The sequence below is a fragment of the Methanobacterium formicicum genome (genome assembly GCF_029848115.1).
Classification (GTDB): Archaea; Methanobacteriota; Methanobacteria; order Methanobacteriales; family Methanobacteriaceae; genus Methanobacterium; species Methanobacterium formicicum.
The window spans coordinates 27,501-80,000 of sequence record NZ_JARVXG010000059.1; the positions used below are offsets into that span (position 1 = coordinate 27,501).

At 42.5% G+C, this 52,500-nt stretch carries 55 protein-coding genes and 2 tRNA genes (2 of these 57 running past the window's edge); 25 read left to right on the forward strand and 32 right to left on the reverse strand.

The genetic code is table 11. The annotated features are described in order from the left end of the window. The 13 genes from rnhB to hemA form a co-directional block, all read left to right on the forward strand. On the forward strand, positions 1-335 hold the 3' portion of the coding sequence (rnhB, locus tag QC759_RS11330) for a ribonuclease HII (protein ID WP_048073052.1). 286 nt of this gene lie to the left of the window's left edge; only the last 335 of its 621 coding nucleotides appear in the window; its start codon lies beyond the left edge, outside the window; the stop codon is at positions 333-335. Between the two features lie 153 nt (positions 336-488). Next, entirely contained in the window at positions 489-1,331 is an 843-nt protein-coding gene (locus QC759_RS11335) for a MotA/TolQ/ExbB proton channel family protein (RefSeq protein WP_048073051.1), read from the forward strand. A gap of 39 nt (positions 1,332-1,370) precedes the next feature. Then, positions 1,371-1,766, forward strand: a complete 396-nt coding sequence (locus QC759_RS11340; protein ID WP_048073050.1) for an ExbD/TolR family protein — start codon at positions 1,371-1,373, stop codon at positions 1,764-1,766. Between the two features lie 148 nt (positions 1,767-1,914). After that, entirely contained in the window at positions 1,915-2,517 is a 603-nt protein-coding gene (locus QC759_RS11345; RefSeq protein ID WP_048073049.1) for an IMP cyclohydrolase, read from the forward strand. Between the two features lie 116 nt (positions 2,518-2,633). After that, positions 2,634-3,398 (forward strand): coenzyme F420-0:L-glutamate ligase, encoded by a 765-nt coding sequence (locus QC759_RS11350; protein ID WP_082055712.1) that lies wholly within the window; start codon positions 2,634-2,636, stop codon positions 3,396-3,398. A 135-nt stretch (positions 3,399-3,533) separates the two neighbouring features. Continuing rightward, positions 3,534-3,680 (forward strand): hypothetical protein, encoded by a 147-nt coding sequence (locus tag QC759_RS11355; protein WP_171824047.1) that lies wholly within the window; start codon positions 3,534-3,536, stop codon positions 3,678-3,680. 167 nt (positions 3,681-3,847) lie between these two features. Beyond that, positions 3,848-4,753: a 2-phospho-L-lactate transferase gene (gene cofD / locus QC759_RS11360; protein WP_048073047.1), complete on the forward strand. Its 906-nt coding sequence runs from the start codon at positions 3,848-3,850 to the stop codon at positions 4,751-4,753. Next, positions 4,750-5,505 (forward strand): GTP cyclohydrolase III, encoded by a 756-nt coding sequence (locus QC759_RS11365; protein WP_048073046.1) that lies wholly within the window; start codon positions 4,750-4,752, stop codon positions 5,503-5,505. The genes cofD and QC759_RS11365 overlap by 4 nt, the downstream gene beginning before the upstream one ends. Before the next feature lie 177 nt (positions 5,506-5,682). Continuing rightward, positions 5,683-6,399, forward strand: a complete 717-nt coding sequence (locus tag QC759_RS11370) for an MJ0144 family RNA dihydrouridine synthase-like protein (protein WP_048073045.1) — start codon at positions 5,683-5,685, stop codon at positions 6,397-6,399. 125 nt (positions 6,400-6,524) lie between these two features. Then, positions 6,525-8,120, forward strand: coding sequence for a methyl coenzyme M reductase system, component A2 (gene atwA / locus QC759_RS11375; protein ID WP_048073044.1), 1,596 nt, complete (start codon positions 6,525-6,527; stop codon positions 8,118-8,120). Position 8,121: 1 nt separating this feature from the next. Beyond that, a complete protein-coding gene (locus QC759_RS11380) occupies positions 8,122-8,598 on the forward strand; it encodes a methanogenesis marker 9 domain-containing protein (RefSeq protein WP_048073043.1) in 477 nt (158 codons plus the stop codon). 14 nt (positions 8,599-8,612) lie between these two features. Next, positions 8,613-9,242 (forward strand): precorrin-2 dehydrogenase/sirohydrochlorin ferrochelatase family protein, encoded by a 630-nt coding sequence (locus QC759_RS11385; RefSeq protein ID WP_048073042.1) that lies wholly within the window; start codon positions 8,613-8,615, stop codon positions 9,240-9,242. A gap of 129 nt (positions 9,243-9,371) precedes the next feature. Then, entirely contained in the window at positions 9,372-10,565 is a 1,194-nt protein-coding gene (gene hemA / locus QC759_RS11390; RefSeq protein ID WP_048073041.1) for a glutamyl-tRNA reductase, read from the forward strand. Positions 10,566-10,699: 134 nt separating this feature from the next. Here hemA and QC759_RS11395 read toward each other — a convergent pair whose 3' ends face one another. The 4 genes from QC759_RS11395 to QC759_RS11410 form a co-directional block, all read right to left on the reverse strand. Then, complete coding sequence (locus tag QC759_RS11395) at positions 10,700-11,467, reverse strand: DUF4013 domain-containing protein (RefSeq protein WP_048073040.1); 768 nt, start codon at positions 11,465-11,467, stop codon at positions 10,700-10,702. Positions 11,468-11,669: 202 nt separating this feature from the next. Continuing rightward, positions 11,670-12,791, reverse strand: coding sequence for an AAA family ATPase (locus tag QC759_RS11400; RefSeq protein WP_048073039.1), 1,122 nt, complete (start codon positions 12,789-12,791; stop codon positions 11,670-11,672). A 209-nt stretch (positions 12,792-13,000) separates the two neighbouring features. Beyond that, positions 13,001-14,599, reverse strand: a complete 1,599-nt coding sequence (locus QC759_RS11405) for a PAS domain S-box protein (RefSeq protein WP_171824046.1) — start codon at positions 14,597-14,599, stop codon at positions 13,001-13,003. A gap of 215 nt (positions 14,600-14,814) precedes the next feature. Continuing rightward, the gene (locus tag QC759_RS11410; RefSeq protein ID WP_156104977.1) at positions 14,815-14,964 is read right to left on the reverse strand and encodes a hypothetical protein; all 150 of its coding nucleotides are present in this window, start codon (positions 14,962-14,964) and stop codon (positions 14,815-14,817) included. Positions 14,965-15,273: 309 nt separating this feature from the next. On the opposite strand from QC759_RS11410, the gene hcp reads away from it, so the two are divergent. The 4 genes from hcp to msvR all read left to right on the forward strand — a co-directional run bounded on the left by hcp (position 15,274) and on the right by msvR (position 18,117). Continuing rightward, positions 15,274-16,587 (forward strand): hydroxylamine reductase, encoded by a 1,314-nt coding sequence (hcp, locus tag QC759_RS11415; RefSeq protein WP_048073038.1) that lies wholly within the window; start codon positions 15,274-15,276, stop codon positions 16,585-16,587. 155 nt (positions 16,588-16,742) lie between these two features. Further along, positions 16,743-17,081, forward strand: coding sequence for a cupin domain-containing protein (locus tag QC759_RS11420; RefSeq protein ID WP_048073037.1), 339 nt, complete (start codon positions 16,743-16,745; stop codon positions 17,079-17,081). Between the two features lie 42 nt (positions 17,082-17,123). Beyond that, positions 17,124-17,321, forward strand: a complete 198-nt coding sequence (locus QC759_RS11425; RefSeq protein ID WP_048073036.1) for a hypothetical protein — start codon at positions 17,124-17,126, stop codon at positions 17,319-17,321. A 22-nt stretch (positions 17,322-17,343) separates the two neighbouring features. After that, positions 17,344-18,117: a transcriptional factor MsvR gene (gene msvR / locus QC759_RS11430; RefSeq protein ID WP_048073035.1), complete on the forward strand. Its 774-nt coding sequence runs from the start codon at positions 17,344-17,346 to the stop codon at positions 18,115-18,117. Positions 18,118-18,212: 95 nt separating this feature from the next. On the opposite strand, the gene QC759_RS11435 is transcribed toward msvR, so the two are convergent. From QC759_RS11435 to QC759_RS11500, 14 genes are all read right to left on the reverse strand, one after another. After that, positions 18,213-18,428 (reverse strand): hypothetical protein, encoded by a 216-nt coding sequence (locus QC759_RS11435; protein WP_243686947.1) that lies wholly within the window; start codon positions 18,426-18,428, stop codon positions 18,213-18,215. A gap of 269 nt (positions 18,429-18,697) precedes the next feature. Next, positions 18,698-19,561 carry a TIM barrel protein gene (locus QC759_RS11440; protein ID WP_048073033.1) on the reverse strand — a complete coding sequence of 288 codons (864 nt, stop codon included), beginning with the start codon at positions 19,559-19,561 and terminating at the stop codon, positions 18,698-18,700. A gap of 51 nt (positions 19,562-19,612) precedes the next feature. Further along, positions 19,613-20,539, reverse strand: a complete 927-nt coding sequence (trxB, locus tag QC759_RS11445; protein WP_048073032.1) for a thioredoxin-disulfide reductase — start codon at positions 20,537-20,539, stop codon at positions 19,613-19,615. A 13-nt stretch (positions 20,540-20,552) separates the two neighbouring features. Beyond that, the gene (gene gatE, locus QC759_RS11450; protein WP_048073894.1) at positions 20,553-22,427 is read right to left on the reverse strand and encodes a Glu-tRNA(Gln) amidotransferase subunit GatE; all 1,875 of its coding nucleotides are present in this window, start codon (positions 22,425-22,427) and stop codon (positions 20,553-20,555) included. 33 nt (positions 22,428-22,460) lie between these two features. Then, entirely contained in the window at positions 22,461-23,786 is a 1,326-nt protein-coding gene (gene gatD / locus QC759_RS11455) for a Glu-tRNA(Gln) amidotransferase subunit GatD (protein WP_048073031.1), read from the reverse strand. 348 nt (positions 23,787-24,134) lie between these two features. Continuing rightward, complete coding sequence (locus QC759_RS11460; protein WP_048073030.1) at positions 24,135-24,431, reverse strand: DUF2769 domain-containing protein; 297 nt, start codon at positions 24,429-24,431, stop codon at positions 24,135-24,137. 50 nt (positions 24,432-24,481) lie between these two features. Further along, positions 24,482-25,258 carry an exodeoxyribonuclease III gene (xth, locus tag QC759_RS11465; RefSeq protein WP_048073029.1) on the reverse strand — a complete coding sequence of 259 codons (777 nt, stop codon included), beginning with the start codon at positions 25,256-25,258 and terminating at the stop codon, positions 24,482-24,484. Positions 25,259-25,408: 150 nt separating this feature from the next. Beyond that, a complete protein-coding gene (locus QC759_RS11470; protein WP_048073028.1) occupies positions 25,409-26,269 on the reverse strand; it encodes a thiamine pyrophosphate-dependent enzyme in 861 nt (286 codons plus the stop codon). Beyond that, positions 26,270-28,087, reverse strand: coding sequence for a 2-oxoacid:acceptor oxidoreductase subunit alpha (locus QC759_RS11475; protein WP_048073027.1), 1,818 nt, complete (start codon positions 28,085-28,087; stop codon positions 26,270-26,272). Between the two features lie 314 nt (positions 28,088-28,401). Then, positions 28,402-29,874, reverse strand: coding sequence for a 2-oxoacid:acceptor oxidoreductase family protein (locus tag QC759_RS11480; protein ID WP_048073026.1), 1,473 nt, complete (start codon positions 29,872-29,874; stop codon positions 28,402-28,404). Next, positions 29,871-30,932 carry a 3-methyl-2-oxobutanoate dehydrogenase subunit VorB gene (locus QC759_RS11485; RefSeq protein WP_048073025.1) on the reverse strand — a complete coding sequence of 354 codons (1,062 nt, stop codon included), beginning with the start codon at positions 30,930-30,932 and terminating at the stop codon, positions 29,871-29,873. Before QC759_RS11485 ends, QC759_RS11480 begins: the two co-directional genes overlap by 4 nt. A 2-nt stretch (positions 30,933-30,934) precedes the next feature. Continuing rightward, entirely contained in the window at positions 30,935-31,204 is a 270-nt protein-coding gene (locus QC759_RS11490; RefSeq protein WP_048073024.1) for a 4Fe-4S dicluster domain-containing protein, read from the reverse strand. Positions 31,205-31,356: 152 nt separating this feature from the next. Continuing rightward, positions 31,357-33,027 carry an AMP-binding protein gene (locus tag QC759_RS11495; protein ID WP_048073023.1) on the reverse strand — a complete coding sequence of 557 codons (1,671 nt, stop codon included), beginning with the start codon at positions 33,025-33,027 and terminating at the stop codon, positions 31,357-31,359. Positions 33,028-33,150: 123 nt separating this feature from the next. Then, positions 33,151-33,705, reverse strand: coding sequence for a helix-turn-helix domain-containing protein (locus QC759_RS11500; protein ID WP_048073022.1), 555 nt, complete (start codon positions 33,703-33,705; stop codon positions 33,151-33,153). 332 nt (positions 33,706-34,037) lie between these two features. Here QC759_RS11500 and QC759_RS11505 point away from each other — a divergent pair, with 332 nt between their 5' ends. Beyond that, positions 34,038-34,526, forward strand: a complete 489-nt coding sequence (locus QC759_RS11505) for an adenosine-specific kinase (protein WP_048073021.1) — start codon at positions 34,038-34,040, stop codon at positions 34,524-34,526. 210 nt (positions 34,527-34,736) lie between these two features. Continuing rightward, positions 34,737-35,060, forward strand: coding sequence for a hypothetical protein (locus tag QC759_RS11510; protein ID WP_048073020.1), 324 nt, complete (start codon positions 34,737-34,739; stop codon positions 35,058-35,060). Positions 35,061-35,197: 137 nt separating this feature from the next. Here the strand turns inward: QC759_RS11510 and afpA are convergent, their stop codons facing one another. The 3 genes from afpA to QC759_RS11525 form a co-directional block, all read right to left on the reverse strand. Beyond that, positions 35,198-35,767: an archaeoflavoprotein AfpA gene (gene afpA / locus QC759_RS11515; protein WP_048073893.1), complete on the reverse strand. Its 570-nt coding sequence runs from the start codon at positions 35,765-35,767 to the stop codon at positions 35,198-35,200. A gap of 579 nt (positions 35,768-36,346) precedes the next feature. Then, a complete protein-coding gene (glmM, locus tag QC759_RS11520) occupies positions 36,347-37,696 on the reverse strand; it encodes a phosphoglucosamine mutase (protein ID WP_048073019.1) in 1,350 nt (449 codons plus the stop codon). Positions 37,697-37,791: 95 nt separating this feature from the next. After that, a complete protein-coding gene (locus QC759_RS11525) occupies positions 37,792-39,258 on the reverse strand; it encodes a glycosyltransferase family 39 protein (RefSeq protein WP_048073018.1) in 1,467 nt (488 codons plus the stop codon). Between the two features lie 320 nt (positions 39,259-39,578). Here QC759_RS11525 and QC759_RS11530 point away from each other — a divergent pair, with 320 nt between their 5' ends. Further along, on the forward strand, positions 39,579-40,256 hold the full coding sequence (locus QC759_RS11530; RefSeq protein WP_048073017.1) for a glycosyltransferase family 2 protein: 678 nt from the start codon (positions 39,579-39,581) through the stop codon (positions 40,254-40,256). Between the two features lie 2 nt (positions 40,257-40,258). After that, the gene (locus tag QC759_RS11535) at positions 40,259-41,263 is read left to right on the forward strand and encodes a UPF0104 family protein (protein WP_048073016.1); all 1,005 of its coding nucleotides are present in this window, start codon (positions 40,259-40,261) and stop codon (positions 41,261-41,263) included. 1 nt (position 41,264) lies between these two features. Here QC759_RS11535 and QC759_RS11540 read toward each other — a convergent pair. The 8 genes from QC759_RS11540 to thiC form a co-directional block, all read right to left on the reverse strand. After that, positions 41,265-41,338 (reverse strand) — tRNA-Gly (locus QC759_RS11540). Positions 41,339-41,465: 127 nt separating this feature from the next. Beyond that, a complete protein-coding gene (locus QC759_RS11545; protein ID WP_231863010.1) occupies positions 41,466-41,867 on the reverse strand; it encodes an OB-fold nucleic acid binding domain-containing protein in 402 nt (133 codons plus the stop codon). 85 nt (positions 41,868-41,952) lie between these two features. Beyond that, positions 41,953-43,626 carry an ATP-dependent DNA ligase gene (locus tag QC759_RS11550; RefSeq protein WP_048073015.1) on the reverse strand — a complete coding sequence of 558 codons (1,674 nt, stop codon included), beginning with the start codon at positions 43,624-43,626 and terminating at the stop codon, positions 41,953-41,955. A gap of 243 nt (positions 43,627-43,869) precedes the next feature. Further along, on the reverse strand, positions 43,870-45,288 hold the full coding sequence (locus QC759_RS11555; protein WP_048073014.1) for a PAS domain S-box protein: 1,419 nt from the start codon (positions 45,286-45,288) through the stop codon (positions 43,870-43,872). Between the two features lie 281 nt (positions 45,289-45,569). Then, a complete protein-coding gene (locus tag QC759_RS11560; RefSeq protein ID WP_048073013.1) occupies positions 45,570-46,421 on the reverse strand; it encodes a helix-turn-helix transcriptional regulator in 852 nt (283 codons plus the stop codon). A gap of 268 nt (positions 46,422-46,689) precedes the next feature. Further along, a complete protein-coding gene (locus QC759_RS11565; RefSeq protein WP_048073012.1) occupies positions 46,690-47,199 on the reverse strand; it encodes a ferredoxin-thioredoxin reductase catalytic domain-containing protein in 510 nt (169 codons plus the stop codon). Then, complete coding sequence (locus QC759_RS11570; RefSeq protein ID WP_048073011.1) at positions 47,196-47,474, reverse strand: glutaredoxin family protein; 279 nt, start codon at positions 47,472-47,474, stop codon at positions 47,196-47,198. The genes QC759_RS11565 and QC759_RS11570 overlap by 4 nt, the downstream gene beginning before the upstream one ends. Positions 47,475-47,625: 151 nt before the next feature. Beyond that, positions 47,626-48,900 (reverse strand): phosphomethylpyrimidine synthase, encoded by a 1,275-nt coding sequence (gene thiC / locus QC759_RS11575; RefSeq protein ID WP_048073010.1) that lies wholly within the window; start codon positions 48,898-48,900, stop codon positions 47,626-47,628. A gap of 50 nt (positions 48,901-48,950) precedes the next feature. Between thiC and QC759_RS11580 the strand changes: the two genes are divergently transcribed. Further along, complete coding sequence (locus tag QC759_RS11580) at positions 48,951-49,334, forward strand: CBS domain-containing protein (protein ID WP_048073009.1); 384 nt, start codon at positions 48,951-48,953, stop codon at positions 49,332-49,334. A 50-nt stretch (positions 49,335-49,384) separates the two neighbouring features. Here QC759_RS11580 and QC759_RS11585 read toward each other — a convergent pair whose 3' ends face one another. Next, the gene (locus QC759_RS11585) at positions 49,385-50,215 is read right to left on the reverse strand and encodes a methanogenesis marker 8 protein (RefSeq protein ID WP_048073008.1); all 831 of its coding nucleotides are present in this window, start codon (positions 50,213-50,215) and stop codon (positions 49,385-49,387) included. A 246-nt stretch (positions 50,216-50,461) separates the two neighbouring features. On the opposite strand from QC759_RS11585, the gene QC759_RS11590 reads away from it, so the two are divergent. Next, a tRNA-Met gene (locus QC759_RS11590) sits at positions 50,462-50,571 on the forward strand. Between the two features lie 127 nt (positions 50,572-50,698). On the opposite strand, the gene QC759_RS11595 is transcribed toward QC759_RS11590, so the two are convergent. Further along, positions 50,699-50,992 carry a DUF2769 domain-containing protein gene (locus QC759_RS11595; RefSeq protein ID WP_048073007.1) on the reverse strand — a complete coding sequence of 98 codons (294 nt, stop codon included), beginning with the start codon at positions 50,990-50,992 and terminating at the stop codon, positions 50,699-50,701. A gap of 66 nt (positions 50,993-51,058) precedes the next feature. Next, the gene (locus QC759_RS11600; protein ID WP_048073006.1) at positions 51,059-51,259 is read right to left on the reverse strand and encodes a hypothetical protein; all 201 of its coding nucleotides are present in this window, start codon (positions 51,257-51,259) and stop codon (positions 51,059-51,061) included. 261 nt (positions 51,260-51,520) lie between these two features. Here QC759_RS11600 and QC759_RS11605 point away from each other — a divergent pair, with 261 nt between their 5' ends. Both QC759_RS11605 and glnA read left to right on the forward strand, forming a co-directional pair. Continuing rightward, positions 51,521-52,273, forward strand: coding sequence for a HesA/MoeB/ThiF family protein (locus QC759_RS11605; protein WP_048073005.1), 753 nt, complete (start codon positions 51,521-51,523; stop codon positions 52,271-52,273). A gap of 147 nt (positions 52,274-52,420) precedes the next feature. After that, positions 52,421-52,500: the beginning of a type I glutamate--ammonia ligase gene (glnA, locus tag QC759_RS11610; protein ID WP_048073004.1), read on the forward strand. It continues 1,249 nt past the right edge of the window; 80 of the gene's 1,329 nt are visible here — the first part of the coding sequence; the start codon lies at positions 52,421-52,423; the stop codon falls past the right edge of the window.

Consider the following 52,500-nt stretch of genomic DNA (forward strand, 5'->3'; position numbering starts at 1 on the left):
AGTCAACCCCCGACACCTGTTTCATTGACTCCATGGATGTTAAACCAGAAAGACTTACCAATGAATTGGAAACCATGCACCCCCCACTGAGGGTTGTGGCAGAACACAAAGCAGATGACCGTTACCCCATTGTTTCGGCAGCATCCATAGTAGCCAAGGTAGAACGTGACCGGGCCATTCAGATCATCAAAAAGACCTACGAAAATGTAGGATCGGGTTATCCCAGCGACCCCCGCACCATTGAATTTCTAAAAATAATTACCAAAGAGTCCCCTGAGGAACTCCCTGACTTTATACGCCGATCATGGGCCACTGTAGAAAAAATGCAAGGATAAATCCTAGGGAGGAACATTAGGGTGGAATTGGGAAAAACTTCTTAACAATACTATAATTCTTAAGAAACCGATTTCTAAAAAACAATCTTTTTATACAAACAAAACAAAGGCAAATTAATTGAGCCTAGTATAAATTTAATGCGAGGATAACCAATGATATACGAATTTTTTGCCGGCTCCTTCAACACCATACTGGAGATGTTCAAAAGTGGAGGAGTCATCACTTATATCATCACCATAATCGGAATTTATGGTATATTTTATTCTGCCGAGAAAATATACTACCTGCGCAAAATATCACAGGTAGGACTACCCCAGATCATGAGCGAAGTAAACAAAGCCATGGACCGTGGCGGTTCTCTAGAAGCATTACGTTCTATTGGACGTTATCAGAACCCTATTTCTAAGATTGTTGCCGAAGCTTTGAAGATAGGTTTTCGTAGCAACAGAGAAGTGGAAGATGCTATGGAAAGGGTGTTCATCGTAGAAATGGGACGTATGACCAAAGGAATGGACACAATCAGAACTATAATCGAAATAGCGCCTCTTTTAGGGCTGATCGGAACTGTTCTGGGAATGTGGTATACTTTCAAGGCCATGGGTGTAAATGCCAGTGCCACCGGAATGGCCGAAGGTATTTACGTGGCCCTCATTACCACCATAATGGGTTTAGCAGTGGCCATAATAATCCTACCCCTCTACACCCATATTAACAGTAAAATAGAGGATGAACTGGATAAAATAGAAATCGCCAAAAAGATGACCAACTGGCGATCCGCAGAGATGCGTATAAAAGTTGATTCTGATATTGAAAACGTAATTACTGCTTTAAAGGAATCTGATGGTGTAATAGAAGTTAAAGAGTTACATCAGGATAAGGATGCTAACATCTGGATTTCCATGAACCCCCACATGCTGGAAAAAAGTATTGGTAATGTGATCCGGGAAAAATGCAACACCGAAGCCCGGGTTGTGGAAAGTAAACTAAAACAATAAGCAGTGCACTTATAAAAATAAATACAGGGGATTTTATAGATGGCCATTGATACCACAAGTTACCGCAGAAAATTGCGCAGCAAACAGGCCCGGGTAAACCTGGTTCCCCTCATTGATGTTATTTTCACCATTCTCATATTTTTAATGGTTACCAGCAGTTTCCACGTAGCTGCTGATTCCAGTTCTTCGGGTAAACCCCAGGTAAGTCAAAGTAGTGGAAATTCCGAGTACTACCTCTTCCCAGTATCTGGTCTTAAAACCGTCACTGTCAATGGGGTGGATATGTCCAGTTACATCCGTGACAGTGCCATTGCCATCCATACTCAGGTAATAGACGAAGGGGAAATCATTATCAAACCCAAAGATGGGTCCATTGTCATTACCGCACCACCAGGTATGAGTCCAGAAAAGGCAGTTAGTATTCCCCAGACTTGACCCTGACTTGGACGGTACCTAGTACAATCAATACAGGGTTTACTGCAACTTCTGAAAACTTATTACTAGTCCAGTTATAGAATGTGTACCATCTATTCATTGCATAAACACACTTGGAATTGAAATGAATGTTTGAAAGGTGAAATAAATGTATCTAGGAAGAATATTAGCAGTTGGAAGTAATGAAACCGGTAACTTTGTGGCCTACAGGGTGTCCAGCCGTTCTTTTCCCAACCGGATCACCCGGACTTTTCCGGACAGGGTAGCGGTGGTTCCAAAGGAAGGCCATGAGAAGGATGTCTTTGTAAGCCCCTACATAGCCTACAATTGCATACGTCTGGTGGATGATGTGGCTGTGGTTTCCAATGGTTCCCACACTGATGTTATTGCTGAGAAAATCGCATCAGGTATGAGTATCCGGGATTCTCTGGCCCTTTCCCTTATGACCATGGACTACGAGAAGGATGACTTCAACACCCCCCGTATTGCCGGGGCAGTCACCATGGACGGAGAAGCATACATCGGTATTGTTACCCACGAAAAGGTACAGGTGGAAAAGGTTCCTGCAGGTGAAGCAAGTTACATATCCACCTACGAACACATCGAACCCCATAAAGTGGAATTTACTGCAAGTAACGTGGCGGAAGCTGCTCAATACATAATGGACCAGGGTAAATTCAAAGATTTCACCAATCCCGTCACTTCTGCTGCTGCTTTTGGTAAAGAAAACTGGAAACTGGAATCAATTTAATTAAATACCATCCTGAACTCCCTTATCTGAATCAATCAAAGGAAACAGGAAAAATCCGTAAGATCCTTAGATTTTACAAGCACATCTACTATCTAAATCCAATTCGGTGCATGGACATGGAGATTAAAATTATAGGACTCGAAGGTATTCCCCTCATTAAAAAGGGAGATGATCTCTCCCAACTCATTTTAAAGGCCATGGAGACACAGGGCATTCAATTCTTTGAAGGGGATATCCTAGTTATTGCCGAAACTGCCATTGCCAAATCTGAAGGTAATGTAATAAACCTAAAGGATATAAAACCCAGCCCAAAGGCCTTAGACATGGCTAATATTACAGGTAAAGACGCAGACCTGGTGGAGGCCATACTCCAGGAATCGGTAGAGGTGGTGGAGGTTGGACCGGACTTCATTATCACTGAAACCAAACACGGTTTTGTGTGCGCCAATGCCGGTATTGATGAATCAAATGTGGATCAAGGTCTGGCCAAACCAATACCCACCGATCCAGATTCCAGTGCCCATAAAATAAGGAAACCCCTGGAGAATGAAACTGGGAAGAATATTGCAGTTATAATCTCCGATACACAGGGGCGAGCCTTCCGTGAAGGGGCTATTGGAACGGCCATCGGGATTTCAGGCATGTTACCAGTTTGGGACCGTGCTGGTGAGCTGGACTTATACGGACGAAAACTTAAAACCACCAGTATAGCTGTGGCTGATGAATTATCCTCTGCAGCTTCTCTGGTAATGGGTCAAGCCGATGAGGGAATACCCGTTGTTATCTTACGGGGTGTTAGTTACTTCCAGAAGCTCAGAAGTGAATTTGCCACCATCAAATCTTTAATAAGGCCAAAGAAATACGATGTTTTCAGAAAATGAACAGGAACTTTAGGAAATATTTATCAATAATGATCATACAACTTTCAAAAAAGTTTTAAAAAACATATGAATCATTTTTCAAAGGGAAATTTTAAAAAAATGATTTAAATCCATGAAAGGTAATGAGTTGATAATATGTCTGTAAATCAGATCGAAACCCAGCTAGAAGCAATAACCATCACCATAGCCCACCTGGAAAAAAGTGAATCCTGTGATCCCAAGGTGCTGGAAGAATTAAAAAAGGAAAGAAGCCGGCTTTTAAAGGAACTCAATGTTCATTAATGTCCATAGGATTTTATCTGAATATTAAGTCAAACTTCGGGTTGGTCCAAAAATACAGATAGTGCATCTAGATAAAGGGATTTAGATCTTAGGGAATGTTAGAGCCGTGCTTTGGCTATCGTTATTTACAACATCTAATACAACAAATAACCTAGAGTGATAATAAAATGATAAGCGTCCTTTCTGGTGGAACCGGCACCCCCAAACTCCTGCAGGGGATGGTAAAACTGATGAACCCCGAAGATATTACGGTAATCGTGAATACCCTGGAAAATGACTATTTTTCCGGAGTTTACGTGGCCCCGGATGTGGATACCGTACTCTACACCCTGGCGGGGATCATCAATGAGGATACCTGGTACGGGGTGAAGGGTGATAGTTTTATAACCCATGATCGGTTAAAGGAGATCGGGTGTCCGGAAACCCTCCGCATCGGGGATCGTGACCGGGCCATGAAGATCCAAAAAACCCTGTTAATGAAAGAACACTCTCTCTCTGAGGCTGTGGATATTCAGAGAAAGGAACTGGGAATTAAATCACCAGTAATTCCCATGAGTAACCAGCAATCTCAGATCACCATAACTACTGACCAGGGAGCAATGGGATTTCACCAGTTCCTGGTGGAAAATCAGGGAACCCCCCGGGTACTTGATGTGAGTTGCCAAAAGGTGGATCCTGCCCCTGGTTTAATTGAATCCATCGAAGACTCAGATATGGTGGTTATTGGACCATCAAACCCCATAACCTCCATCGGGCCGATAATTTCTGCTAAAAGAGTTAAAAAGGCACTTAAAAAAACTTATGTTGTGGGTGTATCCCCTATAGTGGGTGATAAACCAGTTAGTGGACCGGCAGCTAAGTTCATGCAGGCCAAAGGTCATGAAGTTTCCGTCCGGGGAGTGGCCAGCATGTATCATGATTTTATGGATCGGATCATTATTGACCAGGTGGATGCCAATCACCAGGAAGAAATAGAAAAACTAATATTAGATGTTATGATAACAGAGACCATCATGACCAATATGGAAGATAAAATTAATTTAGCCAGATGTACTTTGGGTGAAAATGTATGATACAAATGACTTTAATTCAAATTGACAACTACGGACCATGGACAGTTACCCCCACACCAAGGGCCGAAGCAGACCTGCAGATCCTGCAGGCAGAGTTATACGCCGACCTTCAAAGGCAATTCGCAGTCAAAGGGGGATTGGTCTTCTTCACCCGCTTTGATAACATGCTGGCGGTCACCAACGGCGTGGATATGGACCACCACCTGCGTATACAGAAGTCCATCAACAACCGTTACCCTATAACCGTGAGTATGGGCGTGGGAACTGCTGAAACTCCCTATGAAGCACAGCGAAGCGCCACCAGTGCACTTCAAAAATATGGGGGAGCACAATCCGAGGAACGGAGCGAAATACTGGCCATTGAAGGCCTAGTGAAACCAGATGACAGCTTTGTGCAGATTGCCCATATTGATATAAACGGAATCACTGATTCGCTTACAGATATTATTCCTGCATACGACACTTCTTTTATAGTTAACCGGGTACAACATTTCTTAATGAAAAAATTAATTGAGAAAGGTTCGTTACTGTTTTTCATTGGTGGGGATAACTTCATGTCTCCCTGTAATGGTATGAACCCGGAAGGACTGCTTACCATTATCGAAGAAATAGAAGAAGAAACTAATATCGCCCTTAAAGCCGGTGTTGGAAAGGGACCTAACGCAGAAAAAGCAGCTAACCTTGCTGATCTGGCCCTGGAAGAAATCAGAGGCGGTTGTACCTACAATCTAGTTCACGTTATGAAGGAATAAGTTTAAGTTAAAAAAATATTAATTTTTCCCAAATCTTTTTAATCTATCGGTTGTTATCTTACCTATCAATTAGAAATTAAGGCTCTGAAACCATATTGGTATTAATTTTGAGCTAACAACAGATTTGCCCATATTAAAAACTTATTTGGAGTTGAATTTATTAAAGTCCTAGCCCCCATGGCCGGCATCACGGATGGTGCTTTTTGCCGACATATGACAACCCTTGGATTTGACATGGTAACCCTGGGAGGTTATAATGCAGATTCAGCCACCATTAGTGCAGGCCAAAGTATACTATCTCGTGGGAGGCCAGAGTTTGACCTGAAACCCGGCGAATTAATTTCTCATCTGGAAAAACAATCCCTGATGGTTAAAGATCAGGACAGGTGGAACGGTATGTTATCGGTTAATCTTCGTGCTACTACTCCTGAACCCATTATTGCAGTTTCTCAGCTTAAGAATGTGGATGTGGTGGAGATCAATGCCCACTGTCGGCAGCCGGAGATAACCAACCTGGGATGTGGCCAGGCACTTATGGAGAATATTCCCCACCTGGAAAAATTCACCAGAGAAGTGGTGCAAAAATCAAAAAGTGAAGTATCGGTTAAGATACGGGCTAATGTACCGGGTGTGGATATCCTCGAAGTTTCACGGGTCATAGACCGTGCTGGGGCAGATTTTCTCCATGTAGATGCAATGTATCCTGGTTTGGACACTGCTGATTATGATACAGTCCAATCTATTTGTCAGGAAACTAATTTGTTCGTTATTGGTAACAATTCCATTAGGGATATTGAATCTGCCAGGAAAATGTTGGCTTCAGGTGCCGATGGAATATCAATTGCCCGGGCTGCCATTAAGGGAACACTATCCTTTGATCTGTCCCAAATATAGCAGAGGATATTTTTTTAATATAATAAAATTTTTAATAGGAAATCATATAGATAAACAACTAATGATCAAAAAAAGCTTGAGAGGGATTACTCATTCAATTTGATTGTTATAAAAAAGGTGGTTAAATGTCTTTTATACGATTGGAAAACGTCACCAAAACCTTTGATGGTGTGGAAATCCTGAAAAACCTGAACATAACCATAGAAGAAGGTTCAGTTCTGGGTATTCTGGGAAGAAGCGGTTCTGGAAAATCCGTCCTTATCAATATGTTAAGGGGGATGAAGGACTATCGCCCTACCACAGGTCGAATCATTTACAATGTAGCTGTTTGCCCACAGTGTCTAAGAGTAGAACCTCCTTCCATGGTTGGGAAAGTTTGCCAGTGCGGAGTTACCTTTGAAGCCCATGAAATTGATTTCTGGGATACTGACCGTAAACATTTCGCTGCAATCAAACGCCGTATCTCCATTATGTTACAAAGGACATTTGCTCTTTACGAAGATGACACGGTAATTGATAACGTTATAAAATCAATCACCGGGCGTGATGAAGAAGAGAGTACCTACATGGCCATAGATCTCCTGGACATGGCTCAGATGACCCATCGGATCACTCATATAGCACGTGATCTCTCTGGTGGGGAAAAACAGAGAGTTGTTCTGGCTAGACAAATTGCTAAAGAACCAATGCTCTTTTTAGCAGACGAACCAACCGGTACACTTGACCCTCAAACTGCGGAATTAATCCACCAAGCCCTGATTGAAGGTGTGAAGGAAAAGGGAACCACCATGGTCATCACCTCTCACTGGCCAGAAGTTATGCGCCAGTTATCGGATCATGTGATCTGGCTGGAGAAGGGAGAAATTGTGGAAGAAGGGAACCCCGAAACTGTAGTGCAGAGCTTCCTGGACCAGGTCCCCCTACCGGAGAAGAAAACTGAATTTAAAACCGGTGGCCCCATCATAAAAATGGAAGGAGTCAAAAAACATTACTACTCCATTGATCGAGGAGTGGTTAAGGCCGTAGATGGCATAGACCTGGTTATTGATGAAGGAGAAATATTCGGAGTGGTTGGACTCTCCGGAGCCGGTAAGACCACCCTTTCCCGTATTCTCTATGGCCTCACCGACCCCAGTGGTGGGCAGATCATGGTTAAATTAGGGGATAACTGGATAGATATGACTGAAAAGGGTATATTCGGTCGGGGCAGGGTTAAACCCTACCTGGGAATATTACACCAGGAATACAGCCTTTATCCCCACAGAAATGTTCTGGGAAACTTAACTGAAGCAATAAGCCTGGAATTACCCGCAGAATTTGCTAAAATGAAAGCACTTTACGTGCTGAATGCTGTGGGATTTGATGAAGAATATGCTGAAAAAATAATCACCAAATATCCGGATGAACTGAGTGGAGGAGAAAGACACCGGGTGGCACTGGCCCAGGTTCTCATTAAAGAACCTAACATCGTCATCCTTGATGAACCAACCGGTACCATGGACCCCATGACCCGGGTGCAGGTTACTGATTCCATCCGGAAGGCCCGAGATGAATTGAAACAGACCTTTGTTATTATAAGCCACGACATGGACTTTGTACTTGATGTCTGTGACCGGGCCGCCCTCATGAGAGGAGGAAAAATCCTTAAAACCGGTTTACCCGCTGATATTGTGGAAGATTTAACCCCTTCAGAGAAGAAAAAAATGTTAAAGGAGGAATAAGATGGCTTGGGAAGATTCACCATCACATGTATGCCGAGGGGGAGATAAGAGAGCTTTGACTTTTTGTTGTCCGCCTGTTAAACCTTGTCCTATTGTATTCGCTCTTGAAGAGGCAGGAATGACGCCTCAAGAGTACGTGGAGATTAAAGAGAAATTTGGAGAAAAAACTCGTCTGGGTGAGGGCGAAGGAACCTGTTTTGGATCCCTGGTGTGGTGCTGCAAACCATCCAAACCATGCCCCCTGAGGGATATGGTGCTGCGCAGAATTGGTATGAGCAGTGAAGAGTACATGGATTTAAAACACCAGTTATCACAGGAACTGGTGGGTCATGAACCTACCGACAACGAGGAGAGCATTAAAGCACTGGCCGACACATTCGATGTCTCCCGAGAGGAGGCTTCACAGGTTCTCTCGGAATGTGGTAACGACCTGAAAACTGCAATTAAGGTTCTCCGGATGAAAAATCTGGAAATCTAAGTGGACGTGTGAAGATGGGATGGACTCCCCTCTACCTAAAGATGCCGGATAAAAATGTCCTGGTGGTAGGAGCCGGGGAAGTCGGCCAGCGAAGAGCGCTTCGTTTTCTGGATGCCGGGGCTAATGTAGTGATAAGCGGAGGTAAAATTCCTCCCCAACTGATAAAATTAGGAGCCACCCACAAACCTCGTGCTGAACTTCCACAGTGGATAGATTGGGCAGATTTAGTGGTAGTAGCCAGTGGAGATCACCAATTGAACCAAAAAGTGGCCCAGTTAGCTGAAGATAAACTTGTAAATCGTGCTGACTGCCCGGAAGAGGGAAACCTCATTGTTCCCTCCTCATTTTTTATTAAAGATGTACAGTTTTCCATTTTCACCCAGGGTAAAAGCCCACTTATGGCCAAAGAACTGCGAAAACGCATCCAGGCCGTGGTGAGTGAAGAAGATATCCTTCAACTGGAATTACAGCATTTCACCCGTGAGTTATTGAAGGAAAAGGTGCCGGATCAAAAGAAGCGTCGTGATTATTTATACCAAATCTTAAATGATAAAAAGGTTAATGAATTTTTAGATAGGGGAAAATTGGAAGAGGCCAAAAATTACATTGTCCATTTTATCCAGACCCCTCGTGACCTAGATTAATAAATAAACTAAAAATAGTCCATAAATCCATTACCTAATTATTAGTTTATACCAAACCTAGTAAAAGCCACCAGGGTAATTTGAAAAAAGGTAATACAAATACATCTTCCAGTATTCAGGAGGGTTAAAGTGATTCTTAACATCCGAATTGACCACAAAACCGCGGATATCAATAAAATTGAAGAGTCCACCACTACCATGGAGGACATATTCGCGAAAATACAGAAAGAACATCAAGTGCAGGAATTCATCCAGTTGAAAACCTGCAACCGTGCAGAAATCTATTTGGTCATGGATGAAGCTCCCCTGGACTATCACTGGAACGGCCTGGTAGTTGAAAAGGATGAAAAAGCCCTTGAACATGTTTTAAAACTTTCATGCGGATTAGAATCCATGATCATTGGCGAAGACCAAATATTAGGTCAGTTAAAGGATGCTTACAAAGTTAGTGTTAAAACTGATTGTTGTGGTCAGGTACTGAGTACTGTTTTTACCAAAGCCATACACGTAGGACAATCTGTACGTAAAAAAACACGGATAAATCAGGGTTCAGTTTCAATAGGCTCTGCTGCAGTGAATTTAGCAGAATCCGTCCTTGGAAACCTTAAATGTAAAAAAGTGCTGGTTATTGGGGCCGGTAAAATGGGAACACTGGTAGCCAAAGCACTGGTAGAGAAACATCTCCAGGCGATTGTGGTGGCCAACCGCACCTATGACAGGGCAGTCTGCCTAGCCAAGGAGCTGGGAGGAAGTGCCATCCATTTTGACAGTTTATCCCAAGCAATGTCCGATGCCGATGTGGTTATCAGTGCCACCGGAGCACCACACAACATTCTCACCCAGGAAAAGGTGAGTGAGGCGGTACCCCCTGAACATCTCCAGACCATGGTGATGATTGACATTGCCAATCCCCGGGATATTGAAGAGGAAGTTGCCCAGCTAGGGGTTAAACTATATAACATTGATGATTTAAGAGGCATAGCCGATAAAAACAAAAAAATAAGGGAAACCGAAGCAAAAGAAGCCGAAAAAATCATTGCCGATGAATTAGAACTCCTGGAAAAATCACTGCGACACCTGGAAGTGGAACCAGTCATCGCTCAGATAAGGGCTCAGGCTGAGACCATCAGAATGCGGGAAACCCAGAAGGCCTTCCGCAAGCTGGGAGACATGAATGGTAAGGAAAAGGTGGTTGATGACCTTACCAAGGTGGTGGTAGACCGCGTGTTTTTAGACATCATCCATAACCTAAAAGAAGCCGCCGAAAATAATAATAAAGATGTTCTAAACACGGCCAAGTATATTTTCAAGAATAAAAACTGATACATCTTCTTATTTTATAATACATCCCCATAGATTTATTTTACAATTCATTTATTTTATTAAGGAACTTAAAATCCAAATCCAAGTTCCTCACTACCCCACCTAACCGTAATTTTAAAGAGAGTCACTATTATTTACCCCTGTACATCGATTAGTCCCAGTAAACGGGTGGTAACTATCAGGAGGAAGGGAGCAATTAAAACTGTGCCTATTAACTCTCCCACAGTAGAGCCCAAGTAGGGTATTTCGTGGAGTGCATCAAAAAGTATCTGGCGGATAAGGTAAAGCACTACCCCCGTAATAATCGTGACCATGAACATGTTCCTCAGACCGACCATTCTTATCTTTTTAAAGACTTGGGGCATGTTAAATCCCCAGCGGAGGCTTCCACGATGATGGGCCATGGTCAAAATCGCTCCCTGCATTAGGATGTTGAAACAGACTAAGAAAACCAGCATCCCCAGGATCAGCAGGGCCATTCCCCACTGTGAATCAAAGTCTAAAAGGTCTCCTAATTCAGAAAGCCCAAGAACCACTAATAAGAAAGGCAACATAAAATAAACAATGAGAATCAGACTCTCTTTTATTCCATGGACAAAAAGATTTAAGGGATGATGGAAACTAGGCGGGCGGGTTGATCCTTCAACTGTTTCCTCTACTATACGGAAACCATATCCTATTTCAATAAAGGACAATAAGATGACAACTCCCACAATGGATGCAAGTATTAAAATATCCAGTACACTGTTACCGGTGGAAGCTGAATACAAATCCATAGCATGGTCCGCTAAAAGCAGTATTAACCCCAGTATCAAAAAATTGCGCCAGTCCGAAAGTGCATAACTTGCAGCATCCTTTAAAATAATTTTTAAGTTTCTATTGGCAACCAAGACTTTCCCCATCCATTAAATTATTGTCCACAACATCCCATAATTTACCCATTTCCATAATAACCGAAGTAATGACTTATACTAAATTTACAGTATGATGGTTATCAGGATAAAACTGTTTCCCCACTTAATGATAAATCTGGGTAGAAAATAAAAGATAAAAGAAAAAAATGAAAAAAATATAGAAAATTTAGTTTATTTAAAAAAAAGAGAATTATGCAAACATGCCTTTGGGTTCGTTTTTCTCTTTTTCATGATGTTTCAATGCGTACTGGAAGTTTTCCCAGGTAACACTTTCCTGGTCTTCGGATATAGCCTTGTGTAACGCCACTTTAAGCAGCCGGTCCTTGATATCCCTACCAGACATGCCCTTGGAGAGGCTGGCCAGTTTTTTCACGTTAACATCAACTGGTAAAGGCATGGATTCAATGTACATTTCCAGTATTCTTTTCCTTTCACCTTCATCCGGAAGAACAAACTCAATTTCCTCTTCAAAACGACTTCTAAGTGCGTAATCAAGTAATTGAGGATTGTTAGTAGCTCCAATGGTTACCACCCCCAGATTGGGGTTGATACCATCCAGTTCAGTTAAAAGGGCATTGACCACTTCAGAAACATCACCCCGTAAGGACTGGTACTTACGGTCCAGACCAATGGCATCTATTTCATCTATGAAAATCACAGCCGGTGCACAGGCTGATGCTGCTTCAAAAAGATCGTGTATCTGACGTGCCCCATCACCCACATGTTCCCCAATAAGACTGGTAGCCTTAACCAAGAAGAGAGGGACCTGCATTTCATGAGATAATGATTTGGCCAGCATGGTCTTACCCGTACCCGGAGTTCCGTGGAAAAGGACGTTGCGGGGTGCCCATCCCTGAAATGTTTCTGGTTCCTGGAGGTACTTGGTGATGATTTTACACTTGGTCTTGGCCCGATCCTGACCAATAACATCACTCATTTTAAAGTTACTTTCCACCTTCTTAACCTCACGAACCTCTTCCACCTCCATGAGAAGTATGGAAGTGTTCTGGGTTATGCGTGAGTCATCTGGATGGGCCTTTATCACCTTAAATGCAAAATCAGGCAGTAATTTCTGGTCAAAAAGGAATGAACCTTCTTTCACTGTATAACCTGCCCACTGCTCCCGGGCATAGAGTTCGAAAAGTTCAGTGTCGAATATCTCAATTTTAGGGTTCTCCACCAGGTTGCACAGGAAGGGGTACCCAATGGATTGGAGTACTACCATTTTGGTTTCCTTTCCAGTGTCTTCTGGGCCAGTGCAGGTCTTTTTTTCCGATACAATTGGATCAGGAGTTATGTTGTTAAGTTTCAATATGGGTTTACCTCAAATTAGTTTGTAAAATGATATGTACCTACCACTTAATTAACATTTTTTAAATACATTTCCCCCGGTTTCTAAATCTTCACCTTACTATGTGATAAGTAAGAGGGCATAATAATTGATAAGTAAGTATGTCAGGGAACAAACAAGTGTACCTTACAAAATTCATCCAGTTTACGTCTTAAACCTGAAAAGGCAAATTAAAACCTTCCACTGTAATCCAATTCACGGAAAGTGATTTTATATTCTGCCCCCTGACTGGAATCCATGCTTATTTCACCATCCAGCTGGATTACCAAACTGTTAACTAATCGCAAGCCAAGAGAGTGTGTTTTGTTCAAATCAAAATCTGGGGGCAAACCTATCCCATCATCAGCAACAGTTAAAACGAATTGGCCATTATTGTTTTCAAGCTCAATGGTTATTGAACCTTCGTTCTCTGGAAAGGCGAATTTAAGGCTGTTGGTCACCAGTTCGTTAATTATGAGACCTAAGGGTATGGCTGTCTCCATATTCAATTCAATTTCATCCATGTTTAAAATAAACTTTATATCACCAGTTCTACGGTTGTACGTACTGAAAATGTCCGAAACAAGCTTCTCGGTGTATTCTTTAAATTTGATGTGACTAAGATCACCAGCCCGGTACAGTTTTTCGTGGACCATGGCCATGGATTTAACTCGCCTTTGACTGTCCTGGAGAACTTCTTTAGTTTCCTCCTCATGGACGTAGAGGGTCTGGAGGTTGAGCAAACTGGAGATGATCTGCATGTTGTTATTCACTCGGTGGTGAATTTCCCTTAACAGGGCTTCCTTTTCACTTAAAGATGATAGTATCTTGTTTTCTGCTTTTTTTAGTTGAGTGATATCTGCACCTATTCCCAGTATACGTTCAACCTTCCCCTTCTCCAGGAAGGGTATGGCGTGGATTATAATATAATGTATATCACCATTTCCGTCTATAAATTTAGATTCAAATGGTTTAATCTCTTTTCCTTCCAGTATGCGGAACAATTCCCCCAAAATAGAGGACACATTCTCGGGAGGTATTGATTCCAATTCTGTGAATTTTTTACCCACTATTTCATCTTTTGACAACCCCATCATCTTAACTGTGGCCTCATTTACTTCCCTAATTACGCCATTCGTATCAAAAAGTATGTTGTAATCAGGGTTTTTTTCAAAAAGTTTTCGGTATTTCTCTTCACTTTCATTTAATTCCCGGGTACGTTCCTCCACCTTGTTTTCCAACTGAGCATAGGATACTTCCAGTGCCTTTCTGGCTTTTTTAAGTTCGGTGATGTCACTGTGCATGTAAAGATTGGCCATGTACTGGCCCTGATCATCATATAATGGAGAGGCCTGGGCTAATGTCCACAGTTTAGAACCATCTTTCCTACGGAATTCCGGGTAAAAAGCAATCCTTTCGCCTTCGGCTACTTTTTTTCTGGTCTCAACCAGAATATCTCTTTCATCTTCCGGTGTAAATTCAAAAATATTATGATTTTCCATCTCCTCTCTTTCATACCCCAACAATTCACACATTCTCTGATTAACATAAAGGATAGTTCCCTGGATATCTCCAACTACTATGCCCTCATGTGTGGTTTCTACTATGTTACGGTATTTTTCTTCACTGATGGCGAGTTTAATCTGTGTTTTCTCTATTTTTTCACTTATGAACACCGTTATCACACTGACTGAAACCAAGATAATGGCTCTTAACACTTCCTGAACAAACACATCTACAGGAGTAATTAACTCAGTAAGGAGTAAGAGTGATGCCAAAAATAATGACACTAATATTCCCTTTCTTTTCCACCAAAACGCCGCTAGTATAATGGGAATATAGTAAAACTGGGAAAATACTATTCCTTTTCCTAGAACAAAGTGAAAATAATAGGTTAACAGACATGAAATGAATATTAGAACTGATATAATAAAAATCCGAAATGAAGAACTTGATTCATCCAGATTAACCGGCAATTAAATAACCTCCATACCCCGATAATCATTTAATTTCCATTTCTTCTCTGTAAGGCAGTTTGAGATAAAATTTCACGGTTATGGATGATTTTTTTTAGGGATTCCTCTTTTAATTCTAAAATAGTTCTTAATTCAATCAATTCATCCATAAGTTCCTTTTTAGACCGGTTTTCATCCAATACTTGACCCCCCCTCGGATAAATTCAGTTTTAAACCGTGCTGGATTACAGTTGTCATTTATATATTTGTCACATAAGTTTATTTATTTTTTTCAGGATGTACTTCCGGATTATTTTTCAGCTGTTTCCATCTCTGAAAAAAATCAAAACAAAAATTATATATAGTTTTTGTTCTATACATATAGAACATTCGATAGGGATAGAACAATTAAGTGTGTAAAAAAAGACCCAATAAGGCCTTTAAATAGAAAATTTGTGAAATTCTGTGGTTAATTAAAAAAATAAGAGTAGAATAAGGAGGAAAATAAAATGGAAAAAGGAGAAGCATTAGATATGTTCTGTTACCAGTGTTCGCAAACTGCCCGTGAAACTGGATGTACCGTTGTTGGAGTATGCGGGAAACAGCCCACCGTAGCCCGTCTGCAGGACAACCTGTTATTCGCCATAAAGGGAATAACCGCCTACCTGTACCATGCCCGTGAACTGGGTTACACTGATGACGAGGTGGATGCCTTCCTAGAAAAGGGATTCTTTTCCACCCTGACCAACGTCAACTTCGACCCCCAGGAATTTGTAAAACTGGCCCTGGAAGCTGGTCAGATGAACATCAAAACCATGCAACTACTTAAAAAGGCCCACATTGATAATTACGGCGAACCAGTACCCACCGAAGTACCAGTGGGATCAGTTAAAGGCCCTGGTATCTTAGTCACCGGCCACAGCCTCCAAAACCTGGAAGAACTTTTAAAACAGACCGAAGGAAAAGGAATAAACATTTACACCCACTCGGAAATGCTACCAGCCCACGGATACCCTGGACTTAAAAAATACAAACACTTGGTGGGACAGCTGGGAGGTCCCTGGTTTGACCAGAGGGCAACCTTCTCCAAATATCCGGTGGCTATCCTGGGAACCTCAAACTGCGTGCTGCTGCCTAAAGAGGAATACAAAGAAAGAATGTTCACCAGTGGAGTAGCCCAATTACCAGGAGTGAAACACATTGAAGACAACGACTTCACCCCGGTTATTGAAAAAGCACGAGAACTACCAGAACTAGAAGATGAACCAAAAGACACAGTACTTACAACTGGATTCGGAGCATCCACCGTCCTGTCCCTGGCACCAAAGATCAAAGAACTGGTAGAGGCCGGCAAAATTAAAAGATTCATCCTGGTTGGCGGATGTGACTCTCCCAAACCTCAGGCCAAATACTACCGCGAATTTGTGGAGAAACTCCCCCAGGATGTTGTGGTGCTAACCTTAGCCTGTGGTAAATACCGGTTCAATGATCTGGACCTGGGAAACATTGAAGGGGTGCCTCGCCTGATAGATCTGGGACAGTGTAACGATGCCATAGTTGCCGTGGACATTGCCCTGGCTTTAACCGAACTATTTGGTGTGGAACTGAATGAACTACCCTTAACCATAGTGTTAAGCTGGATGGAACAAAAAGCCGCCGCTATCCTCTGGAGCCTACTGGCCCTAAACATGAAAGGAATGTACATAGGACCAATATTACCCGGATGGGCTAACGATGAAATAATCAACATCCTTGTTGAGAATTACGACCTTAGACCAATCGGAGATCCAGAAGAAGATATAAAAACCATAATGGGAGAATAAAACCTCCCATTTTTACTATTTTGAAGGCACCAACCCTTAATAATCATCAACATTGGTAACCGTAGAATCTGAAGTTAATGAAATCATTTAAGTTAAATAAAATTCCAATCAATGGTAAATACTGAAGATTAAATGAAGATTTAAGAGGGTTTAAAATGGATATAGTTCAAATGGAAAATACCCCGGTAGCTGACACTCCCCATAAAGTTGATGTCCGCAAGTTGTATGACACAGAAAACGCCACGACTGTGCATATAACCCTCCAACCTGGAGAATCACTTAAAAAACACATCACACCCGTTGATGTTTTCTTCTATGTTCTGGAAGGTACCGGCATAGTGGAAATAGGGGATGAAAAAAAGGAAGTGGGAAAGGATACTTTAATTGACAGTCCCGCCCGTATTCCCCACTGCTGGTACAATGAGAGCGATGATGTGCTGCGTTTTCTGGTGGTAAAAGTTCCCCGACCCACTACAGAAACCAAGTTACTGTAACCACCCCACACAGACTTATTAAATGTTAAAGGAGGACTCAAGATGCCTAAAAAAGAAATTGATGAAGACAAAGCGTTCGAACAGGCACTGAAGGGTAAAATGGGCTGGAAATGTTCCTGTTCACTGGACATTGTTGATAAAAAATCATCTCTACACGATGTTACTTGTAAAAAGTGTGGCCGGACCTTCAAGACCGACCGTGACACTGATATGTGTATCCGCTGTGAAAGGGGACAGTAAAATAAAACAATTCAGATGAACAATGGTTAAAAATAATGTAACTCATCGTGCTAACCCGGAAAATGAAAACCTATCCATCGAACTTTTTGCCACCACCCAGGGGGTGAAGGCCATTAAAAGCCCGGTGAGGGTGAAAATTCTATCCATGTTACGTGAAGGTGATCTCAGCTTTGATGAACTGGTTAAATTCTCTGGCCGGGCTAAATCAACCGTGTCCAGCCACCTCAAATCTCTGTCCCGGGAAGGAATAATTAACTCACGGGTAGATCCCTACGATGCTAGAAAGAAGATTTTCTTCCTGCAATCAGAATACATTGGCAAAATACAACACCAGCAGCTCCAGGAAGATATTTCCGCCTACATCCAGAGGTACATTTCCAGTGAAAATGATCCCTTTGAGTTCTTCCGACTGATATTTCACACTATCCGAATTTCCATGCTCACCCAGGGAGTGGACATAGACCCCATACTCCACGAAGCCGGTTTAAAGGTAGGAACTGCCTTGTATGAGAAAGTTAAAGACCCAGAACTGGATAATTTCCTGGGAAATATTGGCCGGTTCTGGCAGACCCATAGCCTGGGTACAGTGGAAGTTAAAGGCCTGGATCCCCTCACCATCAAGGTACAGGATTGTTTTGAATGCAGTGGCCTACCATACCTTGGTAGACCAGCCTGTGCATTTGATAGTGGTATTCTTGAATCATTATTCAGTCTGTATAAAAATGAATCAACCAAGGTTAAGGAAACAAAATGTTACGCCCTGGGAGATAAATATTGCCGTTTCGAAATCCAATAACCAGGGGGATAAAAAATTAATTATAGTGGGGAAGATATGATGGTGAAAACCATAATTTGATTAAAAGGCAGATCTCAATATAAAAAACTAACAACTTATTCTAAAGAACCCCTGAATCTTGTTTTAGCCGCCAGCCATCTTATTTGACGGTTTTTAAGCCTTAAATACCCCACATCTTCCTTGACAAATTCATTGATAATTCCCAGCAGTACACTTTCTTCAATGAAATCATGGATAATCTTCAGTAACTCCTCTTCCTTGATGTAACTACTGTCACTGAAGTTTTTAACCAGGATCTCTTCTTCCATCATACCACCAGGAGATAATTCTGGTACTATTATCTATTAACCCATATATATTTTATCAATTTTAGATACAAGACTGCCAAACTATAGTTTAAATATTTCCAGGTTAATTTTCCATTAGTCTTACTTTCAAACTGTCCAAGGACATTAAAACGTTTTAAAAATTCACTTTATTCAAGTTAGCTAAATACAAACCATTTTAGGGAATAAATATGAATATTAATGAGATTATTGGAATTTAAAAATTAAATAAGTAGTTAAATTTCATTAGTTTTTTAAACACCCTTCTTTTCCAGGATTTTTTCATGGACGGCCTTCATCAAAAGTGCGTCTTTTTCCAAAAAGGGAGTTTCACATATGATGGTGGCGTTCCATCCTCCATCCACCAGTACTTCCAGTAATGGCTCTAATGGAGGGCCGTATTCCATTTCCTGGAGAACATGGTGTTTTCTTTCACCAGCATCAGTGTATTCAATCCTGGTGAAGTGACAGTGGAGTGTTTCCGGGTTTTTTACCATTGCCCCCAGTTCATCCTCTAATTTACTCAGTATCCGGTGGTATTCATCAGCTCCCTTCACACAACCCCTTCCCCTGGCATGTACATGGGCAAAGTCTATGGTGGGAGCAAAGTGGGGGAAGGACCGGCAAATTTCAATGATTTCATCCAGACTACCCAGTTGAGACCTTTTTCCAGTGGTTTCCGGTGCAAAGGTGAATTTTTTTATTCCCAGGGAATCCAGTTTCTCCAAAAGATCATTAATGGCCCCCTTGCATCGCTGCAATGCCTCCTGGGGCGTGTATTTTGTGTAAAATCCCGGATGGAAAACAATACGATAAGCATCCATCCACTCTGCTGCCCGGGCTGACTGAATCAACCGTTCAATGGATCTTTCCAAGACATCATCCTTTTGCGCCGATAGGTTGATGTAATAGGGGCCGTGCATGGAAATCTTCACACGGTTATTTCGGGCATTTTCACCCAGTTTAAGACCGGATGGTTTCTGAATCTTCACCCCGTAGGTGGCCTGATATTCATAGGCATCTAAGCCCAGGCCACGGATGTAATCACAGACATCTACGGTTTGACCGTTAAATCCCAGGGGATTGCCTGCCGGGCCGAAATTTATCCTGTTTTTCATGGTATCCTTTAGAATAATAAAATGGTTAAATTTTTAAATAATTATGGGGTTTTATTTTATTTCAGACTCTTCCATGACCTCGACAAAGGCAATTAATGCTGCCACAGCTCCTTCAGAACAGGCCACCACCCATTGTTTGATTCCTCCGGTTATATCCCCTGCAGCGTATATTCCGGGAAGGTTAGTTCGCTGGTGCTTGTCAGTTACAATGTAACCTTCTTTGTCAAGTTCCACACCCGCACTCTGGGCTACTTTATTGAGGGGCTCTTCTCCCACAGCAATGAATACCCCATCAGTTGGTAAATCCTTCTTTTCTTGGGTTTTACGGTTTAGGATGGATACACTGTTGACTACCCCTTCACCATTTATCCCTTCCACCACCGAATCCCATATCACCGGGATTTCGTGTTCTTTTAATTTGTTCTGAAGGTATTTTTCAGCCCGCAGCTCGTCTCTTCGGTGTATGATGGTTACATCGCAATCCAGGTCATTTAAATAAATTGCTTCCTGAACTGCAGCATTTCCTCCACCCACCACCACTACACTTTTTTCCTTGAACAGGGGTCCGTCACAGGTGGCACAATAAGAGACTCCTCGACCCAGGAATTCATACTCACCCGGCACATTCAGCCGTCTGTGATGACTTCCGGTGGATATTATTACTGACTTGGCCCGATATTCTCCCTGAGAGGTGATGAGGGAAATATCACCAGGACTATTTTCCCTAATTTCCTTAACTTCTTCCATGTTCCTTATGGGGATGTGTTTTTCCACCTGTTTTCTCATCTTCTCCAGGAGTTCTTTCCCCGATGTCACCTCAAAACCAGGATAATTCTCCATCAAGGGTACCATGTAACCGGAACCTGCTCCAGTCATTCTTTCCAGAATTACTGCATTCATTCCCTGCCTTCCAGCATATATTCCTGCAGTTAAGCCCGCCGGTCCTCCGCCAATGATAACCAGATCGTATTCTTCCATTTGAAAACACCCTCTACAGATATTTCTGTATCTCTTCCTTCAATAATTTGTTCACTAATTTACCATCGGCTTTTCCCTTGAGCTGTTTCATGGCCATCCCCATCAAGGAGCCCATAGCACCCATTTTCCGTTCCTCAATCAGGTTTTCATGGGAAGATACCAGTTCCACGATTATGTCCCTGACATTTTCCTCAGAAAGCATCAAAAGGTTTAAATTACTGGCAGATTCTTCGGGAGTCCAGTCTTCCTTTAAAACTCCAACCAGTACATCGGAAACCGCATCCTTGGATATTTTGCCATGGTTCAGTAACTGGAATGTTCCCTTCAAATGGCTGCCCGGGAGGTTATCCACATCCAAACCTTCTCTTCTGAGTTCTTTAAGAGTGTAAGCCAGTAATGAAGCTACAGTTGTGGGTTCAACCCCACATTCAGCCACTATTTCCTCGAACTGTTCCACCCGATCCTGGCGCACTAGCTGATGTGCTAAATCTTCACTCAAGTTGTATTCAGTTATTATACGAGCCTCCTTTTCTTTGGGAAGTTCAGGTAAATTGTTCTTAACATGTTCCCGGAGCTCGGAAGCTACCACCTGAGTGGGGATATCTGTTTCCACGTACATCCGGCTGGCCGTAGGCAGTGGCCTTAAATACTCGGTATTGGCATCATCCAGGGCCTTCCGAGTCTCCTCGGGAACACCATCAACAGCCATTCTGGCCCTTCGTTGAACCTCTTCCAGGGCATTTTGAGCCTTCTCTGCTTCATCAGCCACCAGTATAAAGGCATCGTCGGGACCAATCTGTAAAAAGGTGTTTATGTTTTCCACTTCCTGAGAGGTTATTCCATAGGCCGGAAGTTCATCCGTGTGGAATATACCGGCCACACCCATTTTTTTGGCATAACCAGCCAGTTCTGTTCCGAATCTTCTACCAGGCTGCAATTCTTTACCAATCAAACCTTTATAACCATTCAATTTAATGGCTAAAACTTTTCCACCCTTTTTAATGGCCTTAGAAATGATTTTCGATTCAGTATCCTTTAATAGCTTATTTAGGTCATGTATTTCTTCTTCAACTGTGGCTTCCCTTTTCACCAGTTCATCCCTGATTTTCAGGAGGCGGAGCTGTCTTAGGACTTCATTTTCCACCAGTTGTTCCATGGAATCCAGGTCCTGAACTCCTTTCACTTCAACCCGGGCACCTTCCCTGATGGATATGTTGAGATCCTGGCGTATGGTTCCCAGACCCCTTTTCACCCGGGTACTGCGCAGTACCTGGCCGATCTGATAGGCCACCTCCCTTACCTGTTGGGGATGGTTCATGGACGGATCGGTGGTTATCTCTAAAAGAGGTATTCCCAACCGGTCCAGACGGAATTCCACCTTCCCCTTCCGCTGTCCCATTCTCCGGGCAGCATCTTCTTCCAGACAGAGATTTTCAATTACCACCCGACCGTAAGGAGTATCCATATATCCCTGAATTGCCAGTAACCCTGTTCTCTGAAATCCTCCCGTGTTACTGCCGTCAATCACCTGTTTTCGCATGGTGTGGAATTCATCCACCACCTGCATGTTGAGTAGGGTGGCAATTATAAGTCCTATCTCCAGTGCTTCCTGGTTCAGAGGATGCGGTGGTTCATCATCAGTCTCCACCAGACAGGTATGGTAAGGATAAGCATCATAGAGGAAGGTGAGTTCACGGCGTGACTCTTCAAAGGCCGCCCGATCGATTTTACCCAGTTCACTCTGGGTGGGCCTTAAATATCTTAAAACCCTGTATTCTGGTTTTTTATCGGTAAGTTCGCATTCACAGGGGCAGAACAGTTTTTGAGCTGTGTTAAGTTGCTGGTGTATTTCCAAACCCATCATAAGGCCCAGTTCTTCGTAATCAATATTTTTATCCATTTAAATCACCATGACTCCATCCTATTCCCCATAGTCCCTTAAAAAGTATTTTGAGGAGGATTTTTCATCCATTTCTCCCTTCAGGTTAGTTTCCATGATCTGTTTAACCTCTTGGTATTGGCTGGTCTGTCCTAATGCCCATACCAGTTTAACATAGGCAGTTTCGGGCAGCATGTCCCCCACCGGTATAACACCAGAAGATAGGAGTTTACGACCGGTACTGTAAACATTAAGGTTGGTGCGGCCATAGAGGCACTGGGAAGTCATGACCACCGGAATATTTTCATCAGCGGCCCTCTGTAATGAGGGTATCAGGTGATCTGGACAGTGCCCCAGACCAGTTCCTTCCATTAAGATACCTTTGTAGCCTTTATCGATATAGTAGTCCAGTAGTTCGGCGGCTATTCCCGGATAGCTTTTTATAAAGCCCACCTTCTCTTCCAGTGTGTCGTTGATTTCCAGCTGGCATTCTCCTCTCTGGTGGTAGGAGAATTGTTTATCAATGATTTTCACCTTCCCATCCTTTACTTTGGCCAGTGGGGGGCTGTTAATACTGTTGAAGGTGTCCCTACGGCTGGTGTGCATTTTACGCACCCGGGTTCCCCGGTGGATGTGGACCTCATTATCGTTTTCTGTGGCGTGCATGCAGACGGTGACCTCGGCTATGTCTGATTTGGCCACAGCCACCGAGCTCATCAAGTTTAAGAATGCATCAGATGATGGTCGATCCGAACTTCTCTGGGCACCGGTGATTACAATGGGCACCGGTGATTCCAGGATGAAACTCAAGGCAGCAGCAGTGTAGTGCATGGTGTCTGTTCCATGGGCGACTACCACTCCATCAGCTCCCTGGTTTATTTCATCCGCCACCGAGCGTGCGGCCTGGACCCAGAACTCTGGTTTCATGTTTTCACTGAGGATGTTCATTATGGCCTTTCCACTGATGTTGGCCTCATCCAACAGCTCCGGAGTGGCCCTCAAGAGGTCATCCGCGGTGAATGCCGGGTGCACTGCCCCGGTTTTGTAGTCAATGATGGAGGCCACTGTTCCTCCGGTGGATATAATGGATACATCCATTTTTTCCGGGTCTTTCTCGATTTCCAGGGGAGGTAAATTTATTTCCGGTTTTTCTCCCCTTTCCAGGAGTTCAACTTCTGCCTGGTCAATGGCGATACCCACATTGTATCCGCTGTCCATTTTAAGTACAACGTGTAGTTCGTCAGCATCTTCAGCCCGGTCCAGAAGCATGCCCCGGTATTCTACATCATCCTTTTTTACGCAGATAATATCTCCAATAGAAATGTTTTGTGACTCTAAAAACTGTTTAGCTCTTCCACGATAGCTCATAGCATCCCTCATAATCTCAGTATAATCTAATTCTCAGTATAAATTTAGAAAAATTTGACAAATAAATGTAATTTGACAAATTAAATTAAGTCATACACTTGTATATGATTTAGGGTTAATTCAATCTATCTCCCTTCCTTCATAAATTATCCACCACTAACACTAATTCACTCTATCTATGCCTAATCACTAAGTAACATGCAATGATATAAAAAAAATAAAGGGTAATTGAAGGATAATTTTAGGTTTATTTTTAAAATTAATTTAATATAAAGGGCATGACTAGAAAAAAGGAATTATAAAGTGTTTCTGGATTTAAATTGGACATATCTCGAAATTTTAAGACCATTAAAGTCCTCTTAATTCCTTTTCCGGACCAGTTATACAGAATAGATCATTTTTAAGTTCCAGTTCCTCGGTTACTTCACATTCCTGGCAGATACAATCATCTTCTTCCAGTTTACACTTGGATAGTCCCAGAATGCAGTACAGTCCTTCGTAATTTTTCTCGGCACACTGGTTGTACATGGGGCAGTCCGGACAGATACAGAGATCACCCATTTCATCTAAAAGTTTTTTCCCTATTTCCTCATCAGACAGACCTTCAGAAGCCAATTCTCCCATTTTTTCCTCGAATTTGTCCATTTAATAATCCTCCAGATATTATTAATTGAGATACTCTGGTTAATTTCTCATCAATCCAATTTTATATCTATTCCCACTGGGCAGTGGTCCGAGCCCATTACATCGGAGAGTATGAAGGAAGATTCAATGTTATCCATGAATTCCTGGTTTACAAAGAAGTAATCCAATCTCCATCCAACGTTTCGGTCCCGGGCACGGGTTCGGTAACTCCACCAGGTGTAGTTATCAGCATCCTGGTTGAATTCCCGGAAGGTGTCCACGTAACCATGGCTGAGGAATCGGTCAATCCATTCCCGTTCAATGGGTAGGAATCCTGATATTTTTTCGTTTTCTTTAGGGCGGGCTAAATCTATTTCTTTGTGGGCGGTGTTCACATCCCCGCAGACTACGATGTTACGTCCTTCTTCCTTAAGAGCATCGGCGTAGTCAAGGAAGGAGTCGTAAAAGTCCATTTTATACTGGAGCCTTTCCGGGGACATCTTTCCGTTGGGGAAGTAGATGTTAAAAAGAACGAAATCCCCGTAGTCAGTTATGAGTGTGCGGCCTTCATTATCGAAGTTGGGGATACCCAGGCCTTTTTGTACTTTTTCCGGTTTTAGGGCGGTGTAAGTGGCCACACCACTGTATCCCTTGCGTTCTGCTTCTGAGGTATAGAGATCATATCCTTCCACATTCCGGATATTGGCTGGAAACTGTTTGTAAGTGGCTTTAGTTTCCTGGATACACAGTATATCGGGTTTACTCTCCATAAACCAGTCTTTAAATCCTTTACGATGCACAGCCCGGATTCCATTAACATTCCATGAAAGTATTCTGATTTTCCGCAAAATTTCCACCTCTAACCTTAAGACTAAGTTGAATTTAATTTTAGAGTTCAATTTTTATAATTATTTTTTTTATAAATATTCCCGCGATTACCATCTTCCTCTGATATCTCACTCTAATTAGAATTCTAAACTACCATTCTATGATTTAAATCATCTTTTACTTTCCACCAGGGCCCGTAGTTTATCTTTGTCCAGTTTCCTCTGGTAGAGGGGTGTTTTTTCATCCTGGTAAACCGTAAGGTTTTCTTCAAAGGTACTCTTATCAGAGTTCTGGTAGAATATTCCCAGGGGGTACTCTCCGGTTTCCGTGGCCCTCTGGAAGGCCAAATTTCTGTCGTGGGAGTCATGGTCATCTTCTAAGTAATAGGTGTGTTCCCGGAACCAGTCCCGGGTGTTAACCTTGTTAAACGAAACACATGGTTGGAATATGTCCACCAAGGCATAGCCTTTATGTTTTATGGCGGCTTTAAAGATTTCAATGGATTGTTTACGGTCCCCACTAAACGCTCTGGCCACAAAGGAGGCATCAAGAGCTATGGCCACTGCCAGGGGATTGAATGGTTCCAGGAATACCCCATCTACCTGTAATGGTGTGTTGAAGTCCCTCTGGCTGGTGGGTGATGCCTGTCCCTTGGTGAGGCCGTAGACCATGTTGTTGTGCACCAGGTTGGTGATGTCCGGATTACGGCGTATGGTATGCATGAAGTGGTTTCCCCCCTCCCCGTACATGCAACCATCACCACTGACATCAATAACTGTTAAATCCGGATTAGCTGCCTTTATAGCAGTTGCCGGAGATAGTGACCGGCCATGAAGTCCATTGAATACATTTCCTTTAATATAATGAGGAAGTTTACCCGCCTGTCCAATACCCGATACGAAAACCAGGTTTTCTGGTTGTATTTCCAGTTCAGCCAGGGTGGCTTTGAGGCTGCGTAGTATGGATAGATTACCACAACCCGGACACCAGGCCACATCCGCATCCGGCAGGTCGAAATCCCTTGGTTTCATCTATAACACCTCCCCTGAAGTCTTACCATGACCACCCGAGCCACTATCTTCGATTCCCATGAACTGCCGGAGTCTTTTTTCCACTTCCTCCACAGAGAAGGGCATTCCATTGTATTTTAAGTATTTTTCCTGTATTTCCAAGCCAGTTTCCAGTTGGATGAGGTTGGCCATCTGGCCCTGGGCATTGTTCTCCATGATAATCACATCTTCTGCCTTCTCCAGATAGTCGGTAACACTACTGTGCAGAGGATAAACCTGTTTTAAATGAAGGAAACTGGTCTCCCCAGAATCAGGGTTTAAACCTTTTTTGCTGATATTTTCCAGTGCCTCCCTTATGGGCCAGTAGGTAGAACCCCATCCCAGTACCAAGTTCTCATAGTCTTCTGATCCCACCAGTTCAGGGGCCAAGGCATCTTTTTTGATATGTTCCATCTTTTTAAGCCTTTTATCTACCATCTGTGTCCTTATTTCAAGGTTTTCCGTGATGTGACCCTCTTCATCATGTTCATCGGAATCTAATATCACCAGGCCCTCCCCATATCCTGGTATTCCTCGGGGTGTGACCCCATCATGGGTGATCAGGTATCTTCTATAGTCAGGAGTGGTTTTAATGAGGTAATCTTCGTTTTCCACTTCTTCCAGTGGCAGTGAGGGTATGTTATAGTAACAATCGGCAAAATACTGATCAGACAGTATAAATACGGGTATTTGATATTTATCTGCCAGGTTGAAGGCCCGCTGAGATAAAGTGAAGGCATCTTCCAGTTTCCCCGGGGCAAATATGATCCGGGGAAATTCACCTGTCCCGGAGTAAAGGGCTAAATTTAGGTCTTCCTGGCTGGTCCTAGTGGGTAATCCCACTGCGGGGCCGGGTCTTTGACCGAGATAGATGACCACCGGTGTTTCGGTCATTCCAGCCAGTCCTACTCCCTCTTCCATCAGGGCAAATCCACTTCCCGAGGTGGCCACCATACTCCGTGCTCCGGCATAGGATGCACCCAGTGCCATGTTGATGGCGGCTATTTCATCCTCGGCCTGTTCGTATACCAGTTCAAAGTCGTGTGCATTACCGGCCAGGAAGGCCTGGAGCGGGGTGGAGGGAGTCATGGGATAGGATGACATAAATTTACATCCCCCAGCCAAACAACCCATTCCTGCAGCATCAGTACCACTCAAGAGGAGTTCATCACGTACCGTGGAATGAGCCTCCAACGAGAGCTTAACCTGGTTTTCTTCAGATTCCATCAAACCTTTACCGAGGGTGTATCCTGCTTCTCCTGCTTTTAAATCGTTCTGAAGTATTTCCGGACCTTTACGGGCAAACATATCACTGATCAATCCATCAAAAATCTCCTTGGGAATATCTAACAGGCAGGATAGTGCTCCGGCAGCAATGACATTAGCGTATATGAGCCCGCCAATATCTTCAGCAGTTTCCATAAGTGGAATCTCAATAAAATTAGTATTTAAAGTGGGTAAATTATTTTCAGATTCTCGTGCAGACTTAATATGCTCTGGGTCCCCTATAATTACCGTTTTTGGAGAAATTCTGTCTTTAAGATGATCTATAGCTCCGTAGCTCAGTGCCAGTAAGATATCGATGCGGTCCACATAAGAGGCAACCCGGTCTGATGAGATTCTTATTTGGGTGGAGTTTTCACCTCCCCTGACCCGGGACATGTATTCTTTGGTGGAAAAGATATGATATCCCGTCTGTTTAACTGCCTGGGCCAGTACTGCCTCTACTGTCTGGATTCCCTGGCCGGCTTCACCACAGAGAACAATGGAAATATCTTCTTCTTTTAAAAAAACAGGCATTATTTACCCCCTTGAAAATTATCCCTGTATTACTCCTATTTAATTTACTTAAATTACACTACTCTAAGGTTTTATTTATTTAATTACACTACTGGTTTTATTTATTCTAATATTATGTTCAGCAATTTACTTAAAATTTGAGTAATCACGAATTTCTTAAGTTCGGGAAAATAATAAATAAATGAGTCAAAGGGATTAATTAATAAAATATAATCTCTTAAAATCCTGTAAAACGAATTAAAATAAATTAAAATAGCCAGATACTTTGAAAAAATAGATAGAAGGGGAATGACATTGTTCCCCTAGTTTTATGGTTATTTTTTAAGGTTATCCCGTGCCCATTGGGCACCGGCTTCCAGTATTTCCAGGTTGGCGGGTATCAGTTGGGGTTTCCGGCGGAAAGTGTGCTCCACTGCTTCGGTGAAAACATGTGGGGGAAGTCCGGTTAATCCCAGTTCCATTATAACTCCCAGCATGGCAGTGTTAGCCGCTCTTTTAACACCGTGGTCCTTGGCTATTTTCCGGGCGGGTATGGCCAGGGTTCGGAGTCCTTCAGGAGATTCGAATTCACCGATACTGCTTTCGTAGATGATGAGTCCACCTTCCCTTACTTTGGATGCAAATTTTTCCAGTGAAGGCTGGTTAAGGGCCACCAGACCATCGGAAGTTTGCATCACCGGGGAACCAATTGGTTCTCCAGATACGATCACCGTGCAGTCCGAGGTTCCACCCCTCTGTTCTGGTCCGTAGGAAGGGTACCAGGAGACGTGTCTCTGGTCATTACAGGCTGCCTGGGCCAGAGTTAGTCCCATGCTTAAAACGCCCTGACCTCCGAATCCGGCTATTCGAACCACCTTTCGGGGGAAAGATGGATCGTTGCGAGCTTCCCAGGAAGTATCCTTTTGAACTTCGAATATTTCTTCCAGTGCACCTTGTGAAAAGTCACTCTGGGCCCGGCACAGGGGTTCTACTTCGTTTCTTCGGTCTCGGAAATTTTTAAGGGGGAATTCTTTGGCCATTTCATCATTGATGAAATTTTCAGTGGCCTGGGCATCCATCCGGAGATTGGTGGGGCAGGGGGAGAGCACCTCCACAAAGGCGTATCCTTTACCATCTCTCTGGACTTCCAGAGCTTTTTTCACCGCTCTTTTGGCTCGGCGTATGTTTCGAGGGTCGGAAACTGAAACACGTTCAATGAACACTGGAGCATCTAGGTTGTCCAGTAATTCCGCCATGTGCATGGGATAACCCATGTAACGGGGGTCACGTCCTGTGGGACAAGTTACGGTGACTTCTCCCACCAGGGTGGTGGGGGCCATCTGTCCACCGGTCATTCCGTAGACCGTGTTGTTTACAAAGAAAACCGCCATTTTTTCCCCACGATTGGCAGCCTGGATGGTTTCGTTTAATCCTATGGAGGCCAGGTCTCCATCTCCCTGGTAGAGCATTACCACGGCATTCTCTTCCACCCGGGATAGTCCAGTTCCCACTGCTGGTGCTCGGCCGTGGGCTACCTGTACATGTCCGCAGTCAAAGTAGTAGTAGGCGAAAACTGCACATCCCACTGGACTGGTCATTACTGCCCTGTCCTGTATGCCCAGTTCGTCCAGGGCTTCTCCTATGAGTTTGTGCAGTATTCCATGACCACAGCCCGGACAGTAGTGGGTGGCAGTAGGTGCGCTTCCTCCTTTACGAGGGAATTCATCCAGCATGGATTCTGGTTTTTTGAGGATCTTTTCCTCCATCTCTGTAACCTCCTCTTGAACCAGTTTCTTATCAGCGTTCATAGCTTATCACCTGCCATTTCATGGATCTTGTCTACTATGCTCTTTTGATCGATGATGTTCCCACCCATACGGTTGACCAGTTCCACTGGACGCTGGCAGCCAATGGCCAGGTTGATGTCTTCCTTCATCTGTCCGTTACTCATCTCCACTGCTAAGAACTGGCAATCCTTACTGGTGGATAGTTCTCTTAATGGTTTTTCTGGGAAGGGGAACAATGTTTTTAGGCGGAATAATCCGGCTTTTATGCCTTCGGCCCGGACCATGTCCACTGCTGAACGAGCCACACGGCTGCTTATTCCGTAGGCCACCAGGATTATCTGAGCATCATCCAACAGGTACTCCTCGTAGTCCACCTCGTTTTCACGGATGGTCTGGTACTTTTCCTGTATACGGTAGTTGAAGTCTTCCAGCTGGTTAAAATCCAGGAATATACTGGTTACCAGGTTTCCCATTGTTTCCTGGTTTCCACGGACAGCCCAGGACTCATCATAGGTTGGTTCGATGGCTTCCTCCGGGAACTGGAGTCGTTCCACCATCTGTCCCAGTACTCCGTCGGCCAGCACCACCACGGGGTTTCGGTACTTTTCTGCCAGTTCAAAGGCCTTGATGGTGAAATCGCACATTTCCTGAACTGAATTGGGAGCCAGGACAATGTTATGGTAGTTACCATGGCCTCCGCCCTTAACTATCTGGTTGTAGTCACCCTGTTCCGGTCCGATGTTTCCCAGGCCAGGTCCGGCACGCATGATGTCCACTATGACACAAGGGAGTTCTGCTCCTGCCAGGAAAGACATTCCTTCCTGCATGAGGCTGATTCCTGGCCCTGAAGAGGCAGTTATAACTCGGTGGCCCGCTGCGGCTGCCCCATAAACCATGTTTATGGAAGCTTCTTCTGATTCTGCCTGGACGAATTTCCGTCCCACTTTAGGGAAATACAGGGAGGCTTCGTGCAATATTTCCGAGGCAGGAGTGATGGGGTATCCAAAGAAACCATCACAACCAGCGTACATGGCCCCGATAATAACAGCTGTGTTGCCTTTGATTAGCTGAATGGTCATTTCTATTCCTCCTCATCCCCTTTGATCTGTTTTTTGATTCTCTTTCTCCGAGGTATGTGAACTTCCACGGCCAGTGGTTCAGGACAGGTGTAATAACAGTCCCCACAGCCAGTGCATCCCTTTCCAGTGTACTCGGCATAATGGTAACCACGCTCGTTAATGTCTTCACTCATCTTGAGGACACCGGCGCGGCAGGCGAGGATGCAACGTTCACATGCTTTACATTCCAGTTCATTGAATACTGGATATGGTTCTTTTTTATGGCTCTTCATGATTCATATCATCCCATTAATCTTGAATAGTATTTTTATCTTTTTAAACGATAATCTAAGTATTATATGGAATAAAAAAACTACAAATCGGGTTAATTTTAAAAAATGGTATTATCGCTCCATTTTTAAATGTAACCCGTATACTTTATTAATTACTGATTTTCATCCTTTTCCCTGATTTCCACCCTTCGGATTTTTCCACTGATGGTCTTGGGTAGTTCATCCACAAATTCAATAACCCGTGGATACTTGTAGGGTGCGGTTACCTTTTTAACATGGTTCTGGATTTCTTTTTCCAGTTCAGGGGATGGTTCATAATCACCAGTCAACACTATGGTGGCCTTTACCACCTGCCCCCTGACAGGGTGAGGTACTCCAGTTATAGCACATTCCAGGACTGAGGGGTGAGATATAACTGCACTTTCAACTTCAAATGGACCTATACGGTACCCTGAGCTTTTAATCATGTCATCGTTTCGCCCCACGAACCAGAGGTAGCCATCTTCGTCTTTCCAGGCAGTGTCTCCAGTATGGTAGTATCCGTCATACCAGGCTGCATCGGTTTTTTCCGGGTCCTTGAAATATCCTCCAAAGAGGCCTGGTGGTTTTCCATCAGCGGTTTTTACTGTGATTTCTCCCTCTTCCCCTACATCGCACTCTTTTCCTTCGGGGTTCATGATCTGGATGTTGTATCCCGGGGATGGTTTTCCCATTGATCCGGGGCGGGGTGCCATCCAGGGGAAATTGGCGATGCAAACCACCAGTTCAGTCTGGCCGAAACCTTCCATCAGTTTTAATCCGGTGAACTCGTAGAATTTATTGTAAACTTCAGGATTCAAGGGTTCTCCGGCAGTAACTGCATATTCTAGGGTGGAGAAATTGTACTGTGAAAGGTCTTCCTTTATGAGGAAGCGATAGATGGTTGGTGGGGCGCAAAATGTGGTTACCCCGTGGTGGGATGCCTTGTCCAACATTTTTGCCGCGTTAAATCTTTCGTAGTCATAGACGAATACTGCTGTGCCTGAAATCCACTGCCCGTATATCTGGCCCCACATAGCCTTGGCCCAGCCAGTATCAGCCACAGTGTAGTGCAGTCCGTCTTCCACAACGTTCTGCCAGTATTTAGCAGTTATTATATGGCCCAGGGGATAAGTGTGGTGGTGCATTACCATTTTAGGCAGACCGGTTGTTCCGGATGAGAAATAGATCAACGATATGTCCTGGTCACCGGCAGCTTCATCACCGGTTGGTCTCTGGAATTCAGGGGAGGCTTTTTCAAGTTCTTGGGAGAAGTTAAACCAGCCGTCTCTATCTTCATCACCTACCAGTGCCTTTAGAAGAGGAGTGTCTCCCAGTTTCTGGTGGGCTTCGTCAAAACATTCCGGTACTCCGTCCTCGCCTATGCACACCACCATTTTGATACCGGCATTTTTTATACGGTACACAATATCCCTTGCTTTCAGCATGTGGGTGGCGGGGATGGTTATGGCCCCTAATTTATGTAATGCCAGAATACAGAACCAGAAATGGTAACGGCTTTTAAGAGTGAGCATTACCCGGTCTCCCTTCTTCACACCTTGTTGGGCGAAGAAGTTGGCTGCCCGGTCAGAATACTCTTTCATATCGCTAAATGTGAATATTTTTTCAGTATCATCGTTGCACCATACTAGGGCCACTTTTTCCGGGTAGAGGCGGGCGTATTCATCCACCACATCGTAGGCGAAGTTGAAGTTTTCCGGGGTCTTTATCCGGAAATTATCCTTAAAATCTGGATAAGATTCAAAATCAACCTGTGAAACGAATTTTTCAAGTAAAGATGACATTTTTATCACCAGTTATAATCTTGTATTATTAATTTTTAGATTTTTTTGAGTTAGGAGTGTTAATTTCAAGAACTGAATGTGTTTTGCAGTTAGAAACCATTTTCTCATACAATTTAACAATATTTACATTACAATGGCCAGGAATTTGGCTGTTTTGTTTTCCAGGGCTTCCATGGCGTGTTCATAAGAGGAATCGAAGAATATGGAATCTCCTTCGTGTAGAATTATCTCGTTATCGTGTATGTAAATTTTTAGGACACCCTCTAGCATGTAGTTAAATTCCTGTCCAGGGTGGCTGTTGGTTGATGGTTTGTATCCTTCACCTTTGGGTTCCACAGTAACGATGAAGGGTTCTGCTTTTTTGTGTATGAACTTTTCTGCCAGATTTTCGTACTGGTACTGTTTTCTACGACCTACTTCTACTCCTTTCCCTTTTCTGGTAACGCTGAAAATGTGCATCCTGGTTTCTTCACCAGTCAATAACAGGCCCATGTCTACTTCCATTTTCTGGGAGATTTCGAAGAGAATGCTAGCCGGGATATCTTTTTTCCCATCTTCATATTCCTGGTAGGTTTCCAGGGGAATTTTCAGGTGATCCGCCATTCCCTGAGCACTGATGTCTGAGAGCTCCCTAAGTTCTTTAATTCTCAGGCCAATTTCTTTCATCTTCTCATTCATAATTAAAACCTCACTAGGTTGGGTAAGCTTTTAAATGAAGCCTTTGGCTGGTTGCCAATGGTATTAAAACTAATAGGGGATTTATTCTAATTCATTCTATTAAAGATATATCTGTCCTAACCAGTATAAACATTTACACTCATTTTATAATGATTGTTAATGACAATTTTAATTGTGCTAGTATATATAAATTACTGGGTGCCCAGGGGTTCTTCCGATCCACAGGAACCAGTTAAATTAACATGGCATGAACCCTAATTATTAACAGGTAAGGGAATTAATCTCTACATTACCTATAATACAAAGAGAAAATAGGATTAAGGGGGATGAATATGGAACTTAACCTGAAAATTGTTAAATTGGAAGCACCAGAAGATTGTAATCTAATTTTAGGGCAGAGTCATTTCATTAAAACTGTGGATGATCTTTACGAAGCCGTGGTGAACACCGTACCCCAGGCAGAGTTTGGTCTTGCCTTTGGGGAAGCATCCGGGGATTGCCTGGTGAGGACAGCTGGGAACAATGAAGGGCTAGAAAATCGGGCAGGGGAAAAAATGTTGGAACTGGGTTGCGGCCATAGTTTTCTGATATTCCTGGCCAAGGCCTTCCCCCTAAATCTCACCCAGAGAATCAAGAGCGTACCCGAAGTGGTTAATCTTTTCTGTGCCACTGCCAATCCCGTAGAAGTACTGGTGGTAGAGACTGAACAGGGAAGGGGAATTGTTGGAGTGGTAGATGGTTTCAAGCCCACAAGTATAGAAACTGAAGATGATGTGGCCGGGAGGAGGAAGTTCCTTCGGGATATTGGTTACAAATTATAAAAACCCACCCCCTATTCCCCCTCCTTTTGTTAATCATCGGAGTATCTACCATAATAAACATCCCCCAGCTTGATTTTAATTTTTACAAGATAAATATGAGAGAAACAACCTATTCTGGTAACAGTGGTATTCCCAGTATAATCTTTAAATTTTATATCCTGCTAAAAACAACTATAATATAGCATAAACCAGTTAGGGGGTTTAAAAAACATGGCAAAAATCGCTTTTTATCGGGTTAGTGGTAGTAAAAAGAAAGATAAATTAATAGAAGTGGATGATAAGTACATAGGACTCCAGAACCGGAGAGAAGGGGCCTTAATTGTTAAGTTTAGAGGTCCTGAAGATGATTTAATGGAAATACATGATTTTTTCGATGCACTGGATGATGCCGAATCCGTACCGGTGGATATTGATAGCACCGGACCAGTAGAATATTATTTTCGGGGAATTTCACCCCTCAGCGATGAAACCGATGAAGGCTTTCCCATAAAAACCTTCGATGTAACTCTGCAATTGCGCCGGGAAATACTTTAGATACCCCATCTTCCTCAAATATTTTTTTATTTAATCCCTTTTTTTCAAATTCTCCGACAACACCAACCCTAACCGAATTTAAGAGTTTAAAGTATTAAGGAAGAACAATCCTAAGGAACAACAATCCACGTTAAGGCTTATTTAAGCATTTCCGCATTTTTCTGGAATATGGCCGGAATTTCTTCCGGATTTTCAAATACATTGGTGCTGTTCATTTTTGACAGGTTTTCCACGTGTTCTGCATCTTCTTTGGTTATGGTTAGCTCCAGATCCTTACCATTGGGGAGTTTAGTGGTGACAATACCCTCCCGGAAGTCAGTGGGCATGATGTAAAGGGGGGTGTTTGTTTTCTGACCCATTATGGCGGCGTTGGTGAGCAGGGTGTCAGCAATACGCAGCGAAATCTTGGCTACAGTGTTGGATGTGGCCGGGGCCACCAAGAGGAAGGCGTATCTTCCCAGCTGAATTTGTCCGGCCAGGAATGGAGCATTAGAATTAATTTCCGTCCATGTTTTGTCGAATTTAGTTTCCAGAGTGTTGGAAAGGTTGTAGTACTTTAAAACCTGGTCTCCTGCCTTGGAAATGAAGACCCTAATGTCAAATTGTCGGTGGTATTCATCACGCATCTGCTGCATGATCTCCACAGTTTCCACCAGTTTTTCACCGCTCCCGGTAATCCCCCAGGCAATTTTTCTTTTTTTGTTCATGAACATATTTTTGTTATAAATTCATAATTTATTTTTCTGTTTACCCGTGGAAAACATCTATGGTAAAAATCAATTCAATTACAACCCCTTCAATTACAATCCCCAAGGCATAAATATTAAAATCATCAAGAATAAACTAAATTAAAATCATCAAACACTGGAAAAAGTTGATTATAGAGAGATAAAACGATAATAATAAATATTAACCCCTTTAATCAGTGATTCAAGGCCATTTAATATGATAAAATAAATTTTGGTGGTGTTAAAATAACTGATAAAAAAATCATCAAAGAGAACACTCTTACCCCCGGAAAATCCCCGGAAAATTCTGATTCCCAAAATAAAGAACAAACAGAGAAGATCGAAACCTGCTATACCTGTGGTAAAAAGTTTGATATGAATAAGGATGATGGTAGTCGTTACCGTTACGGGAAATTCCCCCTGTGCGCCTATTGCGCTGAATTTTACGGCTTTTACTTCGATGATCCTGGACAAAAAAGAAGGGAATGAATTTAAAAAAGATTTAAGATTTGAAAAGATTTAGGAAAGAATAATATTAAAAACCAGTGGTTATTCCTATTAATTTCCTAAATGCTTATTAACCAGGGATATGCCCCATTCTGCCATTTTAGTGGCATCATCAATATTTTTAGCTTCGGCAAAGCATCGGAAGATAGGTTCAGTTCCCGAGGGCCGGATGATGAGCCATCCTTCTTCCCGGAATATCTTTACCCCATCCGTGGTGTCCACCTTATATTCCTGGGTGTCTTCCGCTATTTTATCCATTATTTCCTGTTTACGGTCATCAGGACATTCTACTTTCATTTTAACCGATTGGTAAGCAGGTAACTCTGAAACTAACTGAGAAAGTGGTTTCTGAGAGGTGGCCATGATTTCCACAATTTTGGCGGTGGATAATGCAGCATCTCTTCCTAAAACGAAGTCCGGGAATATAAGTCCACCGTTTTCTTCACCACCAAATAATCCGTCGCTTTCTTTAAGTTCTCGGGCTACCAGAAGGTCACCCACACGGGTGGCCTTTACTGTTCCCCCGTATTCTTCGGCTATGTCATAGATAGCCGTGGAAGTGGCCACAGTGGTTACTATGAGTCCTCCCTGGTTTTCCTGAAGTAACTGTTTTTCCACCAGGGCAAAGGTTTTATCCCCCATTACAAAGTTTCCTTTCTCATCGATACAGATGGTACGGTCGGCATCACCATCATGGGCGATTCCCAGGTCGGCACCAGTTGCTTTCACCGTCTTGATGAGTTCCTGCAGGTTGTCCTCAGTTGGTTCTGGATTTCTACCCGGGAAGGAACCATCGGGCTGGCAGTTGAGGGTGGTGACTTCACATCCCAGTTTGCGCAGGATGTAGGGCGTGGTGAAACAGGCTGCTCCACTACCACAGTCCACTATCACCTTTAAATTGGCCTTTTTAATGGCATCGTAGTCCACCCTCTGTATTACTTCATCGATGTACTCGTCAACCAGGCCAGGATTGGTGGTTACCTCACCTATTTCATCCCATTCCACCCGGTCCGGGTTTTCATTGAAGTACATGTCCTCTATTTTAAGTTCCATGTCCAGAGCTATGCCTATCCCGTCCTCATCCACGAATTTGATTCCATTGTACTGTGGTGGGTTGTGGGAGGCGGTGATTATCACTCCACCATCGTAGTAGTTTCGTACGGCGTACTGCACTGCTGGTGTGGGTAGTATCCCCAGATCAACTACCTGACATCCTGATGAAAGGAGTCCGGAAATAACTGCATGTTTTATGAGAGGAGTGGATGTTCGGGGGTCTCCACCTACTGCTACCCATCCCTTGACCAGTGTACCGTATGCTGCGGCCAGTTTGGATGCGAATTCTGGTGTTAACACTTGATTGGCAATTCTTCTAACCCCAAATGTTCCAAATAACTTTTTCATTTAATAACACTTCCTGTGAATCTTCATTCATGAATTAACTCATGTACCAATGTACAGACATAAATCAGAATCTATCTAGAGTATGGCAATTTTAGTTAGATATCTACCCGCCAGACTTTATAATCTTTGTTCTGGTAAACCATAGTGAAATAACTGGGATGAGGTATGGGGGACTGTTCCACAAAGTATTCAATGTTATCTCTCTTAAGATCTTCAGGGGAGTAAGCTCCACTGTAGTAAAGGTTCCGATCAAGGCTCTTAACCATGCCCGGCTGGTAACCTCCGGTAGAAACTGGTTGTCGTGATATGGAAACAATCACCGGATCCAGGCCTTCAGTGAGGGACATCACCACTCCCTTCCCATCACCATGGGCTGCAAACCATTGGGCCACATCCCTTTGAGAATCATGAACCATGGGTTTAACCGATAAAGCACAGAACAATCCGGAACAAACTGAAGATGCAATTAAAAGAACTATCAGTACTTTATACGCATTATGGTAAACTGATTTTTTGGATTTGACCGAATAGATGTACTCCATTCCCAGAGAAGCCATAATGACCACGGGAAAGACAGCAAAATTTAGTATCCTATCAATGAGGATGGAGAATCCCAGTAGATAAGCATTGCTTACTATTAACAGGAAAAGTACCCACACCCCAATTAAAATATTCTTAGGGGATAGTTTTTTATACCATTTTCCATTACTGTCCTTTTCTAATTCTTTAAACCCAATAACTATCCACAAAATGGCAAATATCAGTGCAGGTAATCCCAGGGTCTTAACCAGAATAAAAATATAATCTAAAACGCCAGGTAGCCTTGGTTGTGGGTTGTGGAAAGTGAAACCATATGCCATCAGTAGGGGCAACCACCACAAAGCCGCTACCAGGAGAGTGAATCCCAAAAACACCCATAATGACCGGTATTCCATATTATCCCTTCTTAACTTAAGGGCCAGTGTGAAAAGCAGGACCACACCCAGCATTACCAGGCCAGTCAGATCATGGGTTAACATCATCATCCCGCTGAGAATACCACCTGAAACCGCGAATTTTAAACCATCACCTTCCAGTGCACGATAGTAAAGGTAAATCGCCAGGGGAAATAGAATTAAGGCCATGGTTTCTGGTAGGGGTAACATGGCCCGGTGAAAGACTGAAGTGAAAAACAGAAAGAACCCGGCAGTTAACGCCACCCGCAGGTTGTATAATTTTTCCACCACGTAAGTGAATGATAAAACCAGGGAAAATGCAAAAATGGGCTGTATCCATCGGGATACTTGAAAAGGATCCACTTTAAACAGTATAGCTAGGGAAGCGAGGAGATAATGGAAAAGTGGGGGATAGAAAATTGGTCGTCCAAAGGGGGCGTAGGTTAAGGGATCCCATAAGGTGAACCCCTGGGCCATGTAAAGCTTGGCCAGATGGACATGGTAATAAATATCCCAGCTTAAGGGCCATTGATAATTTAAGGTAGGGATAAAAGCTAGAAATAATGCTAATATTGCCGGGATCAATAGCAAAAATGATTTATTACGGGTTAAATTGGAGTATTCCATAAACACACCTATTGAAGTTAAGATTAAATAGTTATTATTTACCTTGATGATTTAAATAGGTACCCAGTTCATTAATTTAAACAATTTTTACTAATAAGGTTATACGTATCGCACAGTCCAAAATAAAATGTTTTTAACCATTAGAATCCACTATTAATCCCGGTCAGCTGGAAAAAGACAGGAAAATGAGGGGTGTACTGAATGGGAAAAAGAATAACCAAAAAAATAGACACACTCCTAATTTAAATATTAAATAAAAGTACTTAAATTCATAATAAAGAATGTTATCGATGATCTAATAATTGATTAAAGGAATATAAATGAGGATTATAACTATTGTTCCCGCTTACAACGAAGAAAAAGCCATAACCAACGTGGTTGATGGTGCTAAGAAACACACTGATGTACTAGTTGTAGATGACGGATCCCTGGATGAAACCGCAAACCTGGCAAAAAATGCCGGTGCTGAAGTTTTAAAACATACCAAAAATATTGGAAAAGGTGCAGCTATTAAAACTGGACTTAAATATGCCATTGAAGAAGATTACGATATTATGGTTTTAGTAGACGGAGACGGACAACACGACCCCCAATGCATACCTCTCCTTTTAGATGGAATGGAAGGTGTGGATCTGTTAATTGGCTCCCGTTTCCTGGATATGGCCCCACAAAACATGCCCCTCCATCGTCGGTTTTCCAATGGCATTACCACTAGGCTCATAAGATTCGTAACCGGATACCATATAACTGATAGTCAGTGTGGATTTAGGGTGATATCCAAAAAGGCAGCCCCCCTCTTCACTGGAATATCCTACAATGACTATGTTTACGAGTCAGAAGTCCTGTGTAAGGCCTCAGAAAACGATTTGGTGGTGGCTGAAAAACCCATACAGTGCGTTTATGGTACGGAAAAATCCTATGTGCGTACCCGGCATGTGGTGCACTACCTCATGTTCACCCTGAAACTCCTGGTGCGTAAAATGCTGCGGAGGATCTGATCTTGAAAAAATACTATGTATTCCTGATAAGTATTCTCCTTCTGGCCCTCCTGGTAATCTGGATTGGCCCTCAGCAGATGTGGGAAATTATAAAAACTGCAAATCCATGGCTAATACTGTTGGCCATTTTTATACACCTCTTTGTGGTGTGGATACGCTCCCTACGTTGGGGTTATATTATTAACCAGCCCCGGGAATTTAAGAAAAACTTCATTGTCAAAACCATAGGGCTTTTTGCCGGTAACTTCAGCCCCATGCGCAGTGCAGGGGAAGTGTTAAATGCAGTTGCCGGGAAAAAGATCAACGAAATAACACTTTCTGAGGGTCTTTCTGCTGGTTTAACTGAAAGATTCTTCGACGGGGCCATAGGGGCAATTTTATTATTGATCTGTGCTTTTTTACTCCCCAAAATAAGGGTTTTAGCCATTATGGGAGGATTAGCCTCTTTAGGACTTTTAATAGTCATTTACCTTATCAACTGGAGGGAAGATACCAGTATCTGGATTTACAACCGTATTCATTCCGTACTGCGTTTTCTACCCATCTCTGAGGAAGTGGTGGAGACCTTCTACCACAAGTTCACCGAGGGTTTACGCAGCATGATCGAATACACCAAAAGCTTCAGCAGTTTCCAAAATCTAATGGTGGTATTCCTGTTAACCAGTGCTTCCTGGATTCTGGAATGTGTGCGCCTGTACGTAGTATTCATGGCCTTCAATGTTGAAATCAACTTTGTAGCCATTATCATCATCTTCCTACTGGCCAATATAATTGGAATAGTATCTGCCCTTCCGGGAGGTATTGGTTCCATTGAACTGTCCCTCACAGGATTGTTCGTGCTCTTTGGAGTTCCCAGTACAGTTGGTGGAAGTATAGCCATGGTGGATCGTTTAGCTTCATTCTGGGTGGTTTCTGCCCTGGGAATTGTATTTTCAGCTTACTACGCCCGGGATATACTGGATGAGATCAAGGGGTACACCCTGGGTTTGAAAAAGAAAAATGGTTAAATGCGACGTCCGGGATTTGAACCCGGGTTGTAGGCTTGGGAAGCCCAAGTCTTAACCAGGCTGGACCAACGTCGCTCATCATTGATTTTATTTTTCTAATTTAAATTTTTATGGTCGGAAGATAAACAACCACCCTAACTGCCCAGGGTTTGCTATTTAAGCCATGAAAACTCTTTAATCTTTTAGAAAGACTGGCACGTGATTAGGCCACTATTTTAAGAGAACTGGCATCCTTGAGAACCAATTCCAGACTACCCTTGTATTCAGTGACCTTGCCCACAATTTTTATACGTCGCTGTGTGAGGCTTTCCAGGTTCACACTGGTCTTCTGGATTTCTGTTGCTGCACTTTCAAATACCACCACTTTGATCCTTCCAGTTCCATCCATAACCTCCAGAAAATAAGTTTCTCCCTTCTGGGACTGGATGACCCCGGTGACCATCCCCTCAATTGAAACCTCCTTATCCAGCATTCCCCGGTCCATGTCTTTAATTTGAACTGTTTGAGGAGTTATAGAATTAGCAGAGGCTATCATACCCACTAATCCACAAATCGCCGTAAACAGGGCCACTTTAAAGATTTTCTTATCATCGATACCCACCATAGTATTACGTTATCTATTGTTATTAATAAATTTGTGGTAGTAGAATTTAAAAAAAAGTAGGGATTGATGGGATATAAAAAATGGATTAACTTTTCTCTGAGTTTTTGAAGATGGATTTAATTCTTTCCAGGGTGTCAATTTCATCCAGACCAATATCATTGCGGATCCTTTTAACCACCGGGAAACGTAGAGAGTAGCCAACCTCAGATTCCGGACTTTCCACTATCTCACTAAAGGCAATTTCCATGATTATAGAGGGAACTATCTTCACCTGTCTACCATCTTTGCTTTCGATAAGTGGTTCTACCATTTCTGAAAGTTCCAGTAAGGTTTTATCGTCCAGTCCCGTGGCAGCATAGGCCAGAGGTTTGAGTTTATCATCTTCATCCCGAATCGCCATCAGGTAGGAGCCAATTAAATGGGCACGTTTACCCTTACCGTAAGTGCCCCCAATCACCACCAGATCCAGGGTTTCTGGTTCGGCTTTTAATTTAAGCATCTTTTTCCCCCTTATACCCGGCATGTAGGGTGCCTGGGGGTCCTTGATCATGATACCCTCGTGACCCTGTTTAATGGAAAGTTCAAAGAGATCCTGGGCCCGATGAATCTCTTCCGGATGGACTTTAACCTGGGCCGAAAGCTCTACCCGGTCATTTTCCACTTTAACCAGTGATTCGAGTATTTTTCTCCTCTCCTGAAGAGGTTCATCCAGAGTGGGCTGGTGGTAGTAGAGTACATCAAACAGATAGATGGTTAACGGGATTTTAGAGACCATTTTATCGATTTCATATTTCCTTCGTACCCTCTGAAGCATGTACTGGAATGATATCGGTTTCCCATCCCTGCTGGCAATAATTTCTCCCTCAACAATAAAATCTTCGTGGGGGAGGGATTTTTCAATGTATTGTGTGATTTCTGGAAGGGCCAGGCTGATATTTTCCAGTCTTCTGGTGAATATGTCAATCTTATCACCGTGCCTGTGGATTTGAACCCTTATACCATCGTATTTAGTTTCACAGAGCGCCCATCCCATTTCCTCCACACTTTCCTTAATACCCGGGGATAACTGAGCCAGCATGGGTTTAACTGGTTTTCCAGGTTTTAAAGTTAATTTTTTCAGTCCTTCCTCCCCTTCTTTCCAGGCCACAGAAGCCACCAATCCCATGTCGTTGGTTAACATGTGCGCCCTTTCGGCTACTTCAGTAGGGATGTTAAAGGCTTGGGAAATGGCATCACGGATGGTTCCCTCCCCCACACCTACCCGTAGTTCCTCCAGCACGGTGCGGGTGAGGTACTTAGCCTCTGAAGGTGACGCCGATGATAATAATTCCATTAAAAGGTCTATCTTCTTAAACTGGGCCCGGTTTCCAGAAACTTCCGCCATTTTCACCAGATTACGGTGTACCTTCTTTATGGTCAGTGGTCGGCTGAAAAGGGTCACCTGACTTTTCTTCTGGTATAACTCCTCAGCGGCCAGGCCAATATCCCCGGCATCACGCATCTGATTTTCCACCTCACCGGGAGAAACACCAACTGCCTTAGAAATGGCCTTCATCAGAAGTTTCGACCCTATCCCCAGTTCTTCCTCACTCCAGGTGGGGAAAATTCTGCCCAGGGACAGTAAAGTTACCATGGGGATGAGTTCCGGTTCTTCTTCTCCCACTTTAGCCAGAAAATTGGCCAAGATATCTGTTTTCTCCAGACGTTTGGTGGTAGAGTCCAGATCCTGGTAGACCTCCACTAAATCTTCATATAACATTAGAATATCACCGTTAAACTGATTTACAACCATTTCAAAATTATTCAAACATGCTTAAGCTTTTTTCACGTTAAAAATATAAGAACACTGTTATTTAAATTTAAACCTTCCTCATTCTTTAAAAAAATAGATGTAAATAATCACTGTCTGGGACCGAAATATGTGGGGAGGGATTGTTTATATCCTCATAATGTTTAGTGCTACTTAACTATCCAGAAACATCCCTTAAATCCCAATTTATGCCTAATATTCGGACCGAGACCATAAAATCTGGAAAGTGGTTCCTTTATTTTTGGAAAGGATTATGCTGCCCTCTAATTGTTTTACCAGGGTGTTGACCAGTTGGAAGCCCATGGTTCCACTGTCTTTAAATTCAATATCGGAAGCGAGCCCCACTCCATTGTCTTTAACCAGGAGAACATTATTATCATGGTTGTCCAATCCAAATTCAACACATATTTCTCCTTCCATGGTTCCGGGGAAGGCGTGTTTCACGGCATTGGTTAAAAGTTCATTGATGATGAGTCCACAGGGAATTGCTGCATCGATATCCAGCATCAGCCCATCAGTATGGGTTTTCATCTTAATTCTGTCTGTGTCTACGTGATAGGAACTGACAATGAGTTCTATGAGTTTTTTAATGTACTGGGAGAAGTCTATGAGGGCGAAATCTTCCGACTGGGAAAATCCATCGTGTATCAGTAACATTGATTTAACCCGGTTTTTGTTATCCTTCAGGACCTCCCGGTTCTCTTCATTCTTCATGTAAACTGACTGGAGTTCCAGGAGGCTGGATATCATGTTCATATAGTTTCTAACCCGGCCATTTATCTCCCCTAAAAGCATTTCCTTTTCTTTTAAAGACGCGTTTATCTCGGTTTCTGCCTTTTTACGATCGGTAATATCTTGGGCTATCACCTGAACCGCGAATAATTCCCCGTTTTTAAGTAAAGGTGCAGGATAAACTTCCATTAAACGTATCTCCCCGTCTCTGGAAATTAAACGGGACTCGAATGGCCCTACCTCTTCCCCGTTGAGGTATCTGGAAAATAACTCCTGGTAATACACAGAATCCTCACCGGTGATGGATTGTAGATCATTGAAGTACATGCCAATGGTGTCTTCACGTGAAAGGGGACTGAATTTTGCTGCAGCATGGTTAAGGTCAATTATTTTACCATCTAATCCCAAAACAACCACATAGTTCGGGAAATATTCGAATAAAGTTCTATATTTTTCTTCCCGTTCCTTGATAGCCTCTTGGGCTTTAAACTTCTCCAGTTTCTCCTTAGCCTCTTTTAAAGCTCTTTTAACGGAGTGAGGAAGTTTTGTGAGGTTATTTTTTAGGACATAATCCGTTGCTCCTTCTTTGAGCATTTCAACTGCAAAATCCTCGCCTATCTTGCCACTTACAAAGATAAAAGGCGTGTTGGGGGTGATTTCCCGGGCCAGGTTCATGGCCGTGATACCATCAAATTGGGGCAGTGAATGATCGGCCAGGATGATACTCGGCTGGAATTCTGCCAATTCTCTCCGGTAATCCTCTTCTTTCTCCACGATTCTGGATGTGAATTGGAGTCCTTCACGTTTGAGCTGAGTTTCTATTAGTTCAGCGTCCAGTGGCACATCCTCTAATATTAGAACTCTTATTTCTTCCGCCATAACATCCCACAGAGTACAATTAATTAAGATTTTCAGATGTTATTGGTATGCATCCCACCCATTTATAGTTATTTTCATTTTTCACGAGACCCCCATTACCGCATTGGAAACATGAAAATATTATATAGATAATCATCCATGGTTAAAACAAGGCATATTGGTTAGAAACCGTTTTAAATAATTTAAAGCTATTTTAAACACTTAAAAAGAGAATATAAAAAATTAGGGGAAGGGAATAATAAATTCCCGGAGTTATATCTTAATATCGGGATCAGTTAGATTTACTCCATGACCACAATCTCGTCTTGTATTTCCTCGGAGCCAATCTTCACTGGGGTTGCTTTTTGCATATAATGATCAAATAACCGGTTCCCCCATGAAATAGCTTCCTCTCCCTTGCTGATCAGGGCTATGTTGAGATCGTAGGTTCCGTCAGTTGAAAATAATCCCATTGCAATGAAATTGTCACCGGTGGTTAGTGAGATTTTTACATCTTCATCAATCTTCATCAACTGCAGATTACCATCCTTTATCCATTTTCCCAGTTTATCTTTCCCTACATTTTCCACCAGTTTATCCAGAATTCCTTCGGTCATGATAAGCTGAACATTTCCCTTTTTCTCCAGTGTTTCCAGGAATGTTTGGATACTGGAGGGGTTGTACACTGAAGTGAGTTGTTTAAAGTTCCGGCTTTTGGATAAAAACTCTGAAAAGACTTCCTGTGGCCTCATTATATTGGTGCTAGTCGATTTCACAATGAATGATTTTTCCAGGCAACCTATGTCCTTGAAGAGTTCTGGGGGGATGCAACTGATGTCATGGTTAAGGAATAGGCCTTCACACAGGTTCAAGGAGTAGAAAGACCGCATTACATCAATTAACTTGTTGGCCACCACTTCTCCAGTCTGGGACAGGGAGTAGTTTCCTGATTCTCGGAAGATGAAATTTTTCTGCTCCAGCTGGTTCATTCCGTGCAAAATTGTAGAGGAACTTAAATGGATCTCCTTACGTAGATCTGCCAGATTCTTGGATCCGCTCCTTAAGCTGATTAATATCTTTGCCCGGACATCCGAGGCTATGAAAAATTTCATATCATCCTTTACTTGCTCGTATAGTTCAAACATATAATCCATTTTAATTCCACCTTTTTTTGGTAAGGGGATTTTAATAATAATGTATGAGTTTAGGTTAAGACTTTCATTATTGATTCAGGTGAACTTAATTTTAGTTGCTATATCATATGGATAGTAAAGATTAATAAATATTGGCCTTGTAAGTGTTATATAAAGATAGATTAGAATTAGTAAAATTGATTATTATTAACCATATCACCAGATTTGCCAATAATCACCGATTTATTAAAATAAAGAATAGTTAAAGGTTTATAAATAAAAATTTAGATTAAATAAACCTTTCAAATCTCTCTTTTCCTACATTACATATGGGACATGTTTCCGGAGGCTCTTCACGAGCACATAAATATCCACAAACTCTACATCTCCACACTGGAAAAGACAAAGAACTTAAATCTTCTTTTTCTGTAGATTTTTCCAGGGATCGGCGTTCTAGAGGTCCAGGTCTTCTTTCCGGTATGGAACTTAGTTTTTTTTCACCATTAAGAATTTCTTTAGAGATATAAAGTCCACAGTAACATGCTCCAAATTCGTTCAGGTCTGGATCACGGTAATCACAGGGACAAATTATGTCCAGGTCTTCTTCTTTGATTCCAGACGCCAGGCGACAGGGACAGGCCCCATAACCATAACGTGACTGGTTAATGAGGATACTTTCCAGGAGTTCCTTGGTGAACACCTCATCAGGGTTTAAATGATATCCCTTAGACTCAATTTCTTCTTTTAATTTTTTATAAAAAGCATCTACATCTTCAACAGTGATATCGGCAGGACTCATCCCAATATCTCCCTTACTTTATCTTCATTAAATCCCACAATGGTTTCTTCATCATTTATCACCAGAGTAGGGAATGAAAGTTTGGGATTCCATTTTTCCACGTTCTCAATTGCTTCTTTTCTTTCAGCACCCTGCAGTAGGTCCACGTAAATATAATCATATTCCACCCCTAACTCTTCCAGGAGCATTCGTGTCTTTTTGCACCAACCGCAAGTACTTAAGGCAAAAAGGACTGTTTTACCTTTGTTTTCACCATCAACGTGTTCCATTAACATTAGGTTTCCTCCTTAACCATATCCCATCTTAAGTTTATTTATAGAGAAATAAATCCAGAACTTTCCACATTATTCTATTTTATGTTCAACTTTCTATTAATAAACTGGCACTTTAATCAAAGAAAGGACAGGTTGATACTGGTTACCGTTGTTAAATATTATCCCGTACCATTCTCAAAGCGCAAAACTCACCACACATGGTACACATATCACTTTCAGCCGTAGGCCTCCTTTCACGACATTTTCTTGCTTTTTCCGGGTCAAAGGCAAGCTGGTACTGTTTTTCCCACTGGAAATCTTTCCGGGCATGGGCCATTTCCATTTCTTTATCCCAAGCACTTTTAAGTCCATTGGCAACATCTGCAGCTTGTGCAGCTATTTTAGAAGCCACAACCCCATCTTTAACGTCCTGTAATCCTGGTATGGACAGGTGTTCTGCGGGGGTAACGTAACACAGGAAATCCGCCCCGGAACGAGCTGCCAGTGCTCCCCCAATTGCGGAAGTTATGTGATCATATCCTGGAGCCAGATCAGTTACTATTGGGCCCAAAACATAGAATGGAGCCCCTTTACAGACTGTTTTCTGTATCTGCATGTTGGCTTCCACTTGATTCAGAGGTACATGTCCGGGTCCTTCCACCATAACTTGCACATCTGCTTCCCGGGCACGTTTAACCAGGTCTCCCAGTATAAGGAGTTCCCCCATCTGGGGTATGTCGGAGGCATCGGCCAGACAACCGGGTCGGAGCCCATCACCCAGGGAGAGGGTGACATCGTGTTCCCGGGCAATCTCTAAGAGGTAATCATAATTTTGGTACAAAGGGTTTTCTTCCTGATTATGGAGTATCCACGCTGTCAGGAAAGCTCCACCACGGCTCACCACACCCATAACCCTTTCTGACTTTTTAACTTTTTCCACAGTGTCCAGAGTGATGCCACTGTGCACCGTCATAAAATCCACACCCTCCCGGGCCTGTTCTTCTATAGCACGGAACATATCGTCTTCATCCATGTTCACCACTGCTTTTTTCGCATCAGAAGCTGTGATCCCGGCCTGATATATGGGTACTGTCCCCAAAGGAATGTCAGTAGATTCCATTATCGCCTGGCGAACCTGGCGAAATTTAGGTCCAGTGGAAAGGTCCATCAATGCATCTGCACCGTATTCAGCGGCAATTTTGGCCTTTTTAACTTCTAACTGCACATTCTCCAGTTCCGGGGAAGAACCCAGGTTGGCGTTTATCTTGGTACGTAGTCCCTTACCCACACCACAGGGTTTGGTGTTCCGGTTCTTGTTGCTGGGAATCACCACATGACCTTTAGCAACTCTTCTGGTGAGTTTTTGAACGTCTATGCCTTCGTATTCTGCTACTTTTCGTATTTCATCTGTGGGCTGGCCCTGGCCAGCCTGATACAACTGAGTCACTTTTCATCCCTCGTTTCATATATTAGGAAGTAGGTCTTAAATTAATTATTATGATAGAAAAACTGCATGCTAAGGATATCATGATCCAAGAGGTGCATGTTACCTCCCCCACTGACCTGGTTGCTGCTGCCAAACTGAAGATGATGCGCTGCAATGTGGGGGGCCTGCCCGTAGTTGAAGAAAAACATCTGGTAGGGATAATAACCCATCGAGACGTTTTACTTGCAGGAGGTGAATCTCTGGGTTTGAAGGTGGGTGATTTAATGAGCAAAGACCTTCAGGTTGTAGAAAAGGACACCCCAGTCATGGTTATCACCCGGATAATGGCCGATAAAGGTTTTCAAAGAATTCCAGTGGTGGAGGATGGCAATTTAGTGGGACTGATAACCCAGAGCTCACTTATCCGTGCACTGGCTGATTCCGGAGAAATTTAGTTCCCTAAAAAGGGGTAATAAATCAGGAAGCAGAATATTCTAAACTGTGCTTAAATTAAAGGATCAGGTATTTTAGCATCTTTTTTCTCCTTTATTCCTCCTATCTTTTCTATTCTGAGTTTAAGGAATTTTTCCCCCTCATTACTTGCTGCATAAATTGGTATTGAAGCCCCCACTGAAAATGCATTCTTCTCTGCAGCAAGATTTCTTATCTGGAGTGAAGCACACGCCGTGATCACATCAGCATACTCAAACAGGACCTCTGCATCTTCGTAGGAAGTGGCCGTAGTGTGGACTGCAAAAATATAGATCTTTACACCTTCATGTTTGCTTTCAATTTCCCTGATGCTTTTAGCATCATCTGCAGAAGCAATGGTCACACCGATTTTAGTGTATCCCTCATCAATAGCTTTTAAAACACCTTTTACCTGGTCAATTTCGGCATTTTCTGGATTTAATACTTTATCCTGACCTACACTGTTGATTAATTCAGTTAGGGGCGTGGTACTGATAATTCCAGAAACTCTGCCCCCTATCCCCTGTGCCAGTTCTGGATCTTCGACTATCACCGTACCACAACCTTCACATACGATTATCGCACATTGGATGATTTCCTCATCCAGTAAAGTACCCAGTATCTCTGATATTCCAAAGGATAGGAAATCTGCCATTTTTAATTCTCTCTGGTTGGTGCACATACCAAAATCATTGATACGAAACTCCATGTTTTCTTTAATTATTTGAGGGGTGATTTTTTCTATTCCCCGGTATTTATGGAACAGAGGACAGTAGGCAACTTGAGGTTCTTCCACTTCCACTACCTTACCATCCCTTATGATTATTTTTGCCTTTCCCAAAGCCTCCATTACATGCTCATCCATTTTTAACACCTTTTTTGTTTTTTCCAAACCCCAGTTTCCTAGTGTATTCTTGTCTTAAAAGATGGACATAAATAAATAATCAATGCCCCCTGGAGTTTAATAGGATAGGTGAATCCAATAATAAAATCCAGCCCGGCCACTGCAAGGGCATGAGGAATAAGTTAATAGATTTCTAAAAAAGGTTAATAAAGGGCGATTTGTATAGAAAACTTTAAATGAAATGAGAATGAACAGCATATAAGCCATGCCGGGGTGGCTCAGCTGGTTAGAGCGCGCGGCTCATAGGGTATTAAGCAAGTGCTCTGACTTTTTCCTGGGATACCGCGAGGTCGCGGGTTCGAATCCCGCCCCCGGCACTCATTTTTACTTTTATAAAACAAAATAGCATTGAATATTACTTTAAACCCTATTTGTAAACTGTTTTTAACGTTTTTTTAATTCATTCCTACCATAATATCTTAAAAAAAGAATAGAGTCTATGATCTAAGATTTACCCCGCTGTTCCTCTTCCGAACCCTTTAAACAATACAATTCATGTTTAAGCTGGAAGTTATCATGAGCCGGGCAGGTGGAACATATACATTCTGCGGGATCAACTTCACATTGGCTTTTACCTAAAAAACAAAATAAAGATTCACTATTTTCCGTCATACACTGATCATAAGTGGGACAACTACGGCATACACAGATCCTCTTCTTTTGCATGTCAATTAATGAATTTAACTGTTCTTCTGACATTTCTGACATTTTTTCCATGATAAGTTCAAATCTATCCAACTAAATCACCTGTCAATCTGTAAAATCATATGAAGACCTTATGATCTTTGGTTTTGATTTCTTTAATTATTTGTCATTCTTTCCGGAGAAGTACTTCATCCGGATAACATTGAAAACAATCACTACCACCACAAAGGCGATTCGAAGGTAAGGACTTACCGGGGCGAAAAGAGCAATTAATAAAATAGCCACTCCCACCAGACTGTGGGTTAAAAGATTTTTCCAGTCAGTAAGATAAGATTGCAATCCTTTAAATACACGATTCATATTTTTCACATCCTAAATTCATTAAAACGACCATTATAACTTATAAATCCACTATTTACACATTTTCAAGGGTATGAGGACAAGTCGCAGATTGAACAGTTAAAAAGGTTAAACCTATTTTATATCTAATTATGATATATAAAATTTTGATATATCTTTCTAGAATATATAGGTATGGTTAAGGGTAAGTGTACCAAAAATATTAAAACCAACAATAGCAGACCCTTTAGATAATTAATGAATGGCTTATTTGGTGTATCCATGCCTGAAAACAACAGTGAAAAAATTTATTGGGAAATATTAGACCGGCAAAAAGGAATCATCGGCAAAAAGGAACAGTTAGATATTTTAAACTCTTCAGTTACCGTTATCGGCTGTGGGGGGATAGGAGGCGCCACAACCGAGATGCTAGCCCGAATGGGAGTTGGAAAACTCAAAATAGTGGACAAAGATGTCTTTGAAGTATCTAATATTAATCGACAGCTCATGAGCAACCTGAAAAGTATCGGTACACCTAAAACACAGGCAACTAAAGAAAGACTCCAATCCATCAATCCAAACATAGAAGTTGAAACCTTCAACACTGAATTAAATGGGAAAAATGTTACAGAAATTTTAACCGGAAGCCAGGTAGTGATTGATGCCCTGGACAATATTTTAACCCGGATAATCGTGGGGCGCAGTGCAGAAGCGCTGGACATACCGTTCATACACGGAGCTATACACGGAACAATGGGCCAAATTACTGTTTTTAATAATTCAACTCCTTCATACGAAGAATTATTCAAATTACCTTCACAAGGAAAAGAATTGACTGAAGAAATCATTTCCCAGATCTCAAATCTTAGTAAAGAAGTTCCACCAGTCCTAGGACCGGTTCCCAACATCGTAGGCTGCCTGCAAGCCATGGAAGCCGTTAAACTAATCACCCGGAAAGGTACCCCTATAATGGCCCCCCGTGTCTTAATATTTGATTTAATGAAAGAAGAAGCATTTTCAATAGTTAGATTTTAGATTATACTAATTTTATATTGTTATTAGCGATTTAATACATTTTTATTGACTAATTTATATGAATACTGCCGGTGGGATCTACCCGCAAACATTTATATACCAGTAAAAGGAAACATTCTTCCGGTGAAGATCACGGAGGTTACTAAATTGCAAGATAAAATAGGAAAAGTTATTGAAAATATTGAAAAATGCGGCACTAAATTTGTAAGGCTGCAATTCGTGGACAT

What these genes read in the sequence shown, in the direction of transcription:
- gatD (WP_048073031.1), bottom strand. Translation starts at nt 23,786, where the DNA reads ATGAGCTATCGTGGAAGAGCTAAACAGTTTTTAGAGTCACAAAACATT.
- QC759_RS11505 (WP_048073021.1), top strand. Translation starts at nt 34,038, where the DNA reads ATGGAACTTAACCTGAAAATTGTTAAATTGGAAGCACCAGAAGATTGT.
- QC759_RS11355 (WP_171824047.1), top strand. Translation starts at nt 3,534, where the DNA reads ATGTCTGTAAATCAGATCGAAACCCAGCTAGAAGCAATAACCATCACC.
- QC759_RS11555 (WP_048073014.1), bottom strand. Translation starts at nt 45,288, where the DNA reads ATGGCGGAAGAAATAAGAGTTCTAATATTAGAGGATGTGCCACTGGAC.
- QC759_RS11510 (WP_048073020.1), top strand. Translation starts at nt 34,737, where the DNA reads ATGGCAAAAATCGCTTTTTATCGGGTTAGTGGTAGTAAAAAGAAAGAT.
- QC759_RS11500 (WP_048073022.1), bottom strand. Translation starts at nt 33,705, where the DNA reads ATGAATGAGAAGATGAAAGAAATTGGCCTGAGAATTAAAGAACTTAGG.
- QC759_RS11580 (WP_048073009.1), top strand. Translation starts at nt 48,951, where the DNA reads ATGATAGAAAAACTGCATGCTAAGGATATCATGATCCAAGAGGTGCAT.
- QC759_RS11570 (WP_048073011.1), bottom strand. Translation starts at nt 47,474, where the DNA reads ATGTTAATGGAACACGTTGATGGTGAAAACAAAGGTAAAACAGTCCTT.
- QC759_RS11380 (WP_048073043.1), top strand. Translation starts at nt 8,122, where the DNA reads ATGGCTTGGGAAGATTCACCATCACATGTATGCCGAGGGGGAGATAAG.
- QC759_RS11340 (WP_048073050.1), top strand. Translation starts at nt 1,371, where the DNA reads ATGGCCATTGATACCACAAGTTACCGCAGAAAATTGCGCAGCAAACAG.
- QC759_RS11565 (WP_048073012.1), bottom strand. Translation starts at nt 47,199, where the DNA reads ATGAGTCCTGCCGATATCACTGTTGAAGATGTAGATGCTTTTTATAAA.
- QC759_RS11420 (WP_048073037.1), top strand. Translation starts at nt 16,743, where the DNA reads ATGGATATAGTTCAAATGGAAAATACCCCGGTAGCTGACACTCCCCAT.
- QC759_RS11600 (WP_048073006.1), bottom strand. Translation starts at nt 51,259, where the DNA reads ATGAATCGTGTATTTAAAGGATTGCAATCTTATCTTACTGACTGGAAA.
- QC759_RS11605 (WP_048073005.1), top strand. Translation starts at nt 51,521, where the DNA reads ATGCCTGAAAACAACAGTGAAAAAATTTATTGGGAAATATTAGACCGG.
- afpA (WP_048073893.1), bottom strand. Translation starts at nt 35,767, where the DNA reads ATGAACAAAAAAAGAAAAATTGCCTGGGGGATTACCGGGAGCGGTGAA.
- QC759_RS11435 (WP_243686947.1), bottom strand. Translation starts at nt 18,428, where the DNA reads ATGATGGAAGAAGAGATCCTGGTTAAAAACTTCAGTGACAGTAGTTAC.
- QC759_RS11495 (WP_048073023.1), bottom strand. Translation starts at nt 33,027, where the DNA reads ATGTCATCTTTACTTGAAAAATTCGTTTCACAGGTTGATTTTGAATCT.
- QC759_RS11365 (WP_048073046.1), top strand. Translation starts at nt 4,750, where the DNA reads ATGATACAAATGACTTTAATTCAAATTGACAACTACGGACCATGGACA.
- trxB (WP_048073032.1), bottom strand. Translation starts at nt 20,539, where the DNA reads ATGGAAGAATACGATCTGGTTATCATTGGCGGAGGACCGGCGGGCTTA.
- QC759_RS11545 (WP_231863010.1), bottom strand. Translation starts at nt 41,867, where the DNA reads ATGGTGGGTATCGATGATAAGAAAATCTTTAAAGTGGCCCTGTTTACG.
- QC759_RS11395 (WP_048073040.1), bottom strand. Translation starts at nt 11,467, where the DNA reads ATGGGGAAAGTCTTGGTTGCCAATAGAAACTTAAAAATTATTTTAAAG.
- QC759_RS11485 (WP_048073025.1), bottom strand. Translation starts at nt 30,932, where the DNA reads ATGACCATTCAGCTAATCAAAGGCAACACAGCTGTTATTATCGGGGCC.
- QC759_RS11480 (WP_048073026.1), bottom strand. Translation starts at nt 29,874, where the DNA reads ATGAACGCTGATAAGAAACTGGTTCAAGAGGAGGTTACAGAGATGGAG.
- msvR (WP_048073035.1), top strand. Translation starts at nt 17,344, where the DNA reads ATGGTTAAAAATAATGTAACTCATCGTGCTAACCCGGAAAATGAAAAC.
- QC759_RS11460 (WP_048073030.1), bottom strand. Translation starts at nt 24,431, where the DNA reads ATGGACAAATTCGAGGAAAAAATGGGAGAATTGGCTTCTGAAGGTCTG.
- QC759_RS11470 (WP_048073028.1), bottom strand. Translation starts at nt 26,269, where the DNA reads ATGAAACCAAGGGATTTCGACCTGCCGGATGCGGATGTGGCCTGGTGT.
- QC759_RS11370 (WP_048073045.1), top strand. Translation starts at nt 5,683, where the DNA reads ATGGCCGGCATCACGGATGGTGCTTTTTGCCGACATATGACAACCCTT.
- hcp (WP_048073038.1), top strand. Translation starts at nt 15,274, where the DNA reads ATGGAAAAAGGAGAAGCATTAGATATGTTCTGTTACCAGTGTTCGCAA.
- QC759_RS11550 (WP_048073015.1), bottom strand. Translation starts at nt 43,626, where the DNA reads ATGTTATATGAAGATTTAGTGGAGGTCTACCAGGATCTGGACTCTACC.
- QC759_RS11385 (WP_048073042.1), top strand. Translation starts at nt 8,613, where the DNA reads ATGGGATGGACTCCCCTCTACCTAAAGATGCCGGATAAAAATGTCCTG.
- QC759_RS11525 (WP_048073018.1), bottom strand. Translation starts at nt 39,258, where the DNA reads ATGGAATACTCCAATTTAACCCGTAATAAATCATTTTTGCTATTGATC.
- QC759_RS11335 (WP_048073051.1), top strand. Translation starts at nt 489, where the DNA reads ATGATATACGAATTTTTTGCCGGCTCCTTCAACACCATACTGGAGATG.
- QC759_RS11530 (WP_048073017.1), top strand. Translation starts at nt 39,579, where the DNA reads ATGAGGATTATAACTATTGTTCCCGCTTACAACGAAGAAAAAGCCATA.
- QC759_RS11490 (WP_048073024.1), bottom strand. Translation starts at nt 31,204, where the DNA reads ATGAAGAGCCATAAAAAAGAACCATATCCAGTATTCAATGAACTGGAA.
- QC759_RS11475 (WP_048073027.1), bottom strand. Translation starts at nt 28,087, where the DNA reads ATGCCTGTTTTTTTAAAAGAAGAAGATATTTCCATTGTTCTCTGTGGT.
- QC759_RS11350 (WP_082055712.1), top strand. Translation starts at nt 2,634, where the DNA reads ATGGAGATTAAAATTATAGGACTCGAAGGTATTCCCCTCATTAAAAAG.
- glmM (WP_048073019.1), bottom strand. Translation starts at nt 37,696, where the DNA reads ATGAAAAAGTTATTTGGAACATTTGGGGTTAGAAGAATTGCCAATCAA.
- QC759_RS11425 (WP_048073036.1), top strand. Translation starts at nt 17,124, where the DNA reads ATGCCTAAAAAAGAAATTGATGAAGACAAAGCGTTCGAACAGGCACTG.
- QC759_RS11560 (WP_048073013.1), bottom strand. Translation starts at nt 46,421, where the DNA reads ATGGATTATATGTTTGAACTATACGAGCAAGTAAAGGATGATATGAAA.
- cofD (WP_048073047.1), top strand. Translation starts at nt 3,848, where the DNA reads ATGATAAGCGTCCTTTCTGGTGGAACCGGCACCCCCAAACTCCTGCAG.
- QC759_RS11440 (WP_048073033.1), bottom strand. Translation starts at nt 19,561, where the DNA reads ATGAAAAACAGGATAAATTTCGGCCCGGCAGGCAATCCCCTGGGATTT.
- QC759_RS11345 (WP_048073049.1), top strand. Translation starts at nt 1,915, where the DNA reads ATGTATCTAGGAAGAATATTAGCAGTTGGAAGTAATGAAACCGGTAAC.
- QC759_RS11585 (WP_048073008.1), bottom strand. Translation starts at nt 50,215, where the DNA reads ATGGATGAGCATGTAATGGAGGCTTTGGGAAAGGCAAAAATAATCATA.
- atwA (WP_048073044.1), top strand. Translation starts at nt 6,525, where the DNA reads ATGTCTTTTATACGATTGGAAAACGTCACCAAAACCTTTGATGGTGTG.